This window comes from Rubrivivax gelatinosus (assembly GCF_004340905.1).
GTDB classification, from domain to species: Bacteria; Pseudomonadota; Gammaproteobacteria; order Burkholderiales; family Burkholderiaceae_C; genus Rubrivivax; species Rubrivivax gelatinosus.
Genome location: NZ_SLXD01000012.1, coordinates 110,655 through 168,325, shown reverse-complemented (window position 1 = coordinate 168,325; position 57,671 = coordinate 110,655). Strand labels below are relative to the sequence as shown.

General features: G+C 72.0%; 47 protein-coding genes (2 of these 47 cut by a window edge). 33 read left to right on the top strand and 14 right to left on the bottom strand.

The window, feature by feature from the left end; all coding sequences use genetic code 11:
• On the bottom strand, positions 1-388 hold the 5' portion of the coding sequence (locus EV684_RS18485) for an aspartate/glutamate racemase family protein (protein ID WP_132648768.1). Its footprint begins 344 nt before the window's first position; only the first 388 of its 732 coding nucleotides appear in the window; its start codon is at positions 386-388; its stop codon lies beyond the left edge, outside the window.
• Positions 389-561: 173 nt separating this feature from the next.
• Between EV684_RS18485 and EV684_RS18480 the strand changes: the two genes are divergently transcribed.
• The 16 genes from EV684_RS18480 (at position 562) to EV684_RS18405 (ending at position 18,499) form a co-directional block, all read left to right on the top strand.
• Complete coding sequence (locus EV684_RS18480) at positions 562-1,584, top strand: ABC transporter ATP-binding protein (RefSeq protein ID WP_132648767.1); 1,023 nt, start codon at positions 562-564, stop codon at positions 1,582-1,584.
• A 28-nt stretch (positions 1,585-1,612) separates the two neighbouring features.
• A complete protein-coding gene (locus EV684_RS18475) occupies positions 1,613-2,881 on the top strand; it encodes an ABC transporter substrate-binding protein (RefSeq protein WP_132648766.1) in 1,269 nt (422 codons plus the stop codon).
• An 83-nt stretch (positions 2,882-2,964) separates the two neighbouring features.
• A complete protein-coding gene (locus tag EV684_RS18470; RefSeq protein WP_132648765.1) occupies positions 2,965-3,846 on the top strand; it encodes an ABC transporter permease in 882 nt (293 codons plus the stop codon).
• The gene (locus EV684_RS18465) at positions 3,847-4,728 is read left to right on the top strand and encodes an ABC transporter permease (RefSeq protein WP_132648764.1); all 882 of its coding nucleotides are present in this window, start codon (positions 3,847-3,849) and stop codon (positions 4,726-4,728) included.
• Positions 4,725-5,420: a GntR family transcriptional regulator gene (locus tag EV684_RS18460; RefSeq protein WP_132648763.1), complete on the top strand. Its 696-nt coding sequence runs from the start codon at positions 4,725-4,727 to the stop codon at positions 5,418-5,420. Before EV684_RS18465 ends, EV684_RS18460 begins: the two co-directional genes overlap by 4 nt.
• A 23-nt stretch (positions 5,421-5,443) precedes the next feature.
• The gene (locus EV684_RS18455; RefSeq protein ID WP_132648762.1) at positions 5,444-6,286 is read left to right on the top strand and encodes a M48 family metallopeptidase; all 843 of its coding nucleotides are present in this window, start codon (positions 5,444-5,446) and stop codon (positions 6,284-6,286) included.
• A 347-nt stretch (positions 6,287-6,633) separates the two neighbouring features.
• Positions 6,634-7,059, top strand: a complete 426-nt coding sequence (locus EV684_RS18450) for a MerR family transcriptional regulator (protein WP_132648761.1) — start codon at positions 6,634-6,636, stop codon at positions 7,057-7,059.
• Between the two features lie 93 nt (positions 7,060-7,152).
• On the top strand, positions 7,153-8,331 hold the full coding sequence (locus EV684_RS18445) for an isovaleryl-CoA dehydrogenase (protein ID WP_132648760.1): 1,179 nt from the start codon (positions 7,153-7,155) through the stop codon (positions 8,329-8,331).
• Between the two features lie 59 nt (positions 8,332-8,390).
• On the top strand, positions 8,391-9,053 hold the full coding sequence (gene can / locus EV684_RS18440; RefSeq protein WP_132648759.1) for a carbonate dehydratase: 663 nt from the start codon (positions 8,391-8,393) through the stop codon (positions 9,051-9,053).
• On the top strand, positions 9,053-10,840 hold the full coding sequence (aceK, locus tag EV684_RS18435; RefSeq protein ID WP_132648758.1) for a bifunctional isocitrate dehydrogenase kinase/phosphatase: 1,788 nt from the start codon (positions 9,053-9,055) through the stop codon (positions 10,838-10,840). Before can ends, aceK begins: the two co-directional genes overlap by 1 nt.
• Complete coding sequence (locus EV684_RS18430) at positions 10,833-12,011, top strand: acetyl-CoA C-acyltransferase (RefSeq protein ID WP_132648757.1); 1,179 nt, start codon at positions 10,833-10,835, stop codon at positions 12,009-12,011. The genes aceK and EV684_RS18430 overlap by 8 nt, the downstream gene beginning before the upstream one ends.
• 144 nt (positions 12,012-12,155) lie before the next feature.
• Positions 12,156-12,641, top strand: coding sequence for a MaoC family dehydratase (locus EV684_RS18425; protein ID WP_165908529.1), 486 nt, complete (start codon positions 12,156-12,158; stop codon positions 12,639-12,641).
• A gap of 185 nt (positions 12,642-12,826) precedes the next feature.
• Positions 12,827-14,182 carry a DUF2868 domain-containing protein gene (locus EV684_RS18420; RefSeq protein ID WP_132648755.1) on the top strand — a complete coding sequence of 452 codons (1,356 nt, stop codon included), beginning with the start codon at positions 12,827-12,829 and terminating at the stop codon, positions 14,180-14,182.
• A complete protein-coding gene (locus tag EV684_RS18415; RefSeq protein WP_132648754.1) occupies positions 14,179-15,618 on the top strand; it encodes a DUF3482 domain-containing protein in 1,440 nt (479 codons plus the stop codon). The genes EV684_RS18420 and EV684_RS18415 overlap by 4 nt, the downstream gene beginning before the upstream one ends.
• Positions 15,615-17,036: a Trk system potassium transporter TrkA gene (trkA, locus tag EV684_RS18410; RefSeq protein WP_132648753.1), complete on the top strand. Its 1,422-nt coding sequence runs from the start codon at positions 15,615-15,617 to the stop codon at positions 17,034-17,036. The genes EV684_RS18415 and trkA overlap by 4 nt, the downstream gene beginning before the upstream one ends.
• Before the next feature lie 8 nt (positions 17,037-17,044).
• On the top strand, positions 17,045-18,499 hold the full coding sequence (locus EV684_RS18405; RefSeq protein ID WP_132648752.1) for a TrkH family potassium uptake protein: 1,455 nt from the start codon (positions 17,045-17,047) through the stop codon (positions 18,497-18,499).
• Between the two features lie 79 nt (positions 18,500-18,578).
• Here EV684_RS18405 and EV684_RS18400 read toward each other — a convergent pair whose 3' ends face one another.
• Positions 18,579-19,199 (bottom strand): hypothetical protein, encoded by a 621-nt coding sequence (locus tag EV684_RS18400; RefSeq protein WP_132648751.1) that lies wholly within the window; start codon positions 19,197-19,199, stop codon positions 18,579-18,581.
• Between the two features lie 174 nt (positions 19,200-19,373).
• Here EV684_RS18400 and EV684_RS18395 point away from each other — a divergent pair, with 174 nt between their 5' ends.
• From EV684_RS18395 to EV684_RS18335, 13 genes are all read left to right on the top strand, one after another.
• Complete coding sequence (locus EV684_RS18395; RefSeq protein ID WP_132648750.1) at positions 19,374-20,984, top strand: carboxyl transferase domain-containing protein; 1,611 nt, start codon at positions 19,374-19,376, stop codon at positions 20,982-20,984.
• Positions 20,985-20,992: 8 nt separating this feature from the next.
• Positions 20,993-21,772 carry an enoyl-CoA hydratase/isomerase family protein gene (locus EV684_RS18390; RefSeq protein ID WP_132648749.1) on the top strand — a complete coding sequence of 260 codons (780 nt, stop codon included), beginning with the start codon at positions 20,993-20,995 and terminating at the stop codon, positions 21,770-21,772.
• Positions 21,769-22,365: a DUF4126 domain-containing protein gene (locus EV684_RS18385; protein WP_132648748.1), complete on the top strand. Its 597-nt coding sequence runs from the start codon at positions 21,769-21,771 to the stop codon at positions 22,363-22,365. The genes EV684_RS18390 and EV684_RS18385 overlap by 4 nt, the downstream gene beginning before the upstream one ends.
• 26 nt (positions 22,366-22,391) lie before the next feature.
• A complete protein-coding gene (locus EV684_RS18380; protein WP_132648747.1) occupies positions 22,392-24,398 on the top strand; it encodes an acetyl/propionyl/methylcrotonyl-CoA carboxylase subunit alpha in 2,007 nt (668 codons plus the stop codon).
• 58 nt (positions 24,399-24,456) lie between these two features.
• A complete protein-coding gene (locus tag EV684_RS18375; protein ID WP_132648746.1) occupies positions 24,457-25,371 on the top strand; it encodes a hydroxymethylglutaryl-CoA lyase in 915 nt (304 codons plus the stop codon).
• Positions 25,372-25,374: 3 nt separating this feature from the next.
• On the top strand, positions 25,375-25,875 hold the full coding sequence (locus EV684_RS18370; RefSeq protein ID WP_132648745.1) for a YbaK/EbsC family protein: 501 nt from the start codon (positions 25,375-25,377) through the stop codon (positions 25,873-25,875).
• Positions 25,876-26,140: 265 nt separating this feature from the next.
• Positions 26,141-26,299, top strand: a complete 159-nt coding sequence (locus EV684_RS18365) for a DUF1289 domain-containing protein (protein WP_207184512.1) — start codon at positions 26,141-26,143, stop codon at positions 26,297-26,299.
• Positions 26,296-26,865, top strand: coding sequence for a 2-hydroxychromene-2-carboxylate isomerase (locus EV684_RS18360; RefSeq protein WP_132648743.1), 570 nt, complete (start codon positions 26,296-26,298; stop codon positions 26,863-26,865). Before EV684_RS18365 ends, EV684_RS18360 begins: the two co-directional genes overlap by 4 nt.
• Positions 26,866-27,101: 236 nt before the next feature.
• Positions 27,102-27,410 (top strand): DUF485 domain-containing protein, encoded by a 309-nt coding sequence (locus EV684_RS18355; protein ID WP_132648742.1) that lies wholly within the window; start codon positions 27,102-27,104, stop codon positions 27,408-27,410.
• A gap of 219 nt (positions 27,411-27,629) precedes the next feature.
• On the top strand, positions 27,630-29,357 hold the full coding sequence (locus EV684_RS18350; protein ID WP_132648741.1) for a cation acetate symporter: 1,728 nt from the start codon (positions 27,630-27,632) through the stop codon (positions 29,355-29,357).
• Between the two features lie 17 nt (positions 29,358-29,374).
• Positions 29,375-30,790, top strand: coding sequence for a DUF294 nucleotidyltransferase-like domain-containing protein (locus EV684_RS18345; RefSeq protein WP_132648740.1), 1,416 nt, complete (start codon positions 29,375-29,377; stop codon positions 30,788-30,790).
• Between the two features lie 139 nt (positions 30,791-30,929).
• Positions 30,930-31,292, top strand: a complete 363-nt coding sequence (locus EV684_RS18340) for a response regulator transcription factor (protein WP_132648739.1) — start codon at positions 30,930-30,932, stop codon at positions 31,290-31,292.
• Entirely contained in the window at positions 31,289-33,439 is a 2,151-nt protein-coding gene (locus tag EV684_RS18335) for a 3'-5' exonuclease (RefSeq protein ID WP_132648738.1), read from the top strand. Before EV684_RS18340 ends, EV684_RS18335 begins: the two co-directional genes overlap by 4 nt.
• On the opposite strand, the gene EV684_RS18330 is transcribed toward EV684_RS18335, so the two are convergent.
• Genes EV684_RS18330 through EV684_RS18310 form a run of 5 tightly spaced genes read right to left on the bottom strand, consistent with a single transcriptional unit; the run spans position 33,433 to position 40,220 of the window.
• Complete coding sequence (locus EV684_RS18330; RefSeq protein ID WP_132648737.1) at positions 33,433-34,836, bottom strand: ABC transporter ATP-binding protein; 1,404 nt, start codon at positions 34,834-34,836, stop codon at positions 33,433-33,435. The genes EV684_RS18335 and EV684_RS18330 overlap by 7 nt on opposite strands.
• On the bottom strand, positions 34,833-35,612 hold the full coding sequence (locus EV684_RS18325) for an ABC transporter permease (protein ID WP_132648736.1): 780 nt from the start codon (positions 35,610-35,612) through the stop codon (positions 34,833-34,835). Before EV684_RS18325 ends, EV684_RS18330 begins: the two co-directional genes overlap by 4 nt.
• Positions 35,612-36,550 carry an ABC transporter permease gene (locus EV684_RS18320; protein ID WP_132648735.1) on the bottom strand — a complete coding sequence of 313 codons (939 nt, stop codon included), beginning with the start codon at positions 36,548-36,550 and terminating at the stop codon, positions 35,612-35,614. Before EV684_RS18320 ends, EV684_RS18325 begins: the two co-directional genes overlap by 1 nt.
• A complete protein-coding gene (locus EV684_RS18315) occupies positions 36,547-38,079 on the bottom strand; it encodes an ABC transporter substrate-binding protein (protein WP_132648734.1) in 1,533 nt (510 codons plus the stop codon). The genes EV684_RS18320 and EV684_RS18315 overlap by 4 nt, the downstream gene beginning before the upstream one ends.
• Positions 38,079-40,220, bottom strand: coding sequence for a TonB-dependent siderophore receptor (locus EV684_RS18310; protein ID WP_132648733.1), 2,142 nt, complete (start codon positions 40,218-40,220; stop codon positions 38,079-38,081). The genes EV684_RS18315 and EV684_RS18310 overlap by 1 nt, the downstream gene beginning before the upstream one ends.
• Before the next feature lie 313 nt (positions 40,221-40,533).
• Here EV684_RS18310 and EV684_RS18305 point away from each other — a divergent pair, with 313 nt between their 5' ends.
• Positions 40,534-42,231: an MFS transporter gene (locus tag EV684_RS18305; protein WP_132648732.1), complete on the top strand. Its 1,698-nt coding sequence runs from the start codon at positions 40,534-40,536 to the stop codon at positions 42,229-42,231.
• Positions 42,232-42,366: 135 nt separating this feature from the next.
• Here EV684_RS18305 and EV684_RS18300 read toward each other — a convergent pair whose 3' ends face one another.
• The 3 genes from EV684_RS18300 to EV684_RS18290 all read right to left on the bottom strand — a co-directional run bounded on the left by EV684_RS18300 (position 42,367) and on the right by EV684_RS18290 (position 45,429).
• Complete coding sequence (locus EV684_RS18300) at positions 42,367-42,723, bottom strand: iron-sulfur cluster assembly protein (protein ID WP_132648731.1); 357 nt, start codon at positions 42,721-42,723, stop codon at positions 42,367-42,369.
• A 122-nt stretch (positions 42,724-42,845) separates the two neighbouring features.
• Positions 42,846-44,393: a malonate--CoA ligase gene (locus tag EV684_RS18295; protein ID WP_132648730.1), complete on the bottom strand. Its 1,548-nt coding sequence runs from the start codon at positions 44,391-44,393 to the stop codon at positions 42,846-42,848.
• 61 nt (positions 44,394-44,454) lie between these two features.
• Positions 44,455-45,429: a Bug family tripartite tricarboxylate transporter substrate binding protein gene (locus tag EV684_RS18290; RefSeq protein ID WP_132648729.1), complete on the bottom strand. Its 975-nt coding sequence runs from the start codon at positions 45,427-45,429 to the stop codon at positions 44,455-44,457.
• Between the two features lie 229 nt (positions 45,430-45,658).
• Here EV684_RS18290 and EV684_RS18285 point away from each other — a divergent pair, with 229 nt between their 5' ends.
• A complete protein-coding gene (locus tag EV684_RS18285) occupies positions 45,659-47,797 on the top strand; it encodes a D-(-)-3-hydroxybutyrate oligomer hydrolase (RefSeq protein ID WP_132648728.1) in 2,139 nt (712 codons plus the stop codon).
• A gap of 3 nt (positions 47,798-47,800) precedes the next feature.
• On the opposite strand, the gene EV684_RS18280 is transcribed toward EV684_RS18285, so the two are convergent.
• A complete protein-coding gene (locus tag EV684_RS18280; protein WP_132648727.1) occupies positions 47,801-48,913 on the bottom strand; it encodes an ABC transporter substrate-binding protein in 1,113 nt (370 codons plus the stop codon).
• A 178-nt stretch (positions 48,914-49,091) separates the two neighbouring features.
• Here EV684_RS18280 and uvrA point away from each other — a divergent pair, with 178 nt between their 5' ends.
• Complete coding sequence (gene uvrA, locus EV684_RS18275; protein WP_132648726.1) at positions 49,092-54,842, top strand: excinuclease ABC subunit UvrA; 5,751 nt, start codon at positions 49,092-49,094, stop codon at positions 54,840-54,842.
• Here the strand turns inward: uvrA and EV684_RS18270 are convergent.
• The 3 genes from EV684_RS18270 to EV684_RS18260 form a co-directional block, all read right to left on the bottom strand.
• Complete coding sequence (locus tag EV684_RS18270; RefSeq protein ID WP_132648725.1) at positions 54,839-55,465, bottom strand: protein-methionine-sulfoxide reductase heme-binding subunit MsrQ; 627 nt, start codon at positions 55,463-55,465, stop codon at positions 54,839-54,841. The two genes, uvrA and EV684_RS18270, sit on opposite strands and share 4 nt — an antisense overlap.
• Positions 55,466-55,469: 4 nt before the next feature.
• The gene (gene msrP / locus EV684_RS18265; protein ID WP_132648724.1) at positions 55,470-56,441 is read right to left on the bottom strand and encodes a protein-methionine-sulfoxide reductase catalytic subunit MsrP; all 972 of its coding nucleotides are present in this window, start codon (positions 56,439-56,441) and stop codon (positions 55,470-55,472) included.
• 153 nt (positions 56,442-56,594) lie between these two features.
• Complete coding sequence (locus EV684_RS18260) at positions 56,595-57,206, bottom strand: c-type cytochrome (protein WP_132648723.1); 612 nt, start codon at positions 57,204-57,206, stop codon at positions 56,595-56,597.
• 61 nt (positions 57,207-57,267) lie between these two features.
• Between EV684_RS18260 and yihA the strand changes: the two genes are divergently transcribed.
• On the top strand, positions 57,268-57,671 hold the 5' portion of the coding sequence (gene yihA / locus EV684_RS18255) for a ribosome biogenesis GTP-binding protein YihA/YsxC (RefSeq protein WP_132648722.1). It continues 277 nt past the right edge of the window; only the first 404 of its 681 coding nucleotides appear in the window; its start codon is at positions 57,268-57,270; its stop codon lies beyond the right edge, outside the window.

The window sequence follows — 57,671 nt, the reverse complement described above, 5'->3', positions numbered from 1 at the left end:
GCTGCACCAGGCGCTCGGCGATGACGCAGGTGCGTGTCATCGTCGTCACGACCGAGAAGCCGGTGGCCAGCATCGCCGCGGCGTGGAAGGCGGCCTCGGCGACGCCCAGCACCGGGCCGGCCAGCACCTCGCGCGCGGCGTCGACACCCGGGTCGCCGAAGCAGGCGATGACGGTGGCGTCGAAGCCTTCGCCGGCCGCCAGCCGCGCCTGCTCGGCGACGCCGGCGGCGCCGAAGGCGTCGTCGAAATGGCCCTCGATCGACGCCGGGCCGAAGCTCGGCTGGCGCGCGACGATCTCGGTGCCGGGCGCGGCGACCTCGCGCGCCGCGGCGGCGATCGCCGCCGTCATCGCGGCCGAGGTGTTGGGGTTCAGCAGCAGCAGTCTCATCGTCCGCCTTCCGTCCATCGCGGTGCAGTTTGCATACAAAGTGGCCGGGCTGGTGCGTGTTTCACCGGGCTGGTGAGCACGCGCTTGGTGCCCGACTGTCGACAAAACCCCTTCTGCAAGGGGCGGGCCCGGGCCCCGGCTTCTGGCACGCTCGTTGCGTTCGGCCGGCGTCGATGAGTACCCGCACCGACCTGGAACTCGCAGCGCTCGCCAAGCACTACGGCGACGCGGTCGCCGTGGCCGGCATCGAGCTGAAGATCGCCGGCGGCAGCTACTGCTGCCTGCTCGGGCCCTCGGGCTGCGGCAAGACCTCGACGCTGCGCATGATCGCCGGCCACGAGACGCCGACCTCGGGCCACGTCATCGTCGCCGGCCGCGAGGTCACGCACCTGTCGCCGGCCGAACGCGGCACGGCGATGATGTTCCAGAGCTACGCGCTGTTCCCGCACCTGACGGTGCTCGACAACGTCGCCTTCAGCGCGAAGATGAAAGGCGTCGCACGCGCGGAACGCGAGGCAAGGGCGCGTGAACTGCTGGAGCTGGTGGCGATGACGCCGTACGCGGCGCGCCTGCCGGCGGCGCTGTCGGGCGGCCAGCAGCAGCGTGTGGCGCTGGCGCGCGCGCTGATGATGCGTCCGCGCGTGCTGCTGCTCGACGAGCCGCTGTCGGCGCTGGACCCCTTCCTGCGCCTGAAGATGCGCGCCGAGCTCAAGCGCTGGCACCAGGAGCTGGGCATGAGCTTCGTGCACGTCACGCACTCGCAGGAAGAGGCGATGGCGCTGGCCGACCTGGTCGTCGTGATGAACCACGGCCGCATCGAGCAGGCCGGCAGCGCGCGCGAGGTCTTCGAGCGCCCGCGCACCGAATTCGTCGCGCGTTTCATCGGCGCGCACAACGTCATCGAGACGCCGGCCGGCAAGGTGGCGGTGCGCAGCGACCGCGTGCGCCTGGGTTTCGACGGCGACGGCGTGCCGGTCACGGTGCAGGCGATCGAATACCAGGGCGCGCAGGTGCAGGTGCACGTGCAGGCCCTGGGCGACACCGCTGACGTCGCAGACGCCGCTGACGACGAGGCGCCGGTCCACACCTGGACCGCGGCGCTGTCCGATGCCGATTTCCACGCGCGCCCGTTCGAGCCCGGGCAGCGACTGGCCATGCGCTGGCCCGAAGCCGAAGCGCACCCGCTCGAAGCCTGACATCACCTCACCCCCAGGAGCACCCTCGATGAGCGATCAACCACGTGCGGCCGGCACCTCGCGCCGCCAGGTCCTGAAGATGGCCGGCGCCGCCGGCGTCGGCCTGGCCGGTTTCCCCTACGTGCACGCGCAGGAGAAGATCACGCTGCGCTACCTCGGCACCGCGGTCAACCAGGACCGCCGCATCGCCGAGAAGTTCGAGGCCGACACCGGCATCAAGATCCAGTACATCGCGGTGACCACCGACGACGTCACCAAGCGCGCGGTGACGGCGCCGAACTCGTTCGACCTGATCGACACCGAGTACTTCAGCCTGAAGAAGATCCTGCCGACCGGCAACCTGCTGGGCATCGACACCAGGCGCATCAAGAACGCCGACAAGATCACGACGCTCTTCACCCAGGGCACGGTCGGCGGCAGGAAGGTCGGCGACCAGGGCACGGCGCCGAAGAAGGTGATGTACCTGGACAAGCCCGACGCGAAGACCTTCTCCGCCGCGCCGACCCCGTACATGACGCTGATCCCGACGGTCTACAACGCCGACACGCTGGGCATCCGCCCCGACCTGATCAAGCGCCCGATCGAGAGCTGGAAGGAACTGCTGAACCCCGAGTTCAAGGGCAAGGCGGCGATCCTCAACATCCCGTCGATCGGGATCATGGACGCGGCGATGGTCGTCGAGGCGATGGGCCTCTACCAGTACCCCGACAAGGGGAACATGACCAAGAAGGAGATCGACCTCACGATCAAGACGCTGATCGAAGCCAAGCGCGCCGGCCAGTTCCGCGCGCTGTGGAAGGACTTCAACGAGAGCGTCAACCTGATGGCCTCGGGCGAGGTCGTGATCCAGTCGATGTGGTCGCCGGCGGTGACCGCGGTGCGCACCAAGGGCATCCCCTGCGTGTTCCAGCCGCTGAAGGAAGGCTACCGCGCCTGGGCCGCCGGCTTCGGCATCCCGCGCACGCTGAATGGCCGCAAGGCCGACGCGGCCTACGAGTTCATCAACTGGTTCCTCGACGGCTGGGCCGGCGCCTACCTCAACCGCCAGGGCTACTACAGCGCCGTGCTCGACACCGCCAAGGCCAAGATGGAAGCCTACGAGTGGGCCTACTGGATGGAAGGCAAGCCCGCCGCCAAGGACATCAAGAGCCCCACCGGCGACCTGCTGGCCAAGGCCGGCAGCGTGCGCGACGGCGGCAGCTATGAGGCGCGCATGGGCGGCATCGCGTGCTGGAACTCGATCATGGACGAGAACCAGTACATGGTGCAGAAGTGGAACGAGTTCGTCGCGGCTTGACGCCCCCCCCCGAAGCGCCTTCGGCGCTCCCCCCCAGGGGGGCGGCGCCAGCGGCCTGGCAGAGCCAGTTCCGCGGCGCCAGCTTGGTCGCGCGGCGGACCGCGCTGCTCAGCTGGCTTCAGGCGCTGCCGCTGGCGGCGGTGTTCGCCGTCTTCTTTCTCATCCCGCTGGCGCTGATCGTCACCGTCAGCTTCTGGCAGGCGACCGACTACGAGCTGATCCCGGCGTTCACGCCGCAGGCCTATCTGGACCTGTTCTCCGGCTGCGGCGGCGGTGCCGACGATCTCTGCGTCACGCTGAGCACCTACGGCTCGACGCTGAGGTTCGCGCTGCTGACCTGGGTGATCACCGGCGTCGTCGGCTTCACGGTCGCCTATTTCCTCGCGTTTCACGTGCGCTCGACGCTGGTGCAGACGCTGCTCTTCATCGTCTGCACCGTGCCGTTCTGGACCAGCAACGTGATCCGCATGATCTCGTGGATCCCGCTGCTGGGCCGCAACGGCCTGGTCAACGACGCGCTGCTCGGCATCGGCCTCGTCGACCAGCCGGTCGAGTGGCTGCTGTACTCCGACTTCTCGGTCGTGCTGGCCTTCGTGCACCTGTACACGATGTTCATGATCGTGCCGATCTTCAACTCGATGATGCGCATCGACCGCTCGCTGATCGAGGCCGCACGCGACGCCGGCGCGACGCCGTGGCAGACCGTGCGCCACGTCGTGCTGCCGCTCAGCAAGACCGGCATCCTGATCGGCTCGATCTTCGTCGTCGCGCTGGTGATGGGCGACTTCGTCACCGTCGGCGTGATGGGCGGCCAGCAGATCGCCTCGGTCGGCAAGACGATCCAGGTGCAGGCCAGCTACCTGCAGTTCCCGGCCGCGGCGGCCAATGCCGTCGTGCTGCTGGCGGTGGTGCTGATGATGATCGTCGCGCTGATGCGCCTCGTCGACCTGCGCAAGGAGCTCTAGATGGCCGCCGAACGCCGCCCGCGCCCCGCCAGCTTCTGGCTGCTCGCGCTGTTCTTCTGCGCCTTCGTGCTCTTCCTCTACGGCCCGATGTTCGCGATCTTCGTGCTCAGCTTCCAGGGGCCCGAAGGCGGGCTCACCTTCCCGCTGCGCGGTGTCTCGCTGCACTGGTTCCGCCAGCTCTGGGAGGGCATCGGCACGGTGGACATCGGCGCCGCCTTCCGGCGCTCGCTGGCGCTGGGAGCGGTCGTCATGGCGCTGACAGTGGCGCTGTCGCTCGCTGCCGGCCTGGCCTACCGCAAGCGCCTGCCTGGCGGCACGGCGCTTTTCTATATCGTCGTCGCCAGCCTGATCATGCCGTCCATCGTCGTCTCGCTGGGCATCGGCTTGATGTTCCGGCTGCTCGACGGCGTGCTGCGCGGCTGGCTGGAGGCGCACGCGCCCTCGCTGGCCGAGAACTTCGTCAGCACGCTGGGGCTGTTCAGCTCGGGGCTGGGCGCACAACTCACCTGGACCCTGCCTTTCGGCCTTCTGATCATGTTTGCCGTCTTCAACCGCTTCAACCCGGCCTACGAGGAAGCCGCACGCGACCTCGGCGCCAGCCCGCGCCAGAGCCTGCTGCACGTCGTGCTGCCGCTGATCGGCCCCAGCCTGGTCGGCATCGGCATGTTCGGCTTCACGCTGTCCTGGGACGAGATCGCACGCTCCTCGCAGGCGATGGGCGACCTCAACACCTTGCCGCTGGAACTGCAGGGCCTGACGACGACGGTGACGACGCCGGTCATCTACGCGCTGGGCACGGTGACGACGGTGGTCTCCTTCCTCGTCGTCGGCGCGACGCTGGCCGTGGTCTGGGCCTGGCGCCGGCGCGGAGGCGGCGCATGAAGACCGCCACGCCCGCGGCCGCGACGGCGACACAGCGCGTCTACGACACGATCCACGCGGCGATCGTCGAGCACCGGCTGGCGCCCGGCACGCGGCTGCGCGAGGTGGAGCTGGCGGAGGGATTCGGCGTCTCGCGCACCGTCGTGCGCCAGGCGCTGCACCGGCTGGGCCAGGACCAGGTCGTCGAACTGGAGCACAACCGCGGCGCGCGTGTGCCGCAGCCCACGCGCGAGCAGGCCGCGCAGGTGTTCGACGCGCGCCGCGTCGTCGAATGCGAGCTGGCGCGCCGCCTGGCCGGCAAGCTGAGCGCCGCGCAGCGCGCCGAACTCGACGCGCTGGTGCGCCAGGAAGCCGAGGCCGAGGCGCGCGGCGACGCGCCGGCGGCGATCCGGCTGTCGGGCGAGTTCCACCGCGCGCTGGCTCGTTTCGCCGGCAACCCGGTCTTCGTGCGCCTGCTCGACGAACTGCTGCCGACGACCTCGCTGCTGATCGCGCTGTACCAGGGCGGCAGTGCACGCACCTGCGCCGCGCACACCCACACCGGGCTGCTGACGGCGCTGGCCGGCGCCGGCAGCGGCGCGGCCGGCGAGATGCGCCGCCACCTGTCGGAGATCGAGCGCTCGCTGAGCGTCGGCGAAGCCGTTCCACCGACGCCGCTGCGCGACCTGTTCGCCCCCTATCGCGAGACCTGAAGCGGCTTTCCTAGAATCGGGACATGCCGCCCGTGCCCGACGCCGCGTCCGCGAGCCAGCTCTCTTTGTTCGACGCGCCGCCTGAGCCCACCTCGCCGCCTCCGGCCGCGCGTGCGGCGGCGCCGTCGCCGGTCGGTTTCCTGCATCCACGCGCGCAGCGCGAGATCCGGCTCGGCGAACACCTCGTCGGCTACGAGCTGCGCCGTGCGCGCCGGCGCAGCATCGGCTTCGTCGTCGGCGCCGAGGGCCTGAGCGTCAGCGCGCCGCGCTGGGTGGCGGCGGCCGACATCGACACCGCGCTGCGCGCCAAGGCCGACTGGATCCTGCGCAAGCTGCACGAGCAGCGTGAACGCGGCCGCCGCCTGGCTGCGGCCCGCGTGGACTGGCGCGACGGCGCGACGATTCCCTTCCTCGGCCGCGAGCTCGTGCTGCGCCTGGACCCGATGGCCAGCGGCGCGGTGCTCGACGCCGACAGCGGCACGCTGCGCCTGGGCCTGCCGCAGGGCGCGACACGCGAGCAATGGCGCGACGCGGTGCAGAGCTGGCTGCAGCGCCAGGCGCGCCGCATCTTCGAGGAGCGCATCGCGCGCTTTGCGCCGCAGCTCGGCGTCAGGGTCGGCCGGCTGACGCTGAGTTCGGCTGCCACGCGCTGGGGCAGCGCCAGTGCCGACGGTTCGATCCGCCTGAACTGGCGCCTGGTGCACTTCGCGTTGCCGGTCGTCGACTACGTCGTCACCCACGAGCTGGCCCACCTGCGCGAGATGAACCACAGCGCGGCCTTCTGGGGTGTCGTGCGTTCGGTCATGCCCGACTACGAGCAGGCGCGCGGCGCGCTGCGTCACGAGGTGCTGCCGGTCTTCGACTGAATCGGCCTGATTGACTCGTGTCAAGCTGGAAGGCTGCAACCTGCAAAGGTTTGGGGGCGGATTCCGTTCACCGGTGTATGGGCGGCGGAGATGTCTTGCGTCACACTTTGGAACAACGCTGTCATCACCGTCGGCGCAGGGAACGGTTCAATGAAACCGGCGAGTGGCGGCGGATCCTGCAAGGGGTCCGCTGCCCGCTCGACTACCCCGACCCGCGTGCGTCCGCCGCCGCCTCCTCCTCGCCTTTGTGTTCGTGTGCCGCCTCCGGGCCGGCCCCAGGGCTCGTTCGCCTGCCGCGGCTTACAGTCGGGCGTTCCGCTTTACGTTGACGTCAACGTCACTCGCCCATGGATACGACGCGCGCCGGCAGCCGCACCTACACCATCACCGAACTCGCGCACGAGTTCGACGTCACGCCGCGTGCGATCCGCTTCTACGAGGACGTCGGCCTGCTGACGCCCGGGCGCCAGGGCCGCCAGCGCGTCTACGCGGCGCGCGACCGCACGCGGCTCAAGCTCACGCTGCGCGGCAAGCGCCTGGGTTTCTCGCTGCAGGAGATCAAGCAGCTCGTCGACATGTACGACTCGCCGTCGGACACGGCGCAGCAGCTCGAGGCCTTCCTCGGCACGCTGGCCGCGCACCGGCGCCAGCTCGAGCAGCAGCGCGAGGACCTGGAAGTCACGCTGGCCGAGATCGTGCAGCACGAGCAACGCTGCCGCACGCTGCTGGCGGCCGCGGCGCCGGCGCCACGAGCTCGGGTCAGCCCCCGTTGAGCCGGGCCGCCGGGCCGGGTAGATTGACGTTTACGTAAACGTCAACATCAACGAGCCGCCGGCATCGACTGGCTGCCGCACCTGGAGACAAGCATGAGCCTGCCCGGCCTGGATTTCATGCTCGGCGACGACATCGAGGCGCTGCGCGACGCGGTGCGCGCCTTCGCCGTCGCCGAGATCGCCCCGCGCGCCGCCGAGATCGACCGCAGCGACCGTTTCCCGATGGACCTGTGGCGCAAGATGGGCGAGCTGGGCGTGCTCGGCATCACCGCGCCCGAGGACTACGGCGGCGCCGGCCTCGGCTACCTCGCGCACATGGTCGCGATGGAGGAGATCTCGCGCGCCAGCGCCTCGGTGGGCCTGAGCTACGGTGCGCACAGCAACCTGTGCGTCAACCAGATCCGCCGCAACGGCAGCGAGGCCCAGCGGCAGCGTTACCTGCCCAGGCTGATCAGCGGCGAGCACGTCGGCGCGCTGGCGATGAGCGAACCCGGCGCCGGCAGCGACGTGCTGGCGATGAAGCTGCGCGCCGTCGAGCGCGGCGGCGTCTACGTGCTCAACGGCAGCAAGATGTGGATCACCAACGGCCCCGACGCCGACACGCTGGTGGTCTACGCCAAGACCGAGCCCGAGCTCGGCGGCCGCGGCGTCACCGCCTTCATCGTCGAGAAGGGCATGAAGGGTTTCTCGGTGGCGCAGAAGCTCGACAAGCTGGGCATGCGCGGCAGCCACACCGGCGAGCTCGTCTTCCAGGACGTCGAGGTGCCGGCCGAGAACGTGCTCGGCGAGCTCAACGGCGGCACCCGGGTGCTGATGAGCGGGCTGGACTACGAGCGTGCGGTGCTCGCCGCCGGGCCGATCGGCATCATGCAGGCGGTGATGGACGCCGTCGTGCCCTACGTGCACGAACGCCGGCAGTTCGGCCAGAGCATCGGCGAGTTCCAGCTCATCCAGGCCAAGCTGGCCGACATGTACACCGTGCTGCAGGCCGGGCGCTCGTTCTGCTACACGATCGGCAAGAACCTCGACGCGCTGGGCGCGGGCCACGTGCGCCGGGTGCGCAAGGACTGCGCCAGCGTCATCCTGTGGTGCGCCGAGAAGGCCACCTGGATGGCCGGCGAGGGCATCCAGATCTTCGGCGGCAACGGCTACATCAACGACTACCCGCTGGGCCGGCTGTGGCGCGACGCCAAGCTCTACGAGATCGGCGCCGGCACCTCGGAGATCCGGCGCATGCTGATCGGCCGCGAGCTGTTCGCCGAGACGGCCTGAGGGCTGGGGGAAACACGGGCTGCGTAAACTCGCCTGCATCCCACCCGACGACTGCCGCCATGAGCCAGAAGCTGTCCGACCTCTTCGCCAACAACCGCGCCTGGGCGACCGAGATCGAGGGCCGCCAGCCCGGTTTTTTCACCAAGCTGCTGCACCAGCAGACACCGCAGTACCTGTGGATCGGCTGCGCCGACAGCCGCGTGCCGGCCAACGAGCTGGTCGGCCTGCTGCCGGGCGACCTGTTCGTGCACCGCAACGTCGCCAACGTCGTCGTGCCGACCGACCTGAACTGCCTGTCGGTGCTGCAGTACGCGGTCGACCAGCTGCGCGTGCGCCACATCATGGTCGTCGGCCACTCGCGCTGCGGCGGCGTGATGGCCGCGCTCGGCAACCTGCGTGTCGGCCTGGTCGACAACTGGCTGCGCCACGTGCAGGACGTGCGCGACCGCCACCGCGGCTTCCTCGACGGGCTCAGCGCCGACCGGCGCGTCGACGCGCTGTGCGAGCTCAACGTGCTCGAGCAGGCGCGCAACGTCTGCCGCACGACGATCGTCGAGGACGCCTGGGCGCGCGGCCAGGAGGTCGTCGTGCATGGCTGGGTCTACGGCCTGCACAACGGGCTGCTGGAGGACCTGTCGATCACGGCCTCGGGACCCGACGGCGTCGAGCCGGCCTACGAGTCGGCGCTGGCGGCGCTGCACCGGCGTTTCCAGGACGGCTGATGTTCCCGCGCCATCTCGGGGACGGCCGCGCGTACGAGATCGCGCGCGCGATGCTGGAGGGCTTCAACCGCCACTACCGCCTGTTCCGCGAGACCAGCGCCGCCGCCAAGCAGCGTTTCGAGCGCGCCGACTGGCACGGCCAGCAGCGCGCGCAGCGCGAGCGCATCGAGTACTACGACCTGCGCGTCGCCGAGACGGTGCAGCGCCTGCGCGGCGAGTTCCACGTCGCCGAGCTGTCGATGAACACCTGGCAGCAGGTCAAGCTGCACTACATCGGCCTGCTGACCGACCACCGCCAGCCCGAGCTGGCCGAGACCTTCTTCAACTCGGTGACCGCCAAGCTGCTGCACCGCAGCTACTTCAACAACGACTTCATCTTCGTGCGTCCGGCGATCAGCACCGAGTACCTGGAGAGCGACGAGCCCGGCACGCGCCCGACCTACCGCGCCTACTACCCGACGCACACCACGCTGGGCGAGACCTGGCACCGCATCGTGCACAACTTCCAGCTCGACGTGCCGTTCGAGGACCTGGACCGCGACGTCGAGAGCGTGCTGCAGGCGATGCTGTCGGAGCTGGGGGGCTTTCGCCCGCGCGCCAACTTCCAGATCCAGGTGCTGTCCAGCCTGTTCTACCGGAACAAGGGCGCCTACCTGGTGGGCCGCATCATCAACGGCTTCAACGAGACGCCGTTCGCGCTGCCCATCCTGCACGGCGAACGCGGCCTGGTCATCGACGCGGCGCTGTTCGGCGAGGACGACCTGCTGATGCTGTTCAGCTTCGCGCGCGCCTACTTCATGGTCGACATGGAGGTGCCGTCGGCCTGCGTGCAGTTCCTGCGCTCGATGATGCCGCACAAGGACCGCTCCGAGCTCTACAGCGCGCTGGGCCTGCAGAAGCAGGGCAAGAACATGTTCTACCGGGACTTCCTGGCCCACCTGCGCTACAGCAGCGACAGGTTCCGCATCGCCCCGGGCATCAAGGGCATGGTGATGCTGGTCTTCGACCTACCGTCCTTCCCGTACGTCTTCAAGGTCATCAAGGACGAGTACCCGCCGCAGAAGGAGACGACGCGCGAGCAGATCAAGGCCAAGTACCTGCTCGTCAAGCAGCACGACCGCGTCGGGCGCATGGCCGACACGCTGGAGTACAGCAGCGTCGCGTTCCCGCGCCATCGCTTCGAGGACGAGCTGGTGGCCGAGCTGCGCCGCTTCTGCGGCAGCCTGCTCGAGGAGGACGGCGACATGCTGATCATCCGCCACCTCTACATCGAGCGGCGCATGATCCCGCTGAACATCTTCCTGCAGGAGGCGCCGCCGGACCAGGTGGCGCATGCCGTCGTCGAGTACGGCAACGCGATCAAGGACCTGGTGGCCGCCAACATCTTCCCCGGCGACATGCTGTGGAAGAACTTCGGCGTCACGCGCCACGGCAAGGTGGTCTTCTACGACTACGACGAGATCGAGTACGTCACCGACTGCAACTTCCGCCGCGTGCCCGCGCCGCGCCACGAGGAGGACGAGATGTCGGGCGAGATCTGGTACTCGGTCGGCCCGAAGGACGTGTTCCCCGAGACCTTCGGCCCCTTCCTGCTCGGCAACCCGGTGGTGCGCGAGGTGTTCATGGCGCACCACGCCGACCTGCTCGACGCCGCGTTCTGGCAGACGCACAAGGAGCGCATCGCCGCCGGCCACGTGCACGACGTCTTCCCCTACGAGCCGTCCAAGCGGTTTTCGCTCGGCCGGCGCGACCTGCCACGACAACACCAGGAGACACGAGATGCCTGAATCCATCGTCATCGCCTCGGCCGCGCGCACGCCCATCGGCGGCCTGCTCGGCGACTTCGCCGCGCTGCAGGCCTGGGAGCTGGGCGCCGTCGCGGTCAAGGCCGCGGTCGAGCGTGCCGGCGTGCCCGGCGACGCCGTCGACGAGGTGCTGCTCGGCAACTGCCTGATGGCCGGCCAGGGCCAGGCGCCGGCACGCCAGGCGCTGCGTCGTGCCGGGCTGCCCGATTCGGCCGGCGCCGTCACGCTCAGCAAGATGTGCGGCTCGGGCATGCGCACGATGATGTTCGCGCACGACATGCTCGCCGCCGGCAGCGCCGAGGTGCTGGTCGCCGGCGGCATGGAGAGCATGACCAACGCGCCGCACCTCGTGTTCGCGCGCAAGGGCGTCAAGTACGGCGCCGCGCCGATGTACGACCACATGGCGCTCGACGGCCTCGAAGACGCCTACGAACGCGGCAAGGCCATGGGCGTGTTCGCCGAGCAGTGCGTCGCCAAGTACGGCTTCAGCCGCGAGGCCCAGGACGCCTTCGCCATCGCGTCGACCGAACGCTCGAAGAAGGCCAACGAGGACGGCAGCTTCGACTGGGAGATCGCCCCGGTGACGATCGCCGGCAAGGGCGGCGAGACCGTCGTGCGCCGCGACGAGCAGCCGTTCAAGGCGCGCCCGGACAAGATCCCGGGCCTGAAGCCGGCGTTCAAGAAGGACGGCACGATCACCGCCGCCAGCGCCTCCAGCATCTCCGACGGTGCCGCCGCGCTGGTGCTGATGCGCGAGTCGACCGCCGCGCGCCACGGCATCAAGCCGCTGGCGCGCATCGTCTCGCACGCCGTGCACGCCCAGGCGCCGGAGTGGTTCACCACGGCGCCGGTCGGCGCGATCGGCAAGGCGCTGACCAAGGCCGGCTGGAAGGCCGCCGACGTCGAGCTCTGGGAGGTCAACGAAGCCTTCGCCGCAGTGACGATGGCCGCGATGCACGAGTACCGGCTGGCGCCCGAGATCGTCAACGTGCACGGCGGCGCCTGCGCGCTGGGCCACCCGATCGGCGCCTCGGGCGCACGCATCGTCGTCACGCTGCTGGGCGCGCTGCGCCAGCGTGGCCAGCACCGCGGCGTCGCCGCGCTGTGCATCGGCGGCGGCGAAGCGACCGCGATGGCCATCGAACTCCTGTAAGCGACGGCTTCAGGAGCCCGTTGCGTGATGCGGTTGGTGATGCCGTGTTACGCAACCGGGCTTGGGCGCCGGCCGGCTTGCGGGCAGACTGAAGACCGTCCCCGGGCCTTCCGTCCGGGGCCTTCTCCAGGAGCCCCCGGGTCGATGAACCGCCTCGCCACGCTGCCCGCAACCGCCGATGCCGAGTCCGAGACCAGCCCGCTGATCGAGGTCGGCGAAGAGGCCCACGAGCGCCTGCGCTACACGCGCGACGAGATCGCCGACTTCGCGCGCCTGTCGGGCGACGCCAACCCGCTGCACCGCGACCGCGCCGCTGCCGAGCGCGCGCATTTCGGCGAAGTCATCGCCAGCGGCCAGCAGACCGTCTCGCGCCTGCTCGGGCTGCTGGCCTCGCGTTTCTCGCGGTCGGACGACGGTCTCGAGCGCGAACTGCTGCTGCTCAACGTCAACTTCGCCTTCAAGGCGCCGGTCTTCGCCGAGCAGGATCTGCACCTCGTCTGGCGCGTCACGCAGCTCGAGCCCTCGCGCCGCGGCGGTGTCATCGCGCACGCCGACGGCCGCGCCAGCGTCGCCGGCAAACCCTGCGTGATCGGCCGCGCGACGCTGCGCGTGCGTCCCGCCGGCAGCTGAGCCTGGACGCAGGACGCCGGAAGGCGTTCTGCGCCTGCCGAAGGCCCGAGCGCGATTGCACGCGCGAGGGCTGAGCCTGGACGCAGGACGCCGGAAGGCGTTCTGCGCCTGCCGAAGGCCCGAGCGCGATTGCACGCGCGAGGGCTGAGGTCTTCGCCCGCGCCGCCGCGCTACAGTGCGGCGCAATGACCGAAGAAGAGGCTCGCCGCGTCGTCCTGGTCCAGGCCACGGAGTCCGCAGGCGACTCGCCGCTGTGGACCGCCGAGGACCGCGCCTGGGCCACCCGGCTGGCGCAGCAGACGGTGGGCGCCGAGGCGCCGCCGGAGCGGTTCATCGTCGAACGCACGCGCCATGCGCTGGAACGCCTGCTGCCGCGCGACGCCGCGGCGCGGCGCTGGCTGGAGCGCGGCACGCGCCGCGGCGCGCTGGGCTTCGGCGTGCTGTTCGCCGCCTTGGTGCTGGGCGCCGCGGTCGACCACTTCGGCTCGATGCAGCGCATCGACCTGCTGGCGCCGCCGGTCTGGGCCGTCGTCGCCTGGAACCTCGTCGTCTACGTCGGCCTGCTGGTGCCGCGCCCGCTGGCCGGGCTGCGCGCGCTGCTGGCGCGGCGCTGGGCCGGAGACGGTGCCGGTGTCGGCGCGCTGTGGGCGCGGCAGGCGATGCCGCTGTCGCTGGCACGTGCGACGGCGCTGCTGCATGCCGCGGCGGCGGCGCTGGCGGCGGGCGTGATCGCCGGCCTGTACCTGCGTGGCCTGGTGCTGGACTACCGCGCCGGCTGGCAGAGCACCTTCCTCGAGCCCGGCGTGGTGCAGCCGCTGCTGCAGGCGCTGCTGGCGCCGGCCTCGTTGGTCACCGGCATCGCCGTGCCCGACGTCGCGCCGCTGCGGCTGCAGGCCGGCGCCGTGGCGGTGGCGCCGGCGGCCGACTGGATCCACCTCTACGCCGCGACGCTGGCGCTGGCCGTCGTCGTGCCGCGGCTGCTGCTGGCCGGCGTCGCCGCGCTGCGTGCCGCGGCGCTGTCGCGGCGCTTCCCGCTGCCTCTGGGCGAGCCGTACTTCGAGCGCCTGCGCCTGCACCAGCTCGGCGCCCGTGCCCAGGCCCAGGTGCTGCCTTACGCGGCCGGCCTCAGTGCTCAGGCGGCGCTGGGTCTGCGGGCCTTGCTGGCGGCCGTCTTCGGCGACGAGCTGCGGCTGCGCATCGGCCGCATCACCGCCTTCGGTGACGAGGACGCGGCGCGTGCGCTGCAACCCGAACCCGGCGACACGCTGCGCATCGCCGTCTTCGACCTGGGCGCCACGCCCGAGGCCGAGGCCCAGGGGCGTTTCGCCGCCGCGCTCGGCCGCGACCTGCCGCTGGTGCTGCTGGCCGACGAGTCGGCCTTCCGCCGCCGTTTCGGTGCCTACCCGGAACGCCTGGCGCAGCGCCGCGCCGCCTGGCAGGCGCTGGCCGACGCCCAGGGCCTGCCGCTGGTCTGCGCCGACCTGGAGGCCGGAGAACCGGCCGCCGCCGAAGCGGCGATCAAACGCGCGCTGGGCCGATGACCCGCCTGCGCCTGTCGCTGGTCTCGCACACCAACGTCGGCAAGACGACGCTGGCACGCACGCTGCTCGGCCGCGACATCGGCGAGGTGCGTGACGCGCCGCACGTCACCGAGTTCGCCGAGATGCACCCGCTGCTGCAGAGCCCGGCCGGCGACGTGCTCGAACTCTGGGACACGCCCGGCTTCGGCGACACCGTGCGCCTGGTCGGCCGGCTGCGGCGCGAAGGCAGCGCGCTGGGCTGGTTCCTCAGCGAGGTCTGGGACCGCTGGCGCGACCGCCCGTTCTGGGCCACGCAGCAGGCGCTGCGCCACGTGCGCGACACCAGCGACGTCGTGCTCTACCTCGTCAACGCCGCCGAGTCGCCCGAGGCCGCCGGCTACGTCGGCCCCGAGATGCAGCTGCTGGGCTGGATCGGCAAGCCGGTCGTCGTGCTGCTCAACCAGCTCGGCCCGCCGCGCGGCCCCGAGGCCGAGGCCGCCGACGTCGAGCGCTGGCGCCAGCGCCTGGCCGCCCAGGCGCCGGTGCGTGCGGTGCTGCCGATGGATGCCTTCGCACGCTGCTGGGTGCAGGAGGGCGTGCTGCTGCGCACGATCGCCGACGTGCTCGACGGCGAGGCGCGGGCCGCGGCGTCGCGCCTGGCCGCGGCCTGGGCGGCGACACGGCGCGCGACCTTCGACGCCGCGGTCGACGAACTCGCCGCCAGCCTGGCGCGAATCGCCTGCGCCCGCGCGCCGCTGGCCGACGGCGGCTGGCTCGCGCGCCGGCAGGACGCCGACGCCGCGCGCCGCGCACTGGCCGACATGCTGGACGCCGAAGTGCGCGCCAGCACCGGCCGGCTGCTCGTGCTGCACGGCCTGGACGGGCGCGCCGAGCGCGAGATCCTCGAGCGCGTCGCGGCCCAGGTGGAGCTGCATGCGCGTGTCGGCGAGGGCCGCGCGGCGCTGGTCGGCGGCGTGCTGAGCGGCGCGCTCGCCGGGCTCAAGGCCGACCTCGCCACCGGCGGCCTGACGCTGGGCGGCGGCATGCTCGCCGGCGGGCTGCTCGGCGCGCTGGGCGCCGCGGGCATCGCGCGCGGGCTCAACGTCGTGCGCGGCACCGACCGCGGCTTCGCCAGCTGGAGCGCCGAGGCGATGGCGCCGCTGGCCGAGGCGGCGCTGCTGCGTTACCTGGCCGTCGCCCACTTCGGCCGCGGCCGCGGCGAATGGGCCCAGGGCGAGGCGCCGCCGCACTGGCGCGCCGTCGTCGCCGAGGCGCTGGCCGCACAGGCGCCGCAGATCGACGCGCTGTGGGCCGCGCGCAGCACGCGCCACGACAACGCCGGCGACGCCCAGGCGCTGGCGCGTGCCTTGTGCACGCCGCTCGCGGCGGCCTTGCGTGCGGTGCTCGATAGGCTCTATCCGGGCGCCTGGGCCACTGTCGATAATCCGCCGCCATGAAGATCCTGATCCTCGGCGCCGGGCGCGTCGGGCAAAGCGTCGCCGCGAGTCTGCTGTCGGAGCGTAACGACATCACGATCATCGACACCGACCCCGCGCGGCTGCGCGAGCTGCAGGATCGTCTGGACCTGCGTGGCGTCGTCGGCAACGGGATCCAGCCCAGCGTGCTGCGCGAAGCCGGCATCGAGGACGCCGACATGCTGATCTCGTGCGCGCCGCTGGACGAGACCAACCTCGTCGCCTGCAAGGTCGCGCACGACGCCTTCAGCGTGCCGACCACGATCGCCCGGCTGCGCAGCCCCGAGTTCGTCGACGGCAGCACGCTGCTGGGCCGCGACGGCGGCTTCGCGGTCAACCAGGTGATCTGCCCGGAGCAGAGCGTCACCGCCTACATCCGCAAGCTCATCGAGTACCCCGAGGCGCTGCAGGTGCTGGAGTTCGCCGACGGGCTGGTGAGCCTGATCGCGGTGCGCGCCGGCCCCGGCGCGCCGCTGGTGCAGCACTGCCTGTCGGAGATCCCCGCACTGGCGCCCAGCGCGCCGATGCGCGTGGTCGCCGTCTACCGCGGCGACAAGGTCGTCGACCCGCTGGGCGGCGACACGCGCATCGAGCCCGGCGACGAGGTCTTCGTGCTTGCCGCCACCGCCGACATCCGCCGCGTGCTGCACGCGCTGGCGCCGCGCGTCGAGCCGGTGCGCCGGCTGATGATCGGTGGCGGGGGCAAGGTCGGGCTGCGGCTGGCGCGCGAGCTGCAGGCCACCTACCGCATCAAGCTGATCGAACGCGGCCGCACGCGCTGCGAGTACCTGGCCACCGAGCTGCCGGCGCCCGTGCTGGTGCTCGAGGGCGACGTCACCGACGAGGATCTGCTCGAAAGCGAAGGCGTGCGCGACATGGACCTGTTCCTCGCGCTGACCGACGACGACGAGGACAACATCATGGCCTGCCTGCTGGCCAAGCGGCTGGGCGCGCGGCGCGTGTTCTCGCTGATCAACCGCCAGGCCTACGCCGACCTCGTTCAGGGCGGGCAGATCGACATCGCGATCTCGCCGGCGCAGACCGTCATCGGCGAGCTGCTGGCCTACGTGCGCCGCGGCGACGTCGAGGCCGTGCACAGCCTGCGCCACGGCGCTGCCGAGGCGCTGGAAGGCGTGGTGCGCGGCGACCGCAAGACCTGCCGCATGGCCGGCCGGCGCATCGACGAGATCGCGCTGCCGGCCGGTGCCCAGGTCGGCGCCATCGTGCGCGGGCTGGAGGACGCCGATGGCCGGCGCCAGCGCGCGCGCGCCGAGGTGCTGATCGCCCACCACGACACGGTGGTGCAGACCGGCGACCACGTCATCGTCTTCGTGCCGACCAAACGCCTGCTGCGCGAGGTCGAACGCCTGTTCCAGGTGTCGGCCACCTTCTTCTTCTGAGCCCGGCGATGGATGCGCTTGCCGTCGTCGCGCTGATCGGCCGCATGGTGGCGGGGTTCTCGCTGCTGATGCTGGTGCCGCTGGCCTGGGCCGTCTATGCCGGCGAGCCGGTCGTCGACGCGCTGGTCAAGGCGGCGGCCACCAGCTTCGCCATCGGCGCTGCCGCCAGCCTGATGACGCGGCGCTTCCGACGCGACCTGCAGCCGCGTGACGGCTTCCTGCTCGTCGGCCTGACCTGGACCGTGCTGCCGGCCTTCGGCGCGCTGCCGCTGGCGCTGATGCTGCCCGAGGCTTCGGTCACCGACGTCTACTTCGAGGCCGTCTCGGCGCTCACCGCCTCGGGCGGCACGGCCTTCTCGGGGCTGGACGCGATGCCCGGCGCGGTGCACGTCTGGCGCTGCCTGATGACCTGGGTCGGCGGGCTGGGCATCATCGTGCTGGCGGTGGCCATCCTGCCGATGCTGGGCATCGGCGGCTCGCAGCTGTTCCGCGCCGAGGTCACCGGCCCGATGAAGGACAGCAAGCTGACGCCGCGCATCGCCGACACCGCGCGTGCGATCTGGGGCGTCTACGTGCTGCTGTCGCTGGCCTGCGCGCTGGCCTACCGTGCCGCCGGCATGAGCTGGTTCGACGCCTTCGTGCACACGGGCTCCACCGTCAGCCTCGGCGGCTTCTCGTCCTACGACGCCAGCTTCGGCCACTGGAACTCGCGCGACATCGAGGCCGTGGCGATCGTCTTCATGATGCTGTCGGGCGTGAACCTGACGATGTACTACGTCGTCTGGCGCGAGCGTTCGCCGGCGCCGCTGTGGCGCAACGCCGAAGCGCGCGCCTTCTACCTCGTCGTGCTCGGCAGCGCGGTGCTCATCGCGCTGTACCTGTGGGCCAGCGGCGCCTACGACAGCCTGTCGCTGGCGCTGCGCCACTCGGTGTTCCACGTCGTCTCGGTGGCCACGACCGCCGGCTACGCGACCTACGACTACGCGCAGTGGCCGCTGTTCGCGTCGTTGTGGATGATCCTGCTGGGCTGCTTCGCCACCTGCGCCGGCTCGACCGGCGGCGGCATCAAGATGGTCCGGCTGATCCTGCTGCTCAAGCAGGCGCGCCACGAGTTCGTGCGCATCGTGCATCCCAACGTCGTCAACCCCGTCGTGCTCAACGGCCGGGCGATCAGCGACCGCACGATGCAGAACGTCATCGGCTACATGATGACCTACGGCGCGGTGCTGGTCGGCCTGACGATGGCGCTGCTGGCCACCGGGCTGGAGCCGGTGACGGCCTTCACCGCCGTCATCGCCTGCGTCAACAACATCGGCCCCGGCCTCGGCGAGGTCGGCCCGGCGGTCAACTACGGCAGCCTGAGCGACCTGCAGACCTGGATCTGCGCTTTCGCGATGCTCGTCGGGCGGCTGGAGCTGCTGACTGTGCTGGTGCTGTTCATGCCCGCCTTCTGGCGAGATTGACTGTGAGCCCCGGCCGCCTAGCGAAGAGCAGGGCCCCTGGCCCTGCGCGCCTTGCAAAGGGCCGCCAGGCGGCCGGGGCTCACACTTTCGGAAGGTAGAGCCGGTCGGTGTAGGTCGCCAGCCAGTGCGGGCGGAAGGCGACGAAGATCGCGACCAGGATGCCGGCCAGCCAGGCGTCGCCCCAGGCGGCGAGCCAGCGGGCCAGCACCAGATCGTCGCCACCCAGGCCGCTCGGCGGCGGGTGCAGCGCTGCGGCCAGCGCACCGGCCAGGGCGCCGGCGGCCGCGGTGACGAAGAAGCCGCGGCCCAGGATGTAGACGAACAGGTGCTTGGGCAGCCAGCGCCGCACCGCGGCACCGAGCACGACCGCCATCGTCGCCGGCACCAGGCCCAGCCAGACGAAACGTTCGAGGCCGGCCTCGGGTGTCAGGCCGCCGGCGAACATCGTCACCAGCGCGACCGGCACCAGCGCCAGCACCGCCAGCGGCCAGCCCATCATCAGCATCAGCAGGCAGGCGCCGGACAGCGGCTGTGCGACCGCGCTGTCGGCGAAGCGGTCGGCGCCCCACATCAGCGGCAGGGTGGCGGCCCAGGCCAGCCAGGGCCAGGGCGGCCCTTGAGGCCCGACACCGCGCCAGGGCCGCATCGCCAGTGCCACGGCGATCACCACGGCGGCGAGCGACGCTTCGAACCACAACATGAGCCCATGCTACGCCCGGCCCCATGCGCGTGCGTTTACCCGAGGAACGACCTCGGCGGCGCCCGGTCTCCGGGCCGTCCCTGAGGCGGGGGCGGCGGGGCGCTGCCAGAATTGACGTTAACGTAAACGTCAATCGGCCGCGCCCGCCGGCGGCCGACCCTGCCAGGAGACACCGTGCCGGTCCTGAACTCGCAGCTCAACCCGCGCTCGGAGGAGTTCCAGGCCAGCGCGCTGGCGATGCGCCAGCTCGTCGGCGATCTGAACGCCCAGCTTGCACGCATCGCCGAGGGCGGCGGCGAGGCCGCGCGTGCGAAGCACGCGGCACGCGGCAAGCTGCTGCCGCGCGAGCGCGTCGAGATGCTGCTCGACCCCGACACGCCGTTCCTGGAGATCGGCGCGCTCGCCGGCCTCGGCCTGTACGACGGCGCCGCGCCCGGCGGCGGGCTCATCGCCGGCATCGGCCGCGTCAGCGGCGTCGAGTGCATGGTCGTCTGCAACGACGCCACCGTGAAGGGCGGCACCTACTATCCCGTCACGGTGAAGAAGCACCTGCGTGCGCAGGAGATCGCGCAGGAGAACCGCCTGCCCTGCGTCTACCTCGTCGACTCCGGCGGCGCCAACCTGCCCAACCAGGACGAGGTCTTCCCCGATCGGGATCACTTCGGCCGCATCTTCTACAACCAGGCGCAGATGTCGGCGCTGGGCATCCCGCAGATCGCCGTCGTGATGGGCTCGTGCACCGCCGGCGGTGCCTACGTGCCGGCGATGAGCGACGAGACCATCATCGTGCGCCACCAGGGCACGATCTTCCTCGGCGGCCCGCCGCTGGTGAAGGCCGCCACCGGCGAAGTCGTCAGCGCCGAGGACCTGGGCGGCGGCGACGTGCACACGCGGCTGTCGGGCGTCGCCGACCACCTGGCCGAGAACGACCTGCACGCGCTGGCGATCGCGCGCGCGGTGGTCGCCCAGCTCAACTGGAAGAAGCCCGCCCCGCTGCGCCTGCAGCCGCCGCGGCCGCCGCTGTTCGACCCGGCCGAGCTGCACGGCGTCATCCCGACCGACGCGCGCAAGCCCTTCGACGTGCACGAGGTCATCGCGCGCCTGGTCGACGGCTCGGAGTTCGACGAGTTCAAGGCGCGTTACGGCACGACGCTGGTCACCGGCTTCGCGCACCTGGAGGGCATGCCGGTGGGCATCGTCGCCAACAACGGCGTGCTGTTCTCCGAGAGCGCGATGAAGGGCGCGCATTTCATCGAGCTGTGCTGCCAGCGCCGCGTGCCGCTCGTGTTCCTGCAGAACATCACCGGCTTCATGGTCGGCCGCAAGGCCGAGGCCGAGGGCATCGCCAAACACGGCGCGAAGATGGTCACCGCGGTGGCGACGGCGACGGTACCCAAGTTCACGGTGATCATCGGCGGCAGCTTCGGCGCCGGCAACTACGGCATGTGCGGCCGCGCCTACGGCCCGCGGCTGCTGTGGATGTGGCCGAACGCGCGCATCGGCGTGATGGGTGGCGAGCAGGCCGCCAGCGTGCTGGCCACCGTGCGCCGCGACGCCATCGAGGCCAAGGGCGGCGCCTGGTCGGCCGAGGACGAGGCGGCCTTCAGGCAGCCGATCCTCGAACAGTTCGCGCGCCAGGCGCATCCGTACTACGCCAGCGCCCGGCTCTGGGACGACGGCATCATCGACCCGGCCGACACGCGGCGGGTGCTCGCGCTGGCGCTGTCGGCCAGCCTCAACGCGCCGATTCCCGAGACGCCGCGTTTCGGCGTCTTCCGCATGTGAGCGCCGCGATGGACACGCTGGAGATCCGACGCCCCTCGGCCGCCGTCGCCGAGGTCTGGCTGAACCGGCCGGAAGTGCGCAACGCCTTCAACGACGGCGTCGTCGCCGAGCTGACGGCGGCCTTCGCCGCTTTCGCCGCCGACGAGGCGCTGCGGGTCGTCGTGCTGGGTGGCCGCGGCAAGGCCTTCTGCGCCGGCGCCGACCTGGGCTGGATGCGTGCGATGGCCGGCTACTCCTGGGACGAGAACCAGGCCGACGCCGCGCGCCTGGCCGAGATGCTGTGGACCGTCTGGCGCTGCCCGGTACCGGTGATCGGCCGGCTGCACGGCGACTGCTACGCCGGCGGTGTCGGGCTGGCCGCGGTCTGCGACATCCTCGTCGCCGCGGAGGGCATGCAGTTCTGCCTCAGCGAAGCCCGGCTCGGGCTGCTGCCGGCGACGATCGGCCCCTACGTCGTGCGTGCGCTCGGCGAGCAGGCGGCGCGGCGCTTCTTCGTCACCGCGGAGCGTTTCAGCGCCGCCGAAGCGAAGGCGCTGGGTTTCGTGCACGAATGCGTCGCACCCGAGGCGCTGGACGCCAAGGTCGCCGAACTCGTCACCACCATCGCCGCCAACGGCCCCCAGGCCGTGCGCGCCTGCAAACGCCTGGTGCAGGACCTGGCCGGCCGCGAGATCGACGCCGCGCTGCGCGCCGACACCGCGCGCCGCATCGCCGACGCGCGTGCCGGCTCGGAAGGCCGCGAAGGCGTCTCGGCCTTCCTCGGCAAACGCGATCCGGCCTGGCGATGAACCTGGACACGACGCAGCTCGTCGCGCTGGCCGCCGCACTCGGCTGGGCCAGCGGGCTGCGCCTGTACGCGGTGCTGTTCATCACCGGCGCCGTCGGTTTCCTCGGCTGGGTCGAACTGCCGCCGGGGCTGCAGATCCTGCAGCAGCCGCTGGTGCTGGGCGCCAGCGGCCTGATGAGCGCGGTCGAGTTCCTGGCCGACAAGATCCCCGCCGTCGACACCGTCTGGGACGGCGTGCAGACGCTGCTGCGCATCCCCGCCGGCGCGGCGCTGGCCGCGGCGGCGATCGGTGCCGACTCGGCGACCTGGACGCTGCTCGCGGCGCTGCTGGGTGGCGGGCTGGCGGCCAGCGCGCACGCCGCCAAGGCCAGCGTGCGCGCCGCGGCCAACACCTCGCCCGAGCCCTTCAGCAACGTCGCGCTGTCGCTGGCCGGCGACGCGATGGTGCCGGCGCTGCTGTGGCTGGCCTGGCAGCACCCGGTGGCGGCGATCGTCGCCGTCGCGCTGGCCACCGTCGTGTGCATCGTCGTCGTCGTCGTGCTCTGGCGCTTCCTCAAGGGGCTGCTGGCGCGCTGGCGGCCACGCCCGTCCTGAACCCGCTCGCAGCCGAGAGAGAGCCGATGTTCCGCAAGATCCTGATCGCCAACCGCGGCGAGATCGCCTGCCGCGTCGCTGCCACCGCGCGCCGCCTGGGCGTGCGCAGCGTCGCCGTCTACTCGGACGCCGACGCCGGCGCGCGCCACGTGATGGCCTGCGACGAGGCCGTGGCGCTGGGCGGCGCCGCGCCGCGCGACAGCTATCTGCGCTGGCAGCGCATCCTCGACGCCGCGCGCGCCACCGGCGCCGAGGCCGTGCACCCGGGCTACGGTTTCCTGAGCGAGAACGAGGACTTCGCCCAGGCCTGCGCCGACGCCGGGCTGGTCTTCATCGGCCCGCCGCCGGCGGCGATCCGGGCGATGGGCAGCAAGGCCGCGGCCAAGGCGCTGATGGCCCAGGCCGGCGTGCCGCTGGTGCCGGGCTACCACGGCGAGGACAACGATCCGGCGCGCCTGGCCGACGAAGCCGCGCGCATCGGCTACCCGGTGCTGATCAAGGCCAGCGCCGGCGGCGGCGGCAAGGGCATGCGCCGTGTCGACCGCGCCGAGGACTTCGCCGCCGCGCTGGCGTCCTGCCAGCGCGAGGCCCAGGCCAGCTTCGGCGACGCCCACGTGCTCGTCGAGCGCTACGTGCTCAAGCCCCGCCACATCGAGATCCAGGTCTTCGCCGACACGCAGGGGCACTGCATCCACCTCGGCGAACGCGACTGCTCGGTGCAGCGCCGCCACCAGAAGGTGCTGGAGGAGTCGCCGGCGTCCGGGCTGACGGCCGCGCGCCGCGCCGAGATGGGCGCCGCCGCGGTGGCCGCGGCGCAGGCCGTCGGCTACGTCGGCGCCGGCACCGTCGAGTTCATCGCCGAGGAGCTGGACGACGGCGACCTGCGTTTCTATTTCATGGAGATGAACACCCGGCTGCAGGTCGAGCACCCGGTGACCGAGGCCGTGACCGGGCTGGACCTCGTCGAGTGGCAGCTGCGTGTGGCCGCCGGCGAACCGCTGCCCGCGGGGCAGGCCGACATCGTGCAGCGCGGCCACGCGATCGAGGCCCGCATCTGCGCCGAGAACCCCGAGGCCGGCTTCCTGCCGGCGACCGGGCGGCTGGTGGTCGCACGCTGGCCCGAACACGTCGAGTTCCGCCGCGACGATCAGCTGCCGCGCCTGGACGGCGGTTTCGGCGAAGGCGATGCGATCACGCCCTGGTACGACTCGATGATCGCCAAGCTGATCGTCTGGGGCGAAGACCGCGCCCAGGCGCTGGCCCGGCTGGATGCGGCGCTGGCCGCCACGCGCCTCGTCGGCCCGGCGAACAACGTCGCCTTCCTGCGCCGCGTCGTCGCCAGCCGCGCCTTCGCCCAGGCCGACCTGGACACCGCGCTGATCGAACGCGAACACGCGGCGCTGTTCGACGCGCCGGGCCTGGCGCCCGAGTGGGCCGCCGCCGCGGTCGTCGCCGACGCCTGCGCCGCCGAGGCGGAGACCGAAGACGCCGACCCCTGGTCGCGGCGCGACGGCTGGCGGCTGCACGGCGGCGCGCGCCGGCGTTTCGAGCTGGAGATGGGCGCCGAACGCGTCGTCGCGACGGTGCAGCGCCGCCACGACGGCGAAGCGGTGCTGGCGCTGGGCGAGCAGCGCTGGCCGCTGCGGGCGCGGGCGCTCGGCGATGGCCGCCACGACGTGCGCCTGGGCGACGACCGTGTGCTGCTGGCCGTGCACCGCGACGGCGAGCGGCGCGCCGTCTTCGCGCCGGCCGGCCACCGGCTGGTCACGCTGCACGACCCGATCGCCCATGCCGGCGACCACGCCGGCGAAGCCGGCCGGCTGAGCGCGCCGATGCCCGGCAAGATCGTCGCGATCGCCGTCGAGGCCGGCCAGGCGGTGCGCCGCGGCCAGGCGCTGGCGGTGCTGGAGGCGATGAAGATGGAGCACACGATCACCGCGCCGCGCGACGGCGTCGTCGAGGCGCTGCTGGTGCGCGCCGGCGACACGGTCGCCGAAGGCAGCGAGCTGCTGCGGCTGTCGGGGGACGCATGAACCGGGCGCGGACCCGGCTGCCGGCCTGGCGATCCGGTGCTCGCTATAGTGCCCGGCGATGAAACCGGACCGTGTCACCCTGGTCGAGGTCGGCCCGCGCGACGGCCTGCAGAACGAGGCCGCGCCGGTCGGCGCCGCCGAGAAGATCGAGCTCGTGCGCCGGCTGCAGGACGCCGGCTGCCGCGAGATCGAGGTCACCAGCTTCGTCAGCCCGAAATGGGTGCCGCAGATGGCCGACGCGGCGCAGGTCATGGCCGGCATCGAACGCCGCGCCGGCGTGCGCTACTCGGTGCTGACGCCCAACCTGAAGGGCCTGGAAGTGGCGCTGGCCACGCGCCCCGACGAGGTCGTCGTCTTCGGCGCCGCCAGCGAGGCCTTCAGCCGGCGCAACATCAACTGCTCGATCGCCGAGAGCCTGGAGCGTTTCGCGCCGGTCGTCGAGGCGGCGCACGCCGCCGGCCTGAAGGTGCGCGGCGCCGTGTCCTGCGCGCTCGGCTGCCCCTACCAGGGCGAGGTCACGCCCGACGAGGTCGAGCGTGTCGTCGTTGGCCTGAAGGCCATCGGTGTCGACCACGTCGGCATCGCCGACACGATCGGCGTCGGCACGCCGCTGGCGGCGCAGCGTGCGCTGGAGCGCGCGCTGAAGCACTACCCGCTGGCCGAGGTCAGCGGCCACTTCCACGACACCTACGGCCAGGCGCTGGCCAACATCCTGGCCTGCCTGGACCTGGGCGTGCACGTCTTCGACACCAGCATCGCCGGCCTCGGCGGCTGCCCCTATGCCAAGGGCGCGACCGGCAACGTCGCCACTGAGGACGTGGTCTACCTGCTGCACGGCCTGGGCATCGACACCGGGCTGGACCTGGACCGACTGGTCGACGCCGGCGCCTACATCTCGGGCGTCGTCGGCCGGCCCACGGCCTCGCGCGCCGCGCGCGCGCTGCTGGCGCGGCGTGTCGCCGTCTCTTCCTGAACCATGAACGCCATCGATTCCCTGCTCGACCGTCCCGAAGGTTTCCAGCGCGTCACGCGCGCCCTGGCCGAACGTGGCCACCCGCACCCGCCGCTGTGGCTGGACACGCCGGCTCGCACCTCGGCCGAGGCCGCCGCGGCGCTCGGCGTCGAGGTCGGCCAGATCGCCAAGAGCGTCATCTTCCGCCGCAAGGCCGACGACAGCGCGGTGCTGGTCGTCACCTCGGGCGACCGGCGCGTCTGCGAGAAGCGGGTCGCGGCGATCGCCGGCGCGCTGGGCCGCGCCGACGCCGACTTCGTCAAGGCGCGCACCGGCTTCTCGATCGGCGGCGTCTCGCCGCTGGCGCACACGACGCCGGCGTTCACGCTGATCGACCGCGAGCTGTTCCGCTTCGACCTCATCTGGGCGGCCGCCGGGCATCCACACGGCGTCTTCAAGCTCTCGCCGGCCGAGCTGGAGCAGCTCACCGGCGCGCCGGTCGCCGACGTGGTGCAGCAGCCATGAGCCCTCAGGACTTGTCCGGGGCTCATTCCCGCTCGGCGGGACCGGCCGCCAGGCCGAAGGGTGCCCCAGTGAGCCCTCAGGACTTGTCCGGGGCTCATTCCCGCTTGGCGGGACCGGCCGCCAGGCCGAAGGGTGCCCCAGTGAGCGCTCAGGACTTGTCCGGCGCTCATTCCCGCGTGGCGGGACCGGCCGCAGGCCGTAGGGTGCCCCAGTGAGCACGCGTTTCGGCTCGGGCGTGCCCTCGCCCTGCATCGACGTCTGCCGCATGGACGCGGCCAGCGGCTGGTGCGAAGGCTGTCTGCGCACGCTCGACGAGATCGCCGCCTGGTCGACGATGCCCGACGACGAGCGCCGCAGCGTGCTCGAACGCCTCGCCGAACGCCGCGTGGTCTGGCAGCAGCGCCCACCCGCAGCGCCACGATGAAGCGCCTGGTCTTCCGCTTCGACCTCGTCTCGCCCTACGCCTACCTGGCGTTCGAGCGCCTGCCCGACGTGCTGGAAGGCCTGGACGTCGAGCTCGAGTACCGCCCGGTGCTGCTGGGCGCGCTGCTGCAGCACTGGGGCCAGAAGGCGCCGGTCGAGGTGGCGCCCAAACGCGACTGGATCTACCGCCACACGCGCTGGCTGGCCGGGCAGCACGGGCTGCCCTTCGAGCTGCCGCAGCCGCACCCGTTCAGCTCGCTGGCGCTGCTGCGGCTGATCGTCGCCTGCGGCCCCAACCGGCGTGTCGTCGAGACCGTGCTGCGCCATGTCTGGGCCGAAGGCGGCGACCCGAACGACCCGGCGCGGCTGGCGGCGCTGACCACGACGCTGGCGCCGGTGGCCGACCCGGCCTCGGACGCGGTGAAGGCCGCGCTGCGCGCCAACACCGAGGAGGCCGCCGCACGCGGCGTCTTCGGCGTGCCGACCGTCGAGTTCGACGGCGAGCAGTTCTGGGGCCTGGACGGCCTGCCGATGCTCGCCGACCGACTGCGCGCCCCCACGCGCTGAATGCACTCCGGGGCATCCCGGAGCCGGCGTTTGACCCCCGTCGACACGGCGGTCCGGACTATCCCTGATAGGGCAAATCGGGAGGGGCGTGCCCTCGGCCGGCACGCTCCGAGGTGAGAGGCCCCGCGTGTAAGCAAGCGTTCAGTGTCGCGTCAGGCGCTGTTGGGAAAGCGTCAGAAGTCGGTCAGTCCGCGCCCGAACCATGGGGGCAAGTCCTCAAATACCGGAGACAAACCATGGACGCAGAACTCGCACGGCGTATCGCGAGCCACCCGAAGTACCAGGAACTGAAGTCCAAGCGCTCCAGCTTCGGCTGGTGGCTGACGGCGGCGATGATGGTCGTCTACTACGGCTTCATCCTGCTCGTCGCCTTCAACAAGGAGTTCCTGTCGCAGCGCCTCGGCGACGGCGTGATGACGATCGGCATCCCGATCGGTTTCGGCGTCATCGTGTTCACGATCGTCATCACGGCGATCTACGTGCAGCGCGCCAACAAGACCTATGACGATCTGGCCGACGAAGTTGCCAAGGCGGTGCTGAAATGACCCACCCCCGCAGCGCCTTCGGCGCACCTTGCAGGCCGCGCCGGGCCGTTGGCCCGGCTCTTCGGCTGGCGCCGACCGTCCACCGGACGGTCAACGTCCCGCCGAAGCCCCCTCAAGGGGGCGCCGCCAGCGGCCGGTCGGAGCCCGTCCGCGGCGTCCGCTCGATGATCCAGATTCATGCAAAAGAAGTGGCGTTTGGCGCCATCGAGGGCTGACACGATGCGTTCAAACTCCTTCTCCACCCATCTGCGCCGTCTGCTCACGCTGGCCGCGCTCGGTGGCGTCTCCGCCGCGGTCTGGGCCGCCGGTGCCGACCTCGGCCAGGCCACCAAGCAGGCGACGAACTGGACCGCCATCGGCATGTTCGGCCTCTTCGTCCTCGGCACGCTCTACATCACCAAGTGGGCGGCGTCCAAGACCAAGAGCGCCTCCGACTTCTACACCGCCGGCGGCGGCATCACCGGTTTCCAGAACGGCCTGGCGATCGCCGGCGACTACATGTCGGCGGCCTCGTTCCTGGGCATCTCGGCGGCGGTGATGGCCTCGGGCTTCGACGGCCTGATCTATTCGATCGGCTTCCTCGTCGGCTGGCCGGTCATCACCTTCCTGATGGCCGAGCGGCTGCGCAACCTGGGCAAGTTCACCTTCGCCGACGTCGCCGCGTTCCGCTTCGAGCAGACCCCGGTGCGTGTGTTCGCGGCCTCGGGCACGCTGGTCGTCGTCGCGTTCTACCTGATCGCGCAGATGGTCGGCGCCGGCCAGCTGATCAAGCTGCTGTTCGGCCTGGAGTACTGGATCGCGGTGGTCATCGTCGGCGCGCTGATGATGGTCTACGTGCTCTTCGGCGGCATGACGGCCACCACCTGGGTGCAGATCATCAAGGCCTGCCTGCTGCTGGGCGGCGCCTCGTTCATGGCCTTCATGGTGATGCTGCACTTCGGCTTCTCGCCGGAGGCGATGTTCGCGCAGGCGGTGAAGATCAAGACCGACCTCGCCACCGCCGACGGCAAGGAGAACGCCGCCGCGCTCGGCCAGGCGATCATGGGCCCCGGCACCTTCGTGAAGGACCCGATCTCGGCGATCAGCTTCGGCATGGCGCTGATGTTCGGCACCGCCGGCCTGCCGCACATCCTGATGCGCTTCTTCACCGTGCCCAACGCCAAGGAGGCGCGCAAGTCGGTGATGTGGGCCACCGGCTGGATCGGCTACTTCTACCTGCTGACCTTCATCATCGGTTTCGGCGCCATCACCTTCGTGCTCACCAACCCCGGCTTCCTCGACGCCAAGGGCGGGCTGCTGGGCGGCAACAACATGGCCGCGGTGCACCTGGCCAACGCGGTCGGCGGCAACGTCTTCCTCGGCTTCATCTCGGCGGTGGCCTTCGCGACCATCCTCGCGGTGGTCGCCGGCCTGACGCTGTCGGGCGCCTCGGCGGTCTCGCACGACCTCTACGCCACCGTCATCAAGAAGGGCAAGGCCGACAGCGCCGCCGAGCTGAAGGTGTCGCGCATCACGACCGTCTGCCTGGGCATCGTCGCCGTCGTGCTGGGCATCGCGTTCGAGAAGCAGAACATCGCCTTCATGGTCTCGCTGGCCTTCGCGATCGCCGCGTCGGCCAACTTCCCGGTGCTCTTCATGAGCGTGCTGTGGAAGGACTGCACGACCAAGGGCGCGGTGATCGGTGGCTTCCTCGGCCTGATCTCCTCGGTCGGCCTGACGATCGTCTCGCCGTCGGTGTGGGAAGCGACGCTGGGCAACCCCAAGGGCTCGGCGCTGTTCCCGTACACCAGCCCGGCGCTGTTCTCGATGACCATCGGCTTCGTCGGCATCTGGCTGTTCTCGGTGCTCGACAAGAGCGCCCGCGCCAAGGTCGACCGCGCCGGCTTCCTGGCGCAGCAGGTGCGTTCGGAGACCGGCATCGGCGCCTCCGCCGCCAGCGGCCACTGAACGCAGGGCGCGCACCCGTGTCCGACCCCCGGCAGGAAGTGCTGTCGCTGGTCACGGCGCGGGTGCGTGACGCCTACGTCCGCAAGGCCTTCGTCGTCGACGGCGGCACCGACCTCGTGTCGCTGTGCCGCCAGCTGTCCGAGCGCGGGCTGACCCACGCGCTGGTGCAGGACGGCGAGCGCCTGGGCATCTTCACGACCACCGACCTGCGCGACGCGCTGCTGCGGCCCGAGCCGCCGGCGGCGCTGGCAGTGCGCGAGGTCGCGCGCTTCCCGGTCATCGCCGTGCAGGCCGACGCCGAGGTCTTCGAGGCGCTGTGGCTGATGGTGCGCCACCGCGTGCACCGCGTGCTGGTGCGCGACGGCGAGCGCATCGTCGGCCTGCTCGGCCAGCTCGACCTGGTGAGCTTCGTCGCCAACCACTCGCACCTGGCGGCGCTGCAGATCGACGAGGCCGGCTCGGTGGCCGAGCTGAAGGCCGCGGCGCTGCAGATCGACCGCATGGTCGGCCTGTTCGCCGCCAGCGGCGTGCACGTCGAGCGCATCGCGCACCTGGTCGGCGAGCTGCACGCGCGGCTGTTCCAGCGGCTGTGGTCGCTGGTCGCGCCGGCCGAGCTGGTGGCCGCGAGCTGCCTGGTCGTGATGGGCAGCGAAGGCCGCGGCGAGCAGGTGCTGAAGACCGACCAGGACAACGCGCTGATCCTGCGCGACGGCTTCGAGCACCCCGACACCGAGGCCGCGGTGCGGCGTTTCAGCGCCGCGCTGGCCGACTTCGGCTACCCGCCGTGCCCCGGCGGCATCATGGTCACCAACCCGCTGTGGCGGCGCCCGGTCGCCCAGTGGCGCGAGCAGCTGCGCGACTGGGTGATGGGCCGCGATGCCGAGGGGCCGATGCGGCTGGCGATCTTCTGCGACGCGGTCGCGGTGGCCGGCGACGCCACGCTGCTCGACGGCCTGCGCGAGCACCTGCACCGCCTGTTCGGCGACCACGACGCCTACCTGGCGCGTTTTGCCGCCGCGGCCGACCAGTTCCAGGAGCCGCACCACTGGCTGGGCTGGCTGCCCGGCCGGCGCGACGAAGCGGCGCTGGACCTGAAGAAGCTGGGCCTGTTCCCGATCGTGCAGGGCGTGCGCGCGCTGGCGCTGCAGCGCCACCTGCGCGAGACCGGCACCGTCGCGCGGCTGCACGCGCTGGTCGCCGTCGGCGCGCTCGACACGACGCTGGCGCGCGACCTCGAGGACGCGCTGCACCTCTTGATGACGCTGCGCCTGCAGCACCAGCTGCGGGCGCGTGCCGCCGGGCGCGAGGCCGACAACGAGGTCCAGCCCTCGGCGCTGGGCCTGCTGGAGCGTGAGCCGCTGCGCGACTCGCTGGCCGTCGTCAAGCGCCTGCGCGCCTACCTGCGCCAGCACTTCCGCTTCGAGAAGCTCTGAACGTGGCGCCGCGTTCCGTCGTCCCGGCCCCGCGGGTTCTTCGCCACTGGCGCGCCACGCCCGGATCGCGCAGCATCGCGCCGGGCGCCGCGACGATGTGCCCGCCGGCCACCCGGGCCGCGACGAGAGGAGGCAGACGATGAAGACCGTGCTGCTGGCCGACGCCCAGCCCAACAGCGTCATCCCGCTCGAGTTCCTGATGCGCCGCGAAGGCTGGCGCGTGCTGGTCGCACGCGACGGCGACGAGGCGCTCGACACCTTGCGCCGCGAACATCCCGACCTGCTGCTGATGGACGTCGTGATGCCCGGGCGCAGCGGCTTCGAGGTGTTGCAGGCCCTGCGCGCCGACGCGTCCTGCGCCGCCACGCGCTGCGTGCTGCTCAGCGCCCGCTGCGGCGACGCCGACGTCGCGCACGGCCTGGGCCTGGGCGCCGACGCCTACGTCGCCAAACCTTTCTCCACGCGGGAACTGGCCGACCGGGTGCGCCGCCTGCTGTCATGAAGCCCGAACGTCCCGAGTGGCTCGCCGCGCTGGCGCCCGCGGCGCTGCTGGCGCTGGCCGCGGCGCTGGTGGCCGCGATGCTGGCGGCGACGCTGGAGCCGGCCGAACGCGCCGCGCTCTGGGCGCTGCTCGGGCCGCGCACGACGCTGTTGCTGCTGCTGCTCGTCGTCGTCGCGATCGGTGCCGGCGTCTGGATGCGATGGGCCTGGCACCACTGGGGCGCGACCCCCGGCCGCGTCGCCGAGCTGCTGCAGGTGCTGCTGGCCGGCGCGCCGGGGCGCGAGCTGGAGCCGCGCGGCAGCGCCGGCAGCCGCGCGCTGGTCGAGACCGTCAACCGGCTGCTGCGTGAACGGGCCGTCTGGCGCACCGAGGTCGAGGCCCGGGTGCACGAGGCCAGCCGTCTGGTCGAGCAGGAGAAGGGCCGTCTGGCGGCGCTGATGGCCGAGCTGACGCAGAGCGTCGTCGTCTGCAACCTCGACGGCCGCATCCTGCTCTACAACGGCCGCGCGCGGCTGCAGTTCCGCGCGCTGTCGCCGGCGCCGGCGATCGGCGGCGCCGAGTACCTGGGCATCGGGCGTTCGATCTACGCCGTCTTCGACCGCGCCCTGGTCGCCCATGCGCTGGAGATGGTGCAGCAGCGGCTGCAGCGCGGCGTGGCGCACCCGTCGGCGCAGTTCGTCACCGCCACGCGCGGCGGCCAGCTGCTGCGCGTGCAGCTGGCGCCGGTGCGTGAGCACGAAGCCGGCCCGCTCGCCGGCTTCGTGCTGATGCTGGACAACATCACGCGCGACTTCGCCGAGGAGTCCGAGCGCGACCGCCGGCTGCACGAACACACCGAGGCCGGGCGGGCGTCGCTGGCCAACCTGCAGGCCGCCGTCGAGCTGATCGACGACCCGGCGCTGGACGAAGCCACGGCGGCGCGGCTGCAGGGCGTGATCCGCGACGAGGTGCGTGCGCTCGGCCACCGCATCGGCGAGCTGGCGCACTACACGACCGAGACCATGCGCACGCGCTGGCCGCTGGAGGACATGCAGGGCGCCGACTTCGTTGCCGCGGCGCTGCGCCGCATCGAGGCCGAACACCGCTGCCGCACCGCCGGCACCGAGGTCGATCCGGCGCTGTGGCTCAAGCTCGACAGCTTCTCGCTGATCCAGGCCCTGGTCTTCCTCGCCGGGCGCGTGGTCGACGAGTACGGCGTCAAGGTGGTGCAGATCCGGCTGCAGCGCGCCGGCACACGCGCCCAGCTCGACCTGGCCTGGATCGGCCCGGGCGTCAGCACCGAGACCGCGGTGGCCTGGGAGACCGAGGCGATGCGCGTCGACGGCGAGGCCAGCGCGCTGACCGTGCGCGACGTCGTGCAGCGCCACGGCGGCACGTTCTGGTTCGAGCGCGAGCGGGTGCGTGCCGAGGCCTTCTTCCGCTTCCTGCTGCCGCTGGCCGACGCCGCCGAGCCGCTGGACAGCGGGCTGCTGGCGCGCCGCGAGAGCCGCCCGGAGTTCTACGACTTCGACCTGTTCCAGACCCGCGAGATGGCGCTCGAACTCGCCGAGCGCACGCTGGCCGAGCTCGCCTACACGGTGTTCGACACCGAGACCACCGGCCTGGAGCCCTCGGCCGGCGACGAGATCCTGCAGATCGGCGCGACACGCATCGTCGCCGGCAAGCTGCGCCGCCACGAGAGCTTCGAGCAGCTCGTGGACCCGCAGCGTTCGATCCCCGAACGCACGATCGCCATCCACGGCATCACGCCGGCGATGGTCGCCGGCCAGCCGACGATCCGCGAGGTGCTGCCGGCCTTGCATGCCTTCGCGCAGGAGACCGTGCTCGTCGCCCACAACGCGGCTTTCGACCTGCGGTTCCTGGAGCTGAAGGAACGTGCCGCCGGCGTGCGCTTCGACATGCCGGTGCTCGACACGTTGCTGCTGTCGCAGGTGCTGCACCCGAACCAGGAGCGGCACTCGCTGGAAGCGATCGCCGAGCGCCTGGGCGTGCCGGTGCTGGGCCGCCACACGGCACTGGGCGACGCCATCGTCACCGCCGAGGTCTTCCTGAAGATGATCCCGCTGCTGCAGACCGCAGGCATCCGCACGCTCGGCCAGGCGCTGGAAGCCTCGCGGCGCAGCGCGCTGGCCAAGCTCAGCTACTGAACTCCGCCGATGTGCAGCCGGTGCTCGGCCATGTGCGCCGCCAGCGCCGCGTCGTGCGTGACCAGCAGCAGCGCGGTGCCGTGCGTGTCGAGCTCGGCCTGCAGCAGCCGCAGCACGTCGCGCTGGGTGATGGGGTCCAGGCGCGAGCTCGGCTCGTCGGCGAAGAGCAGCGCCGGCTCCAGCAGCATCACGCGCAGCAGCGCCAGGCGCTGCAGCTCGCCGCCGGACACCGCCGCCGGCCGGCGCTCCAGCAGCGCGGCCGGCAGTCCCAGCCGGTCGCGCAGCGTGTGCAGCCGCGCCGCCGGCAGCCGGTGGCGGCGCCGGAAGTCCTCCAGCGCCTGGCCCAGCGGGACCTGCGGCGCGAAGGCCGCCAGCGGGTCCTGGTAGAGCTTCTGCAGCGCCAGCGGCGCGAGACCGGGCGCACGCCGCAGCTCGCCCGCGTCCGGCGGCAGCAGCCCCAGCAGCACGTTGCCCAGCGAGGTCTTGCCGGCGCCGCTGGGCCCCAGCAGCGCCCAGCGTTCGCCGCGGCCGATGCGCAGGTCCAGGCCGTCGAACAGGCGCTGGCCGCCGCGCGCCAGCGACAGGCCGCGCGCTTCGATCAGCGGCGCGCCGTGCGCCGGCGCCGCCGGCGCGCGCCGCGGCGCCCAGTGCGCCGGGTCGGCGGCGATCAGCTCGCGGGTGTAGGCGTGGCGCGGCGCGGCGAAGACCGCCGCCGCCTCGCCCTGCTCGACGACGCCGGCCTCGCGCATCACCAGCAGCTGGCCGCCCAGCGCGCGCGCGACGGCGACGTCGTGGGTGATCGTCAGCACCGCGCCGCCGGCGGCCATCACGCCGCGCAGCAGCGCCACGACCTCGTCGCGGCGTTCGGTGTCCAGGCCCTTGGTCGGCTCGTCGACCAGCACCAGCGGCGCGCCGCCGGCCAGCGTCGCGGCCAGCGCCACGCGCTGCGCCATGCCGCCGGAGATCTGGTGCGGATGACGGCGCAGCACCGGCGCCGCCAGCCCCAGCCCGGCCAGCGCCTCGGCGGCCGCGCGCTGCGCCCCGGCGGCGTCCAGGCCGCGCACCCAGCGGTGGACCTCGGCGACCTGCGCGCCGACGCGCATCGTCGGGTCCAGCGCCGCCCAGGGCTCCTGCGGCAGCAGCGCGATGCGCCGTCCCCAGGCCGCGCGCAGGCTCGCGGCGTCCATCGTGCGGCCCTGCAGCCGCAGCTCGCCGCCCGAGCGCAGCCCGGCCGGCAGCCGCGCCAGCAGCGCCTGCGCCATCAGCGACTTGCCGCTGCCGCTCTCGCCCAGCACCGTCAGCGCGCCGCCCGGCGGGATCTCGAACGAGACGCCCTGCACCAGCGGCGTGCTGCCGGCGTGCACGCTCAGCTCACGCACGTCGAGGGCGGCGCTCACTGCGGCATCCTCCGGTCGGCCAGCAGCATCAGCGCCGTGGTCAGCGCCAGCAGCGCGGCCACCGGCGGCGCCAGCAGCCAGGGCGCTTCGCGCCAGTAGGGCAGCAGTTCGATCAGCATCAGTCCCAGTTCGGTGGCCGGCGGCTGCAGCCCGACGCCGACAAAACCCAGCGCCGCCAGCGCCAGCACCGTGCCGGCGGCGCCGAAGGCCGCCAGCGTCGCCAGCAGCGGCGCCAGTTCGGGCCAGAGGTGGCGGCGCACGACGTAGCCCGGCCCGAAGCCCAGCAGCCGCGCCGCCTGCACCGGCTCGCCGGCCAGCAGGCTGCGGCTGGCGGCGCGCACGACGCGGAAGTACTCCACCCACAAGGCCAGCGCCAGGCCGGCGTACAGCGGCGCGAAGGCGCCCGGCGCCACCGCCGCCATCAGCAGCACCAGCAGCAGCCCGGGCAGGGCCATCACGGCGTCGGCGAACAGCGCCAGCAGGCGCTCGGTCCAGCCGCCGCGCCAGGCGGCCAGCAGGCCCAGCGCGCTGCCGGCGACGGCCGCCGCGGCCACCGCCGCCAGCGCCAGGCCCAGCGACAGCCGCAGCGCGGCGGCCAGCCGCGTGAACTGGTCGCGTCCCAGGTGGTCGGTGCCCAGCCAGTGCGCGGCCGAGGGCCATTCGCGCACGCGCTCCAGGTCCTGCACACGCGGGTCCTGGCCGGCCAGCGGCCCCAGCAGTGCCAGCGCGGCGAGCAGCGCGAGCAGCACGAAAGCGATCCGTCGAGCGGTCTTCATCAGCGTCGGCGCGGGTCCAGCGCCAGGCAGGCGAGGTCGACCGCGGTGTTGAACAGCACGAAAGCCAGGCCCAGCACCAGTGCCGCGCCCTGGATCACCGGCACGTCGCGGCCGAAGACCGCGTGCACCATCGCGTGGCCGACGCCCGGCCGCGCGAACACGGTCTCGACGATGACCACGCCCTCGACCAGCACCACGGCCTGCATGCCGAACCAGGCCAGCACCGGCACCGCGGCGTTGCGCAGCCCGTGGCGCCACAGCACGACACGCGGCGGCAGGCCCTTGCCGAGCGCGAAGGCCCAGTAGGCCGAGGCGGTGACGCCGCGCAGCGACTCGCGCAGCACGCGCGCGAGCATCGCCGCCAGCGGCAGCGCCAGCGTCACCGCCGGCAGCACCAGCTGGGCGCCGTTGCCGTCGCCGGCGGCCGGCAGCGCCGCCATCTGCACCGAGAACAGCACGATCAGCAGCAGGCCCAGCAGGAAGGGCGGCAGCGCGCGCAGCGCCACCGCCGCGGCCAGCGTGCCGCGGTCCAGCCAGCCGCCCGGGCGCAGCGCCGCGGCCACGCCCAGCGGCGTGCCCAGCAGCAGCACCAGCACCAGCGTCGTCGCGCTCAGTGCCAGCGTGTGGCCGAACTCGTGCGCCAGCTCGTGCCAGACCGGCTCGCCGCTGACCAGCGAGCGCCCCAGCTCGCCGCGCGCCAGGTCGGCCAGCCAGGCGCCCAGCGCCGGCAGCCAGTGCGTGTCCAGGCCGAGCTCGGCGCGCACCGAGGCGGCGGCCGCGGCGTCGACCAGGTCGTAGCCGTAACGCGCTGCGGCGATGCGGAAGGCGGCATCGCCGGGCAGGGCGCGCATCGCGAAGAAGGTGATCGTGCCGACCACCAGGCCGACCAGCAGCGCCTGCAGCGCGCGCTGCAGCAGCGTGTGTTGCCAGGCCTTCATGCGCCGCCTCCGGCCCAGGGCATGTCGGCGAGCCGCCAGCTGCGCTCCAGCGGGTCCAGCGCGATGCCGGCCAGCGGCCGCGCCGCGGCCGCCGTCTGCCGGTACCAGGCCACGGGGATCACCGGCAGCTCCTCGTGCAGCACCGTGACGACGCGGCGGCGCCCCGCCGCGGCATCGCCTTCGCCGCGCGTCAGCGCCGTCATCGCCGCTTCCAGCGCCGGGCTGTGCCAGTTCATCGCCCCCCAGTCGCCGCCGCCGGCGGCGAAGTCCTGCATCAGCGTGCCCAGCGGGTCGGCGGTCAGGCCGTACTGGCGCGGTGCCAGCGCCATCTCGAGGCTGCCGTCGCGGTGGCGCAGCGGCACCTCGCCGGAGTTTCCGATCGCCACCCGGCAATCGATGCCGGTCTGGCGCAGCTGCTCCTGCAGCGCGGCGGCCACCAGCGGCAGCTCGGGCCGGTCGGGGAAGGTGCGCAGCGTCAGCGCCAGGCGTTCGCCGCCGCGTTCGAGGATGCCGTCGGCACCGGGCCGCCAGCCCAGCTCGGCCCACAGCCGGCGTGCGGCGGCGGGGTCGAAGGCCAGCGGCGCGAGCCCCGGCAGATGCCAGTCGGCGAGCGTCGGCGGCAGCAGCTGGCTGGCGGCGAGCTCGCCGTCGCGCAGCAGGCCGCGCGCGATGCCGCCGCGGTTGAACGCCAGCGACAGCGCCTGCCGCGCGCGCCGGTCGCGCAGCCAGCGGTGGCCGCTGTCGAGCTTGACGATCAGCGTACGCGGCACCGTCACCTGCAGCACCGCGACACGCGGCTCGCGCCGCAGCCGCTGCAGGCTGGCCGGGTCGAGCGCGAACGCCAGATCGGCTTCGCCGGCTTCGGCCATCAGCGCCCGTGTCTCGGCACGGGCGACGCTGAGGAAGGCGGCGCGCTGCACGCGCAGGCCGGGCGCCAGCGCCTGGACCTCGACACGCTGCGGCGCGGCCATCTCGTGCACGCGGTAGGGGCCGCTGCCGACGATGGCGCGCACGCCGCCGGCGTCGAACGAGCTCGCCGCCAGCAGCATCGTGCTGCTGTGCGTCAGCAAGGCCGGCAGCAGCGCGAAGGGCTCGGCGAGTTCGAAGACGACGGCGCCGCCTGCCGCCCGCAGCGAACGCAGCGGCGCCAGGCGCAACAGCCCGGGGCGCTGGTGCGCACGCTCGAGCACGCGCACCACCTGGGCGGCGTCGACCGCCGTGCCGTCGTGAAAGCGCGCGCCGGGGCGCAGCTCGAAGGTCCAGCGCAGCCGGCTGGCGTCGCAGGTCCAGCGGCGCGCCAGCCCGGGCAGCAGCCGGCCCTGGTCGTCGGACTCGACCAGGGTCTCGCAGACCTGCAGCCGGGTGAAGAAGTAGCCGCTGATCGCCGGTTCCAGGCCGGCGATCTCCCAGGGGCCGACGAGGCGCAGGCGCGGCGCGGCGGCGGCGGCGGCGGGCCGGCGCATCGCCGCCAGCAGCGGCAGCGCGGCGCCGGCGCGCAGCAGCGCGCGGCGTGAAGAGGTCGCCGTCATCAGAACTTGGCCTGCACGCCCAGCGTCACGTTGCGCGGCGCGCCGGGCGTCACCCAGACGCGGCTGTACGAGCTCGTGTAGTAGGTCTTGTCGAACAGGTTGTCGACGTCCAGCGACAGCCGCAGCGACGGCGTCGCCGCCCAGTAGGCGACCAGCTTGGCCGTCGTGTACGAGGGCAGCATGAAGGCCTCCGTGCCGGCGTCGGCCTCGGCCGCGGTGTAGGCCTGGCCGACGCGTTCGCCGACGTGGGTCAGCCCGCCGCCGACGCCGTAGCGGCCGCCGACCGGCGCCTGGGCCTCGTAGACCGCCAGCACGCCGGCGTTGAGCCGCGGCACGCCCAGCAGGCGGCTGCCGATCTCCAGCGTGCTGTCGCGCTCGACCTGGGTGTCGTACCAGGCGAGGCTGCCGGTCAGGCGCCAGTTCGTGCCCAGCTGGCCGGCGATGTCCAGCTCGACGCCGCGGCTGGACACCTCGCCGGCGGCGGCGCTGTTGCCGCTGCCGTTGTTGTAGACCACGTTGCGTTTGGCGATGTCGAAGACCGCCAGCGTCGCGCCCAGGCGCTTGTCGGCGGACTCCCACTTGGTGCCCAGCTCGTAGGCGCGGCCGATCTCGGGCTCGAAGGCCTGGCCGTCGGCGTCGCTGCCGGGGTTGGGGCGGAAGCTCCGCCCGGCGTTGGCGAACACCGCCCAGCCCGGCGCCGGCAGCCAGCTCAGGCCGGCGCGCGGCGAGGTCTCGGTCGGGTCCTGCTTGGTCGTCGTGCCGGTGCGGCGGTTGTGCAGGCTCTGCTCGACGGTCTCGGTGCGAGCTCCCAGCAGCAGCCGCCAGGCCGGCGCCAGCGTCACCGCGTCCTGCAGCGTCAGCGCCGTGCCGCGCTGGTGCTCGTGGGTGTCGGTGTTGGGCAGCGGCGTCGGCGGCGTCTGGCCGTAGACCGGGTCGAGCAGGTCGATCGCGTAGGGCGCGTCGGCGCTGGGGTTCACACGCAGCATGCGCTGGTCGAGGCGGAAGCGGTAGCTGTCGACGCCGGCCAGGACCTCGTGCTGCAGGCCGGCCAGTTCGAGCTTGCCCTGCAGCTCGGCCTGCAGCGCGAAGTCGTTGGAGCGGTAGTCGCGGTCGCGGCGCTGGCGCCAGAGCGTGCGGCCGTCGTCGAGCACGCGGCTGGGCTCGGTGGAAACGCCGTCGAGCCGGGTCTGGCGCCAGGACAGCGCGGCGCGTGCCTGCCAGCCGGAAGCCAGGTCGTGGCGCAGCACCAGCTGGTGGGTCTGGTTCTGCACCGTGACGTCGCCGTCGTCGGGCTCGCCGCTGAAGCGTGTGCGCGGCACCTGGCCCAGCTTGCCGGCTATGGCCTGCACGCCGCGGTCCAGCGGCGTCGCATGGCGCAGCCACTGGCCGCTGTACTCCAGCGAGCTGTCGGGCGTCAGCAGCCAGGTGAAGGCCGGTGCCACGACCTGGCGCTCGCTGTGCACGTGGTCGCGGAAGCTGCCCTTGTCCTCGGCGGCCAGGTTCAGGCGGTAGGCGAAACGCTCGCCCAGCGGGCCGGTGGTGTCCAGCGCCGTGCGGTAGGCGTCCCAGCTGCCGGCGTAGGCCTCGAGCGAGCTGGCGCGCTGCCACAGCGGCTTCTTGGTCACGAGGTTGACGGTGCCGCCGGGTTCGCTGGCGCCGTAGAGCGCGGCCACCGGGCCCTTGAGGAATTCGACGCGCTCGATGTCGGCGAGGTCGCGCGGCGCGTTGAAGCCGCGGTTGCCGGCCAGGCCGTTGAGCAGCATCGCCATGCCGGTGTTCTCGTTGCCGGCCAGGCCGCGGATCGCGATGTTGTCCCACAGCCCGCCGAAGTTGTTCTGGCGCGAGACGCCGCCGACGTAGTCCAGCACCTCGTCCAGGCGCACCGCGCCCAGGTCGTCCAGCGCCTGGCGCGAGAGCACACGCACGCTCTGCGGCAGTTCCAGCAGCGGCAGCGAGCTCTTCGTGCCGTCCACCTGGCCGGCTTCGTAGCCGCCACCCTGACGGCGGCCGACGACCTCGATGGCCTCGACGACGGGTGCCGCGTCTGCCGCGGGTGTGCTCCGGGTGTCGTCGGCCACGGCGTGGGCCGGCACGCTGCCTGCGACGGCGAACAGGAGGCTGCCGAAGGTGAATCTGGACATGGGGCCGCTAATGAGAATGAAGAATCAGTCTCATTATTGCATCGGCGTGTGACCGGATGCGCGTGACGACGGGCGAGCGCCGGGGCCCGTCACCGTTCAGGAAAGCCCTGTTCTCCCAAACCCTGGTCCGGTACTCAGGAATTTCCCGGAGAGCCGGTTGTGTTTCCGGATGCTGAAAAGCGAGCCTCGGGTTCGCCCCAAAAACGTAAGGAATGGTTCAGTTTGGCGTCAGAAAGCGGTCAGAGCCTGCTTCGACATTGCGCCGCATGTGCCGCCACCGGGCGTGCGGCACGCAACGCAGGAGACAAACAGCATGGCATCCACCGCCGCAGCGGTGCCCTCGAACGCCCCGATGACTCGCGAGGAGCGCAAGGTGATCTTCGCCTCCTCGCTGGGCACGGTCTTCGAGTGGTACGACTTCTACCTCTACGGTTCGCTGGCCGTGATCATCGGCAAGCAGTTCTTCGCCGCGCTCGACCCGACGGCGCAGTTCATCGCCTCGCTGCTGGCCTTTGCCGCCGGCTTCATCGTGCGGCCCTTCGGCGCGCTGGTCTTCGGCCGCCTGGGCGACATGATCGGCCGCAAGTACACCTTCCTGGTGACGATCCTGATCATGGGTCTGTCGACCTTCATCGTCGGCGTGTTGCCCAGCTACGCCTCGATCGGCATCGCCGCGCCGATCATCCTGATCGGCCTGCGCATCCTGCAGGGCCTGGCGCTGGGCGGCGAGTACGGCGGTGCCGCGACCTACGTCGCCGAACACGCGCCGCACGGCAAGCGTGGCGCCTACACCTCGTGGATCCAGACCACCGCGACGCTGGGCCTGTTCCTGAGCCTGCTGGTCATCCTCGGCACGCGCACCGCGATGGGCGAGGAAGCCTTCGCTGCCTGGGGCTGGCGCATCCCGTTCATCGTCTCGATCCTGCTGCTGGCCATCAGCGTCTGGATCCGCCTGTCGATGAACGAGTCGCCCGCCTTCCGCAAGATGAAGGAGGAGGGCAAGACCTCGAAGGCGCCGCTGACCGAGAGCTTCGGCCAGTGGAAGAACCTGAAGATCGTGCTGCTGGCGCTGTTCGGCCTGGTGATGGGCCAGGGCGTGGTCTGGTATTCGGGCCAGTTCTACGCGCTGTTCTTCCTGACCAGCTCGCTCAAGGTCGACCCGGCGACGGCGAACATCATGATCGCGGCCTCGCTGCTGATCGGCACGCCCTTCTTCGTCGTCTTCGGCACGCTGTCGGACAAGATCGGCCGCAAGCCGATCATCCTGGCCGGCATGCTGCTGGCGGTGCTGACCTACTTCCCGCTGTTCAAGGCGCTGACCAACGCCGCGAACCCGGAACTGGCCGCCGCCCAGGCCGCCTCGCAGATCGTGGTGCGTGCCGACCCGGCCACCTGCTCCTTCCAGGGCAGCCCGATCGCGCGCGAGGTCGACTTCACCTCGGCCTGCGACATCGCCAAGCGCGCACTGACGCAGAACTCGGCCAGCTACGACAACGAGGCGCTGCCGGCCGGCTCGCCGACGGTCGTGCTGATCGGCGACAAGCAGATCACGCCGCCGACGGCGACGACGATCGCCGGCGGCCACAAGTTCTCCGAGGACTCGACCAAGGCCATCGCCGGCTTCAAGAAGGAGCTGAGTGAGACGCTGAAGGGCGCGGGCTACCCGGCCAAGGCCAAGCCGATCGAGTTCCTGAGCGGGCAGTGGTGGTCCATCGTCGGCATCCTGACCATCCTCGTGATCTACGTGACGATGGTCTACGGCCCGATCGCCGCGATGCTGGTGGAGCTGTTCCCGACGCGCATCCGCTACACCTCGATGAGCCTGCCGTACCACATCGGCAACGGCTGGTTCGGCGGCCTGCTGCCGTCGATCACCTTCGCGATGGTGGCGGCCAACGGCAACATGTACCACGGCCTGTGGTACCCGATTGTCATCGCGTCGATCTGCTTCGTCGTCGGCCTGCTGTTCATCCGCGAGACCAAGGACCGCGACATCTACGCGGCGGATTGACGACCCCCCGTAGCGCCTGCGGCGCTCCCTCAAGGGGGCGCCGCCGGTGGCCCGGCAAAGCCGGTCCACGGCGGCCGCTTGATCGAATGCAAAAAGCCGGGCGATGCCCGGCTTTTGTTTGGGGGAGCGGAAACCTCAGACCGCGTGGCGAACGTAGACGTCGGTGTCGGGCAGCGCGCGGCGCAGGGCCTGGAAGGCGCCTTCGGCCAGGTCGCGGCCCATGCCGCAGCTCGGCAGGAAGCTGACGGTCAGCTCGGCTTCGTCGTCGCCGATGCGCAGCGCCTTGACGAGCTGGCGGTCGACGATGTTGCCGCCGTCGGCAGCGACGACGCCGCGCAGCGACTCCAGCACGCAGTTCACCAGCGCCGGATGGCCGCGCAGCTCGGGTGCAGGACACGGGCGGCCGAAGCCGCCGCCGCAGCTGCCATGGCTGGCCATGCAGCCGCCACAGCCTGGTTCGGGCAACAGACGGATCGGCTGTGTCTTGTTCATATCCGTAATTATGACGGGGCTCTGAGTCCAATCAACTAGGACACTCGGAAATCTGGAGGCCGATATGTCCAGGACAAAGCCGCGTATCCGATGGGCATTTCGCTGGGCGGCACGCGCTTGCGTCAAGCGGCATCGCGGCCGCTGAAGCTGGCCTGATAACTTTCGCGCAGCAGCTTCTTCTGCACCTTGCCCATCGTGTTGCGCGGCAGTTCGGGCACGACGAAGACCCGTTTGGGTACCTTGAAATGCGCGATGCGGTCCTTCAGTGCCGCGATCAGCGCCTCGCCGTCCAGCGTCGCACCGGGCCGCGGCACGACGGCCGCGACCACGGCTTCGCCGAAGTCCGGATGCGGCACGCCGACGACCGCCGACTCGACGACACCCGGCAGGTCGTCGATCAGCGACTCGATCTCGGCCGGGTAGACGTTGAAGCCGCCGGTGATGACCAGATCCTTGCTGCGGCCGACGATCGTCACCCAGCCGTCGGCGTCGACGCGGCCGACGTCGCCGGTCTTGAACCAGCCGTCGGCGCTGAACTCCTCGGCGGTCTTCTCCGGCAAACGCCAGTAGCCCGAGAAGACGTTGGGCCCGCGCACCTCGATGCCGCCGATCTCGCCCGGCGGCACCGGCTCGCCGTTCTCGCCGCAGGCGCGCAGCTGCACGCCGGGCAGCGCCGGGCCGACCGTGCCGCCGCGCCGGGCTTCCTCGGGGCGGTAGGGGTTGGAGGTCAGCATGACGGTCTCGCTCATGCCGTAGCGCTCGAGGATCACGTGGCCGGTGCGGTTGCGCCAGGCGCGGAAGGTGTCGATCAGCAGCGGTGCCGACCCGCTGACGAAGAGCCGCATCTTCGTGCAGCGCTCGCGGTCCAGTGCCGGCTCGGCCAGCATGCGCACGTACAGCGTCGGCACGCCCATGAAGACCGTGGCCTCGGGCAGGCGCTCGACGACCGCGGCAGCGTCGAAACGCGAGAACCAGATCATGCGCGCCCCGGCCAGCAGCGCGCCGTGCGAGGCGACGAACAGCCCGTGCACGTGGAAGATCGGCAGCGCGTGGATCAGCACGTCGTCGCGCTGCCAGGCCCAGGCCTCGTGCAGCACGCGCGCGTTGCTCAGCAGGTTGCCGTGCGAGAGCATCGCGCCCTTGCTGCGCCCGGTGGTGCCGCTGGTGTAGACGATGGCCGCCAGGTCGCCGCCCGCCCGCGCCACCGTCTCGTGCTCGTCGGGCTGGAACGCGGCGCGGTCGAGCAGCGTGCCGCTGCGGTCGTCGCCCAGCGTGTAGACGTGTTTCGTGCCGGCCTGGAAGGCGATGCGGCTGGCCCAGCCGAAGTTGCGTGGCGCGCAGACCACGACGGCCGGTTCGGCGTCGCCGATGAAGTACTCGATCTCGGCGGCCTGGTAGGCGATGTTCAGCGGCACGACGACGTGGCCGGCGCGCAGGATCGCCAGGTAGAGCATCATCGCCTCGACGCTCTTGTCGACGTGCATCAGCACGCGCGAGGCCGGCGGCAGGTCCAGCGAGGCCAGCAGCCTGGCCAGCATCGCGGTGCCGCGGTCGAGATCGCGCCAGGTGTAGGCCAGCGGCTGCGGGCTGTCGCCGCAGTCGATGGCGATCGAGTCCAGGTCGTCGGGGAACGCGGCGCGCAGGGCGCCGTACAGATTCTGGTCGGACATCGTCATCCTGTCGGGAGCGGAGGCTGGGCCGATCCTAGGCCCTCTCCGGGTCCCGGGGCGGTCAATCCAGCTTGGCGCCCGAACGTTTGACGACCTCGGCCCAGCGCCGTGTCTCGGAGGCGACGAAACGGCCCAGCGCCTCGCCCTGCAGGTCCGGCGGCTCGGCGCCCAGGCCGGTCCAGATGGCGCGCAGCTCGTCGCTGGCGATCGTGCGCCGCACGTCGGCGCCAAAACGGTCGACGGCCTCGCGTGGCGTCGCCTTGGGCGCGAACAGCGCGTACCAGGTCGAGACGACGTAGTCGGGCAGGCCCTGCTCGCGTGCGGTCGGCACGTCGGGAAAACCGGGCGCGCGCCGTGTGCCGGCGACCGCGATCGGATGCAGCTTGCCCGACTTGATGTGCGCCGCCGACGAGGCCAGGCCGTCGAACATCAGGTCCACCTGGCCGGCGATCAGGTCCTGCAGCGCCGGCCCGGCGCCGCGGTAGGGAATGTGGGTGATGAAGGTGCCGGACTGCTGCTTGAACAGCTCGCCGGCCAGGTGGTGCGAGGTGCCGTTGCCGGCCGAGCCGTAGTTCAGCCCGGCGGGTCTGCTGCGCAGCAGCGCCAGCAGCTGCGGCAACGTGCGCGCGGCCACGCGCTGCGGGTTGACGACGATGACCTGCGGCACGCTGGCCACCAGCGTCACCGGCACGAAGTCGTTCTCCAGGCTGTAGTCCAGCTTGGGGTACATCGCCGGCGCGATCGCGTGGTGCACCGCGCCCATGAAGAAGCTCGTGCCGTCCGGCGCGGCCTTGGCGGCGATGCCGGCGCCCAGGTTGCCGCCGGCGCCACCGCGGTTGTCGATCAGGTACTGGCGGCCGGCGGCGCGTGTCATCGCGCCGAACAGCGGGCGCGCGAAGGCGTCGGTGCCGCCGCCGGGCGGGAAGGGCACGACGATCGTCACCGGGCGCGAAGCCGGGGACTGGGCCCGCGCCCAGGCGGGGGCGAGCACGACGGAACCTGCGGCCAGCAGCCGGCGGCGGGACCAGGACGGCATGAGTCTCCTCCTCTGTTGTCCCGCGGGCAGGCGGGTACAGCCATGCTGCCATCGGCCCGGTGGGCTGACGCCCGGGTGAAGCCCGGGGGCTTACCCGCGGTCGGTCCCCCCGCGTTCCGGGCGGTGGGTTTGTCCGCTCCCCGCCGGCCTGCGCCGCGATGCATCCTGCGCGCCGGCGCCCCAGCGCCGGGCGAGGCAACGGCCCGCTCCCCCGTCAGGAGAAACGACCGTGAAGCACACCCCGACCTGGACGGCCGCTGCCGCCGCCTGCCTGCTGTCCGGCGCTGCGGCCTCGGCCGCACCCGCCAACACCCTGCCCGCCGGCGTGCGCGGGCCCGTCACCGAGACCACCTACGACGGCGTCGCCGACGATCTGCTGACCGCCGGGCTCGGCAAGACCGGCCTGATGGGCGCCACGCCGGCCTTTGCCGACCCGCTCGCGCCGACGCCGGCCGAGCTGCGCCGCAACGCGATCTACGTGAACTACCGCGCCCTGGTCGACTACACCGCCGCCGGCGGCATGGGCGTCTTCTACGGCCCCAACATCGACGCCGAGGGCCGCGACACGCTGGGCGAGGGCAAGGTCGCCGGGCGCGAGACGCTGGCCTGGCACGACGACGGCAGCGGCCGGCAGAACGTCACGCTGATGGTGCAGGTGCCCGACCGCTTCGACCCGGCGCGGCCGTGCATCGTCACCGCCACGTCCTCGGGTTCGCGCGGCATCTACGGCGCCATCGGCACCGCCGGCGAGTGGGGGCTCAAACGGGGCTGCGCCGTCGCCTACACCGACAAGGGCAGCGGCAACGGCCTGCACGAGCTGACGGCCGACCGGGTGACGCTGCGCGACGGCCGCGTCGTCGATGCCGCCGCCGCCGGCACCGAGGCGCTGTTCCGCGCCCCGCTGTCCGACGCCGAGCGCGAAGCCCTGCTCGCCCAGGCGCCGTACCGCGTGGCCTACAAACACGCGCACTCCAGGCAGAACCCCGAGGCCGACTGGGGCCGCCACACGCTGCAGGCGGTGCGTTTCGCCTTCTGGGTGCTCAACGAGCGCTACGGCAAGGTCGGCCGCGACGGCCGCCGCGAGGCGACGCTGAACGCGCGCAACACGATCGTCATCGCCAGCAGCGTCTCCAACGGCGGCGGCGCCGCGCTCGCCGCCGCCGAGCAGGACCGCGAAGGGCTGATCGACGGCGTCGCGGTCAGCGAGCCGAACGCCCAGCCGCGCTGGCTGCACGGCCTGGCGATCCGCCAGGGCGACACCGCGGTGGCGACGATCGGGCGCCCGCTGGCCGACTACTTCACGTTCGCCAACCTCTACCAGCCCTGCGCGCTGCTGGCGCCGGCGGCCGGCGGCGGCACGGCGGTGGCCTCGGCCTTCTGGCCGGCGGCCTTCACCGCGTCGGCACAGAACCGCTGCACGGCGCTGGCAGCCCAGGGCCTGCTTGCCGGCAGCACGCTGGCCGAGCAGGCCGAGGACGCGCTCGCCCGGCTGCACGCCTACGGCTGGACCCGCGACGCCGATTTCCTTCACCAGTCGCATTACCGCTTCGCGACGAACTCGATCGCGACGACCTACACCAACGCCTACGGCCGCTTCGGCGTCGAGGACCGGCTCTGCGGTTTCAGCTTCGCCAACACCGACTCGGCCGGCGCGCCGGCCGCGCCCTCGGCCACCGGGGTCGCGTCGATCTTCTCGACCGGCAACGGCGTGCCGCCGACGACCGGCGTCAACGTCGTCTACGACGCCTCGGCGGGCGGCGCTAAGCTCGACTTCCTCGCCGTGTCGCCCGGCAGCGGGCTGGCCGACTTCGCGCTCGACGGCGCGCTGTGCCAGCGCTCGCTGGTCACCGGCCGCGACGACAGCGACCGCCTGCTGAGCGGCGCGCAGCGCGAAGCCGCGCAGCGTGTGCGCCGCGGCATCACCGAGGTCCGGCTGGACGGCCGCCTGCGTGGCAAGCCGGTGCTGATCGTCGCCGGCCGCAGCGACGCGCTGCTGCCGGTCAACCACACGGCCCGCGCCTACTACGCGCGTGTCCAGGCCCAGGGCGCGGCCGACAATGTGCGCTACGTCGAGGTGACGAACGCCCAGCACTTCGACGGCTTCATCTCGCTGGGCGCCTTCCTCGGCTACGACACGCGTTTCATCCCGCTGCACGTCTACTTCAACCGCGCGATGGACGCGATGTGGGCGCATCTGACGCAGGGCGCGGCGCTGCCGCCCAGCCAGGTGGTGCACACCGTGCCCCGCGGCGGCAGCCCGGGCGCGGCACCGGCGCTGACGGCGGCCCACGTGCCGCCGATCCAGGCCGCGCCGGCCGAGTCGGCGCGAATCGTCTTCGGTGCGGGCACGCTGTCCGTGCCCGACTGAGACTCAGCGGCGGAAACGCCCGTCGCTGATGATCGACAGCTCGGTGTAGTCCAGCCCCGAGTGGTCGGCGGGGCCGTAGCTGATCTCCAGCCCGCCCAGGTCGACTCGCTGGAAACCTTCCAGCGCCTGGCGCAGGGACTGGCGCGTCGGGTTGGGGCCGGCGCGGCGCAGGCCCTCGACCAGCACCCGGGCGCCGGCGAAGCCTTCGATCATCGCCGGCGTCAGCTCGTTGATGCCGGCGGCGCGTGCCAGCTCGCTGGCCTCGCGCACCATCGACGTGGACAGCGCGCGTTCGCTCGGGAACACCTGCGCGACGATGGTGCCCGAGGCGTGTTCGCCCATCGCCTTGACGAAGCCGCTGGAGGCGTTGTTGGACAGCGTGCCGATCTGCGCGCGTGAACCCGCCGCACGCAGCGCCTGCGTGCCTTCGGACACCGCCTCGGCGGTGCCGATGAAGACGACGGCCTGCACGTCGCCGGCCTTGGCCTTCTGCACCAGCGCGCTGAACACCGGCCGGGCGCGGTCGAAGGTCTCGACGAAGACGGGTTTGAGCTTCGCGTGCTCGAAGCCGCGTGTCGCGCCGGCGGCGGCGTCGGCGCCGAACGAGTCGTCGACGTGGGCCAGCCCGATGCGCGACATGCCGATCGACGCCAGGTGGTGCACCAGCTTCTCGGCCTCGCGCTGGTAGGGCGCACGCACGTTGAAGATCCAGGGGTCGACCGGCTTGTGCAGCAGCATCGCGCCGGTGGAGGGTGCGACCAGCGGCACCTGGTACTGCGCCAGCATCGGCCGGATGGCCTCGGTGTGCGGCGTGCCGCGGTTCAGGAACAGCGCCGTGACCTGGCGCACCATGATCAGCCGCAGCGCGTTCTCGGCCGCGCGCGCGGGCTCGAAACGGTCGTCCAGCGTGACGAGTTCGATGCGCCGGCCGCCGATGCCGCCGCTGGCGTTGACGCGGTCGAACCAGAGCTTGGCTCCGAGCACGTTCTCGTTCGCACCGGCCGCTGCCGGGCCGGTCAGGCCGGTCGTCTGGCCGATGAGGATCTGCGCCGTGGCGGCGAAGCTCGTCAGGACGCCGAGGCAGAGGACGGCGGCGAGACGCCGGAGTTCACGCATGGCGGGTGGCGAAGATCGTTGCGAAGCCGTCGAGCATATCGAAGCGCCTCCGTTCTAGGGGGGTGAAGCGGTCCAAGAGTTCACGGCCGGAGCGCTCTCGTTTGCCCGGCCGGGCGCCGGCAGGCGTCGCGAGGGGCTCCTAGAATGACCGGTTCGCCTATCCGCCGAGCCCTCCAAGATGTCGTCCGGCTCCATCCGCATCCGCGGCGCCCGCCAGCACAACCTCAAGAACCTCGACCTGGACATCCACACCGGCGAGCTGACGGTGGTGACCGGCCCCAGCGGCTCGGGCAAGTCCAGCCTGGTCTTCGACACGCTCTACGCCGAAGGCCAGCGGCGCTACGTCGAGACCTTCAGCGCCTACGCGCGCCAGTTCCTGGACCGCATGGACCGCCCGGCGGTCGACCGTGTCGACGGCGTGCCGCCGGCCATCGCGATCGACCAGACGAACCCGGTGCGCACCAGCCGCAGCACGGTCGGCACGATGACCGAGCTCAACGACCACCTGAAGCTGCTGTACGCGCGCGCCGCCCAGCTCTTCGACCGCGAGACCGCGCTGCCGGTGCGCCACGACACGCCGGAGACCATCCACGACGACCTCGCGGCGCGGGCCGCCGCCGCCGGCGACCCGCGCCTCGTGTTCAGCTTCCCGGTCGAGCTGCCGGCCGACACCACGGCCGAGCAGCAGGAGCAGTGGCTGTCGGCCGCCGGCTTCACGCGCGTGCAGGGCGAGCGTGTCGCGGGCGACCGCAAGATCCTCGACGTCGTCGCCGACCGCCTGCGTTTCGCCGGCGCCGAACGGGCGCGCGTGATGGAAGCGATCGAGCTCGCGCTCAAACGCGGGGGCGGCCGGCTCACGGTGCACGTCGGCGACGACGGCACGACCTGGAGATACAGCACCGGGCTGCACTGCCCCGAGAGCGACATCCGCTACGCCGAGCCGCAGCCGGCGATGTTCAGCTTCAACTCGGCCTACGGCGCCTGCGACACCTGCCGCGGTTTCGGCCGTGTCATCGGCGTCGACTTCGGCCTCGTCATCCCCGACGAGCGCAAGACGCTGCGCAACGGCGCGATCAAGCCGCTGCAGACGCCGGCCTGGGCCGAGTGCCAGGACGACCTCATCAAGTACGCCGGCGAGGCCGGCATCCCGCGCGACACTGCCTGGAACCAGCTCACCCCGGCGCAGCGCGACTGGGTCATCGAAGGTTCGCCGAACTGGACCGGCAACTGGAACAAGCAGTGGTACGGCATCCGCCGCTTCTTCGGCTACCTGGAGAGCAAGGCCTACAAGATGCACATCCGCGTGCTCTTGTCCAAGTACCGCAGCTACACGCCCTGCACGGCCTGCGGCGGCGCGCGGCTCAAGCTCGAGCCGCTGCTCTGGCGCCTGGGCACGAAGGCCGACGCCGACGCGGTGCTGCCGCCGGCGCAGCGCTACCTGCCGGTCGGCGCCGCCTGGAGCCGCGAGCAGCTCCAGGCGCTGCCCGGCCTGGGCCTGCACGACCTGATGCAGCTGTCGATCGAGCGCCTGCGGCGTTTCTTCGACGGCCTGACGCTGCCCGGCACGATGCTCGACGAGGCGCTGAAGCTGCTGCTCGACGAGGTGCGCACGCGGCTGAAGTACCTCAACGACGTCGGCCTGGGCTACCTGACGCTGGACCGGCAGAGCCGCACGCTGTCCGGCGGCGAGGTCCAGCGCATCAACCTGACGACCGCGCTCGGCACCTCGCTCGTGAACACGATGTTCGTGCTCGACGAGCCCTCGATCGGCCTGCACCCGCGCGACATGGGGCGCATCGTCACCGCGATGCATCGGCTGCGCGACGCCGGCAACACGCTGGTCGTCGTCGAACACGATCCGGCGGTGATGCTGGCCGCCGACCGCCTGATCGACATGGGCCCCGGCCCGGGTGAACGCGGCGGGTCCATCGTCTTCGACGGCACGCCCGACGAGGCGCGCGACGCCGACACGCTGACCGGCGCCTACCTCGGCGGCCGGCGCCAGGTCGGCATCGGCATCCGGCGTGCGGTCGGCGCCAGCACGCCGAAGCTGATCCTCGAAGGCGCCCGCGAGCACAACCTGAGGAACGTCAGCGTCGAGCTGCCGCTGCAGCGCCTGGTCGTCGTCACCGGCGTCAGCGGCTCGGGCAAGAGCACGCTGATCCAGGACGTGCTGTACCCGGCGCTGGCGCGCCACTTCGGCAAGCCGACCGAGACTCCCGGCGAACACGATCGGCTGCTGGGCATGGACTGGCTGTCCGACGCCGTCTTCGTCGACCAGAGCCCGATCGGCAAGACCGCACGCAGCAACCCGGCGAGCTACGTCGGCGCCTTCGACGAGCTGCGCAAGCTCTTCGCCGACGCGCCGCTGGCGCGCGAACGCGGCTACACCGCCGGCACCTTCAGCTTCAATGCCGGCGACGGCCGCTGCCCGACCTGCGGCGGCTCGGGTTTCGAGCACGTCGAGATGCAGTTCCTGTCCGACGTCTACCTGCGCTGCCCCGACTGCGACGGCCGCCGCTACCGCGCCGAGATCCTCGACGTGAAGCTGGTGCGCGGGCCGATGCAGTTCTCCATCGCCGACGTGCTGGACCTCACCGTCGCCGAGGCCGTGCACTGGTTCCAGCAGGACCGCGAGGTCGTGCAGCGGCTGCAGCCCATCGTCGACGTCGGCCTGGACTACGTGCGCCTGGGCCAGCCGGTGCCGACGCTGTCGGGCGGCGAGGCGCAGCGGCTCAAGCTCGCCGGTTTCCTCGCCGAGGCGGCGGCCGGCAAGCGCCCGGCGGCGCCGGCCGGCGGCGGCAGCGCGGCCTGGGCCGGCGCCTTCGCCGACCGCGACACGCGACTGGCGCTGCGCCGCGGCACGCTGTTCCTGTTCGACGAGCCGACCACCGGCCTGCACTTCGACGACATCGCCAAGCTGATGCGCGCGCTGCGCAAGCTGCTGGAGGCGGGGCACTCGCTGCTGGTCATCGAACACAACCTGGACGTCATCCGTTCGGCCGACTGGATCGTCGACCTCGGCCCCGAAGGCGGCGAGGCCGGCGGCGAACTCGTCTGCGCCGGCACGCCCGAGGACCTGAAGGCGCATCCGGGCTCGCACACCGGCGTCGCGCTGCGTGACTACGAGGCCGCGCTGGGCCTGGGCGTCGCGCGTGCCGCCGAACGCACCGCCGCGGGCCCGGACGGCACGCCGCTGCAGACGCTGGTGCGTGCCCGCCGCCGCGAGCGCCAGGCCGAGGACGACACGATCCGCATCGTCAACGCCAAGGAGCACAACCTCAAGAGCCTGTCGGTCGACATCCCGCGCGGCAAGTTCAACGTCGTCACCGGCGTCAGCGGCTCGGGCAAGAGCACGCTGGCCTTCGACATCCTGTTCAACGAAGGCCAGCGCCGCTATCTGGAGAGCCTGAACGCCTACGCGCGCAGCATCGTGCAGCCCGCCGGCCGGCCCGAGGTCGACGCCGTCTGGGGCATCCCGCCGACGGTCGCGATCGAGCAGCGCCTGTCGCGCGGCGGGCGCAAGAGCACGGTGGCGACGACCACCGAGCTGTGGCACTTCCTGCGCCTGCTGTGGGTGAAGCTGGGGCTGCAGCACTGCGTCAAGGACGGCGCGCCGGTGCGCGCGCAGAGCGCCGAGAGCATCGCCGCGCAGCTGCTGCGCGACCACCGCGGCCAGCACGTCGGCCTGCTGGCGCCGCTGGTCGTCAACCGCAAGGGTGTCTACACCGACCTCGCCCGGTGGGCCTCGGCGCGCGGCCACACGCACCTGCGTGTCGACGGCGAGTTCGTGCCGGTGTCGCCGTTCCCGCGCCTGGACCGCTTCAAGGAGCACACGATCGAGCTGCCGGTCGGCGACCTGGTCGTCGACCCGGCCGGCGAAGCCGAGCTGCGCGCGCTGCTGTCCAAGGCGCTGGAGCTGGGCAAGGGCGTGCTGCACCTGCTGCACCCGCTGGACGGCCTGGCCGAATCGATGGACGGCGGCGGCAACGGCCGCGGCATCGGCGCGCTGAAGGTCTTCTCGACCAAACGCGCCTGCCCGGTCTGCGGCACCAGCTACCCCGAGCTGGACCCGCGCATGTTCAGCTACAACAGCAAACACGGCTGGTGCACGCACTGCGTCGGCACCGGCCTGGCGCTGACGCGCGAGCAGCGCAAGGCCTTCGACGACTCGGTGCGCGACGACAGCGACAAGGGCCGCGAGCAGAGCTTCCCGTCCGAGGAGCCCGAGGTCGAGGGCCTGGCCGACCAGCCCTGTCCGGAATGCCAGGGCGCACGCCTGAACCCGGCGGCGCGGGCGGTGACCTTCGACGACGAGTCGATCGGCGCCATCGCGCGGCTGTCGGTGCGCGAGACCCGCGCCTGGGTCGAGGCGCTGGAACTCACGGGCCGCGACGCCGAGATCGCACGCGACATCGTCGCCGAGATCCGCAGCCGGCTGCAGTTCCTCGAGGACGTGGGCCTGGGCTACCTGACGCTGGACCGGGCCGCGCCGACGCTGTCGGGCGGCGAGGCGCAGCGCATCCGCCTGGCGGCGCAGCTGGGCAGCAACCTGCAGGGCGTCTGCTACGTGCTCGACGAGCCGACGATCGGCCTGCACCCGCGCGACAACCGCATCCTGCTCGACGCGCTGCACAAGCTCGGCGAGCAGGGCAACACGCTGGTCGTCGTCGAACACGACGAGGACACGATCCGGCGTGCCGAACACATCATCGACATCGGGCCGAGCGCCGGCGTGCGTGGCGGCCGCCTCGTCGCCCAGGGCTCGGTGGCCGACCTGTCGGCGGCGCCCGAGTCGCTGACCGGGCGTTTCCTCGCCGCGCCGCCGAAACACCCGCTGCAGGCCCGCCGCCCGGTCGAGGCCGATGCGCCGGCGCTCGCGCTCACCGGCGCGTCGCTGCACAACCTGAAGAACGTCGACGTGACCGTGCCGCTGAGGCGCCTGGTCGCCGTCACCGGTGTCAGCGGCTCGGGCAAGAGCACGCTGGCGCGCGACGTGCTGCTGGCCAGCGTGCAGGCCGCGGTGACGCAGAAGTCGACCAAGGCCGGGCGCGACACGATGCTGGCCAACGGCTTCCACGGCCTCGTCGGCTGCACCGGGCTGGCGGGCTTCGAGCCGGTCGACCGCGTGCTGGAGGTCGACCAGACGCCGATCGGCAAGACGCCGCGCTCCTGCCCGGCGACCTACATCGGCTTCTGGGACGCGATCCGCAAGCTCTTCGCCGAGACGCTGGAGGCCAAGGCGCGCGGCTACGCCGCCAACCGCTTCAGCTTCAACACCGGCGACGGCCGCTGCCCGGCCTGCGAAGGCCAGGGCCTGCGCACGATCGAGATGAGCTTCCTGCCCGACGTGAAGGTGCCCTGCGACGTCTGCCACGGCGCGCGTTTCAACGCCGAGACGCTGGCCGTCACCTGGCGCGGCAAGAGCATCGGCGACGTGCTGCGCATGGAGGTCGACGAGGCCGTCGGTTTCTTCGCCAGCATGCCGGCGATCGCGCACCCGCTGCAGCTGCTGAAGGACGTCGGCCTGGGCTATCTGACGCTGGGCCAGCCGAGCCCCACGCTGTCCGGCGGCGAGGCGCAGCGCATCAAGCTCGTCACCGAGCTGTCCAAGGTGCGCGACGACGTCACGCGGCGCGGCAACCGGCTGCCGCACACGCTGTACGTGCTCGACGAGCCGACGGTCGGCCTGCACATGGCCGACGTCGAGCGCCTGGCGCGGGTGCTGCACCGGCTGGTCGACGCCGGCCACAGCGTCGTCGTCATCGAGCACGACCTGGACGTCATCGCCGAGGCCGACTGGATCCTCGACCTGGGCCCCGAAGGTGGCGGCGAAGGCGGCCGCGTGGTGGCCGCCGGCACGCCGGAGCAGGTGGTGGCCGCCGGCACGCACACCGGGCGCGCGCTGGCGCCGGTGCTGGCGCGCTAGGGCAGCGCCGGGCGCGGCGCCGGCCGCAGCCGGCGCCAGACACGCCAGCCGAGCAGCACGCCGAGGATCGCGGCATAGACCGCGACCTCGGCGTAATCGTGTTTGCCCGAGCGCATCCAGAAGAAGTGCAGCAGCGCCAGGCCGGCGGTGGCGTAGACCGCGCGGTGCAGCAGCTGCCAGCGCCGCCCGCCCAGGGCCTTGATCGCCGCGTTGAACGAGGTCGCGGCCAGCGGCAGCATCGTCAGCAGCGCCGCGGTGCCGACGAGGATGAACGGGCGCTTGGCGATGTCGTGCACGATGGCGTCGACATCGAAACCCATGTCCAGCCAGGCGAAACACAGGAAGTGCACGGCGCCGTAGAAGAAGGTGAACAGCCCCAGCATGCGCCGCAGCCGCGCCAGCGCGTGCCAGCCGCTCATCTGGCGCAGCGGCGTCACGGCCAGCGTCAGGCACAGGAAACGCAGCGTCCAGTCGCCGGTGGCGCGGATCAGCGCCTCGGCGGGGTTGGCGCCCAGCGTGTTCGCGACGGCGCCCCAGACCAGCCACGCGGCCGGCAGCAGCGCGAGCACGAAGACGGCCGGCTTGGCCGCCGGCGAGGCCAGCAGCTTGTTCACCGCAGACACGGGCTCAGTAGTTCTTCTTCAGGTCCAGCCCGGCGTAGAGCTGGCCGACCTGCGGCTCGTAGCCGTTGAACATCAGCGTCGGCCGGCGCCTGGCGAACAGGCCTTCGCCGATGCGGCGCTCGCTGGCCTGGCTCCAGCGCGGGTGGTCGACCGTCGGGTTGACGTTGGCGTAGAAGCCGTATTCCTCGGGCGCGGTGCGCTGCCAGGCGCTGCGCGGCGGCTGCTCGACGAAGCGGATCGCGACCAGGCTCTTGGCCGACTTGAAGCCGTACTTCCAGGGCACGACCAGGCGCAGCGGCGCGCCGTTCTGCGGCGGCAGCACCTCGCCGTAGAGGCCGAAGGCAAGCAGCGTCAGCGGGTGCATCGCCTCGTCCAGACGCAGCCCCTCGACATAGGGCCAGGGGATGATGTTCGAGCGCAGGCCGGGCATCTGCTTGGCGTCGGCCAGCGTCTCGAACTGCAGGTAGCGCGCGCTGCCCAGCGGCTCGACGCGGCGGATCAGTTCGGCCAGCGAGTAGCCGACCCAGGGGATCACCATCGACCAGCCTTCGACGCAGCGCAGGCGGTAGACGCGCTCTTCCATCGGCGCCAGCTTCAGCAGCGTGTCCAGGTCCCAGCGGCCGGGTTTCTTCACCAGGCCGTCGACGACGACGGTCCAGGGCCGGGTCTGCAGCTTCTGTGCGCGTTGTGCGGGGTCGGCCTTGTCGGTGCCGAACTCGTAGAAGTTGTTGTAGCTGGTGACGTCGCCGTAGGCCGTCGGCGCTTCCATCGTCGCCGCGCCCGGCACCGCGCTGCGCGCGCCGGGCAGCGCATCACGTTTTCCCGGCCGGGCGGTCGCGGCCAGCGCCGGCAGCGCCGTCGCAGCTGCACCGGCCATCAGGCCCTGGATCAGCGTGCGCCGCTGGCGCCAGACCTCGTGCGGGGTGATCTCGCTGGCCAGCGGGTGCAGGTGGCCACGGTCTTTCAGGTACAGCATCGGGCGCTCGGGGGAAGACGGGCACGCAAGGTAGCGCAAAGCGTTGCGACGCGTCGTCCGGGCCCGCAGATCACGGGCGCGCCGAGGGAGATCGTCGCCCCGGAAACAAGTCGGGCCGGCGAAAGCCGGCCCGACGTGCAGGGCTGCGGTCGATCAGTGCAGGCCGGCGATGTAGTCGGCCACGGCCTTGATCTCGGCGTCGCTCAGCTTGGCGGCGATGGCCGTCATCTGCACGCTGTTGGCACGTTCGCCGGAGCGGAAGGTGTTGAGCTGCGCCGTCGTGTACTCGACGTGCTGGCCACCCAGGCGCGGGTACTGCGCCGGGATGCCGGCGCCGTTCGGGCTGTGGCAGCCCGAGCAGGCCGGGACCTTCTTCGAGGCGATGCCGCCCCGGTAGATGGCCTGGCCCAGGGCGATCGTCTCCTTGGAGGTCGCTTCGCCCTTGACCGCCGGCTTGGCGGCGAAGAAGGCGGCGACGTTGACCATGTCCTCGGGCGTCAGCGGCGCGGCCATGCCCATCATGATCGGGTTCATGCGCTTGCCGGCCTTGAACTCGGTCAGCTGCTTGACGATGTAGGCCTGGTGCTGGCCTTGCAGGATCGGGTAGATCGGGATGCCACGCGTGCCGTCTGCCGCATGGCAGGCCATGCAGGTGGCCGCCGTGATCTGGCCCTTGGCGAGATCCGGCTTGGCGGGCTTCGCTTCCTGGGCGAAGGCGGGGCCGGCGGCGAGCGCGGCGAGGGTCAGGGCGACGGCGAACTTCATGCGGCGGGGGCCTCGGTCGGCAGGTGTTCGGGTGTCAAACCGCAGGATTTTACAATGGCCCATGACGTCAACCTTTCGAGATGTGCCAAGCGACCCTGAAAAGAGTGCGCTGGCCTGGGCGCACAGCGCGCGTTTCCTGACGACCGCGAGCCGTCTGGACCAGTTGCCTCAGGGCGAACTGCCCGAGATCGCCTTCGTCGGACGCAGCAATGCAGGCAAGTCCACGGCGATCAACACGCTGGCTCAGCAGCGCCGTCTGGCCTTCGCTTCGCGAACGCCGGGCCGCACGCAGCACATCAACCTCTTCGAGGTGGGGCCGAAGGACGCGCCCGACGCGCTCTTCGCCGACCTGCCCGGCTACGGCTATGCCGCCGTCGCGCGCAGCGCCAAGCTGCGCTGGCAGGAGGTGATGGCGCAGTACCTCGAGCTTCGGCGCGCGCTGCACGGCGTCGTGCTGATGATCGA

Bases quoted from the DNA above. Each gene is read 5' to 3' on its own strand.
- EV684_RS18405 (WP_132648752.1), top strand. From the start codon at position 17,045: ATGGATGCGCTTGCCGTCGTCGCGCTGATCGGCCGCATGGTGGCGGGG.
- trkA (WP_132648753.1), top strand. From the start codon at position 15,615: ATGAAGATCCTGATCCTCGGCGCCGGGCGCGTCGGGCAAAGCGTCGCC.
- EV684_RS18310 (WP_132648733.1), bottom strand. From the start codon at position 40,220: ATGTCCAGATTCACCTTCGGCAGCCTCCTGTTCGCCGTCGCAGGCAGC.
- EV684_RS18420 (WP_132648755.1), top strand. From the start codon at position 12,827: ATGACCGAAGAAGAGGCTCGCCGCGTCGTCCTGGTCCAGGCCACGGAG.
- EV684_RS18350 (WP_132648741.1), top strand. From the start codon at position 27,630: ATGCGTTCAAACTCCTTCTCCACCCATCTGCGCCGTCTGCTCACGCTG.
- aceK (WP_132648758.1), top strand. From the start codon at position 9,053: ATGTTCCCGCGCCATCTCGGGGACGGCCGCGCGTACGAGATCGCGCGC.
- EV684_RS18290 (WP_132648729.1), bottom strand. From the start codon at position 45,429: ATGCCGTCCTGGTCCCGCCGCCGGCTGCTGGCCGCAGGTTCCGTCGTG.
- EV684_RS18430 (WP_132648757.1), top strand. From the start codon at position 10,833: ATGCCTGAATCCATCGTCATCGCCTCGGCCGCGCGCACGCCCATCGGC.
- EV684_RS18300 (WP_132648731.1), bottom strand. From the start codon at position 42,723: ATGAACAAGACACAGCCGATCCGTCTGTTGCCCGAACCAGGCTGTGGC.
- EV684_RS18325 (WP_132648736.1), bottom strand. From the start codon at position 35,612: ATGAAGACCGCTCGACGGATCGCTTTCGTGCTGCTCGCGCTGCTCGCC.
- can (WP_132648759.1), top strand. From the start codon at position 8,391: ATGAGCCAGAAGCTGTCCGACCTCTTCGCCAACAACCGCGCCTGGGCG.
- EV684_RS18280 (WP_132648727.1), bottom strand. From the start codon at position 48,913: ATGCGTGAACTCCGGCGTCTCGCCGCCGTCCTCTGCCTCGGCGTCCTG.
- EV684_RS18380 (WP_132648747.1), top strand. From the start codon at position 22,392: ATGTTCCGCAAGATCCTGATCGCCAACCGCGGCGAGATCGCCTGCCGC.
- uvrA (WP_132648726.1), top strand. From the start codon at position 49,092: ATGTCGTCCGGCTCCATCCGCATCCGCGGCGCCCGCCAGCACAACCTC.
- EV684_RS18370 (WP_132648745.1), top strand. From the start codon at position 25,375: ATGAACGCCATCGATTCCCTGCTCGACCGTCCCGAAGGTTTCCAGCGC.
- EV684_RS18455 (WP_132648762.1), top strand. From the start codon at position 5,444: ATGCCGCCCGTGCCCGACGCCGCGTCCGCGAGCCAGCTCTCTTTGTTC.
- EV684_RS18375 (WP_132648746.1), top strand. From the start codon at position 24,457: ATGAAACCGGACCGTGTCACCCTGGTCGAGGTCGGCCCGCGCGACGGC.
- msrP (WP_132648724.1), bottom strand. From the start codon at position 56,441: ATGCTGTACCTGAAAGACCGTGGCCACCTGCACCCGCTGGCCAGCGAG.
- EV684_RS18390 (WP_132648749.1), top strand. From the start codon at position 20,993: ATGGACACGCTGGAGATCCGACGCCCCTCGGCCGCCGTCGCCGAGGTC.
- EV684_RS18355 (WP_132648742.1), top strand. From the start codon at position 27,102: ATGGACGCAGAACTCGCACGGCGTATCGCGAGCCACCCGAAGTACCAG.
- EV684_RS18260 (WP_132648723.1), bottom strand. From the start codon at position 57,206: ATGAAGTTCGCCGTCGCCCTGACCCTCGCCGCGCTCGCCGCCGGCCCC.
- EV684_RS18305 (WP_132648732.1), top strand. From the start codon at position 40,534: ATGGCATCCACCGCCGCAGCGGTGCCCTCGAACGCCCCGATGACTCGC.
- EV684_RS18460 (WP_132648763.1), top strand. From the start codon at position 4,725: ATGAAGACCGCCACGCCCGCGGCCGCGACGGCGACACAGCGCGTCTAC.
- EV684_RS18360 (WP_132648743.1), top strand. From the start codon at position 26,296: ATGAAGCGCCTGGTCTTCCGCTTCGACCTCGTCTCGCCCTACGCCTAC.
- EV684_RS18335 (WP_132648738.1), top strand. From the start codon at position 31,289: ATGAAGCCCGAACGTCCCGAGTGGCTCGCCGCGCTGGCGCCCGCGGCG.
- EV684_RS18445 (WP_132648760.1), top strand. From the start codon at position 7,153: ATGAGCCTGCCCGGCCTGGATTTCATGCTCGGCGACGACATCGAGGCG.
- EV684_RS18415 (WP_132648754.1), top strand. From the start codon at position 14,179: ATGACCCGCCTGCGCCTGTCGCTGGTCTCGCACACCAACGTCGGCAAG.
- EV684_RS18400 (WP_132648751.1), bottom strand. From the start codon at position 19,199: ATGTTGTGGTTCGAAGCGTCGCTCGCCGCCGTGGTGATCGCCGTGGCA.
- EV684_RS18475 (WP_132648766.1), top strand. From the start codon at position 1,613: ATGAGCGATCAACCACGTGCGGCCGGCACCTCGCGCCGCCAGGTCCTG.
- EV684_RS18365 (WP_207184512.1), top strand. From the start codon at position 26,141: ATGGACGCGGCCAGCGGCTGGTGCGAAGGCTGTCTGCGCACGCTCGAC.
- EV684_RS18450 (WP_132648761.1), top strand. From the start codon at position 6,634: ATGGATACGACGCGCGCCGGCAGCCGCACCTACACCATCACCGAACTC.
- EV684_RS18340 (WP_132648739.1), top strand. From the start codon at position 30,930: ATGAAGACCGTGCTGCTGGCCGACGCCCAGCCCAACAGCGTCATCCCG.
- EV684_RS18385 (WP_132648748.1), top strand. From the start codon at position 21,769: ATGAACCTGGACACGACGCAGCTCGTCGCGCTGGCCGCCGCACTCGGC.
- EV684_RS18480 (WP_132648767.1), top strand. From the start codon at position 562: ATGAGTACCCGCACCGACCTGGAACTCGCAGCGCTCGCCAAGCACTAC.
- EV684_RS18320 (WP_132648735.1), bottom strand. From the start codon at position 36,550: ATGAAGGCCTGGCAACACACGCTGCTGCAGCGCGCGCTGCAGGCGCTG.
- EV684_RS18315 (WP_132648734.1), bottom strand. From the start codon at position 38,079: ATGACGGCGACCTCTTCACGCCGCGCGCTGCTGCGCGCCGGCGCCGCG.
- EV684_RS18295 (WP_132648730.1), bottom strand. From the start codon at position 44,393: ATGTCCGACCAGAATCTGTACGGCGCCCTGCGCGCCGCGTTCCCCGAC.
- EV684_RS18465 (WP_132648764.1), top strand. From the start codon at position 3,847: ATGGCCGCCGAACGCCGCCCGCGCCCCGCCAGCTTCTGGCTGCTCGCG.
- EV684_RS18425 (WP_165908529.1), top strand. From the start codon at position 12,156: ATGAACCGCCTCGCCACGCTGCCCGCAACCGCCGATGCCGAGTCCGAG.